The following is a 57,671-nucleotide window of genomic DNA, read 5'->3' as shown; positions in this document are numbered from 1 at the left end:
TATTACCAACCCATTGTTGATGTATCGAATAATTCACTTTATGGGTGTGAAATGCTCGCCCGTTGGTTACGTGCGGGGCATGATATTATCTCGCCAATGGAGTTTATTCCTTATGTCGAAAAGAGCGGCCAGATTTTTCCTATTACGGATCAGCTTATCAGCCAAGCGGTGCGTGATATTGGTAAGCTCAATTGGCATTTGACTCAGCAGGTCATGAGTATCAACGTGGTGCCGGATCAATTGGAGTCATTGGATATTATGCAAAAGTCTCTCGCGTTGCTGCATACGACGAAGATTTCACCCAGTCAGATCGCGTTTGAAGTGACCGAGCGTAAACGGTTTACTAATCTCACGATGGCGTCGGATGTCATTGAGCAACTGCGTGAATGTGGCATCGATGTCAAATTGGATGATGCGGGGACAGGCTACGGTGGGTTCAGTTATATTCAGCAATTAAATATTCGTAGTTTAAAAATCGACAAAATGTTCGTTGAAACTATCGGGACATCAGACATAAAACTGTCGCTGCTGGACTCCATCATTGTATTTGGTAAAGAGGCGGGGATGGAGATGATTGCAGAAGGGGTCGAAACCTTGGAGCAATCCAACTACCTGGCGGCACGTGGGATCACGTTACAGCAGGGGTATTACTTTGGGAAGCCAATGGCGTTTCGAGACTTTGCTTATTACTGTAAATCGATGGTTTCACGTTAATACTCACGTGATAGAGGCCAGCCAATAACCCCGCATAGCGACAGATGAATGATCGCCAATAACAATAAAGCCCTGCATTATGCAGGGCTTTATTGTTTGCGGGTAAAAAAACGCAAGCGTTAGATTATGCGTTTTTATCGCGCCATTCTTGCGTTAGGCGAGTAATGCGTTGTTCGGTCTCACGCCAAAGGCGGGTGTTGATCAGGTCACGGTATTCACCGGTAGCTTTTTTACACAGGGCACTTAACTGTGGTACTTGCGTTTGCGGTAAACCGTCAAGCGCTTGCACCGCACCTTCTCGGTTATTACACAGCATGACCATGTCACAACCGGCTTGCTGTGCCGCCAGTGCGCGTTCACTGTAACTGCCGAGTACGTCAGCCCCTTTCATGTTCAAGTCGTCAGAGAAAATAACGCCATTGAACTGCATGTCTTTACGCAACACTTCCTTTAGCCAGTACTCTGAACCGCTGGCCGGTTTTTCATTGAAGTGCTCAAAGATCACGTGAGCCGGCATCATCGCATCCAGCAGTCCTTGATCAACCAAGGCTTTAAACACCGTCATATCATGCAGCTTGATATTGTCACGCGGATCAACCGGCGTTTCCAAATGCGAATCAGCAATCACACCACCGTGACCCGGGAAGTGTTTACCGGTCGCGGCCATGCCTGCTTTTTTCATCCCTTTGATGAACTGGCTGGCATACTGAATGACTTGTTGCGGATCATCAGAGAAAGCACGATCACCAATGGCTTTACAATCAAAGCCCAGATCCAGCACCGGCGCAAAGCTTAAATCGATATCCATTGATAGCAATTCTGCTGCCATAAGCCAGCCGCCTTCGTGAGCCAGTGACAGGCCATCCTGACTGTTCGCAAAGGCTTTTGGCGGAGGAAGCAAGGTGAATTCATCACGAAAACGCTGCACACGGCCACCTTCTTGATCGACCGTGATCAGGAGAGGACGTTTGGCGACGTCACGGATGGATTTTGTTAACGCTCGTAGCTGTTTGCGGTCATGGTAATTGCGCGCAAAAAAGATAATACCGCCAACAGTAGGGTGTTGAATAATCTCACGATCTTCTGCATCCAGTTCATAACCGGATACATCAAGCATCAAAGGACCCATGCATTCTCCTTGGGTGTGATGGTTGTAGCTATTGCCTGATCCTTATTATGCACTAGAAATGCCCAAGCCTGTATCGGGGAGTGTGAAAATCACGTCAGGCTTGTGAATTGAATAACGGGAAAAAAGAAAGGAGCCCTAAGGCTCCTTTCAGACGGCATTACATATGTTTATGAGAATGCGTTTATGTGAATACGGTTATGCGATTGGGGTTATGAGCATGCGACCTCGGGTTCCGGTGTGCGTTGTAATCGACGACGCTGCATGGTGACGACCAAACCAAACAAGAAGAGAGCGGGGATCCAGAACCATTCTTTCGCACTGCGCTGCGCAGGGATGCGCAATTCCATGATTTCCTGATCAAACATCAAGCCCGATTTTTCTGCTGGACTGGAGAAGTGCACGATATCAATCAGGGTCTTACCGCTGTCTTGATACGTTTCAATACCCAGTGCCAGTTGTTTGTCTTCGCCGTTTTTACCTTCCGGAACTTCAAACAGGACAGAGAACTCACGCATGACGCCGACCGCATCTTCACCTTTAATACGCATGCGCAGCATATCGCCTTCATTCAAACTGTTCAGCTCTTCACTGAGCGATGTCGGAGACACATAGCGATAAGGATCGCTGACTTGGTCTTGCCAGAATCCCGGACGGAACAAGGTGAATGCGACCAATAACAGCAGAAGGGTTTCATACCAACGATTACGCGTCAGGAAGTAGCCTTGTGTGGCAGCGGCAAAGATCAGCATCGCAATGGTGGCTACCACGAAAATCAGCACACCGTGTGGCCAGTCGACATCAATCAACAATAAATCCGTATTGAAGATAAACAAGAAGGGCAAGGCGGCGGTACGCAAACTGTAGTAGAACGCGGTGATCCCGGTTTTGATCGGATCGCCTTTTGACACAGCCGCTGCCGCAAATGAAGCGAGTCCCACGGGTGGCGTCACATCCGCCATAATGCCGAAGTAAAACACAAACAAGTGCACGGCAATTAAAGGCACGATCAAACCTTGCTGCTGACCCAACACCACAATCACTGGGGCAAGCAGACTAGAAACGACGATGTAGTTTGCTGTTGTCGGTAAGCCCATACCCAGAATTAAACTTAGTAAGGCGGTGAGCAAAAGCATGAGCATAAGATTGCCCATCGACAGCATTTCAACCAGATCTGCCAAGACGAGGCCGACACCTGTTTGCGAGACGGCACCGACAATCACGCCCGCTGTGGCGGTAGCGATACCGATACCAATCATATTGCGCGCACCGGCAATTAAGCCTTCACGCAGATCAATCGCACCCTCTTGCACGGACCCATAGTGGTGTTTGCCATCAGTACGAAGCCAATTCAATAACGGGCGCTGTGTCAGCACGATAACCACCAGAATCATACTGCCCCAGAAGGCAGATAAGCCCGGTGATAGACGTTCGACCATCAAACACCACACCAGCACAATCACTGGCAACAAGTAATGCAAGCCAGACAGCAGGACTGCGCGCGTAGAGGGTAGAGTATTAAGGTCGGTGTCTTCTTCACTCGGTAGCGGATCATTCATCGCCGCAATTTTGAGTAAACCCAGATACGTAATGGCCAGCATTACGGCGACGCCCGGTAAGGTGTGATCACCCAGCAGAGGCTTGAGCCATCCAAGTCCGTAGTACACCGCCAGAGAAAGACCGCTGATCAGCGCGGTGCCGAAAGCAAAACCGGTCAAGCGTGCCAACCAAGGGCGTGATCCCGCAACCGCCAAGGGCTGCATACCCAGTTTAAGTGCTTCAAGGTGCACGATGTACAGTAAGGAAATATAGGAAATTGCAGCGGGTAAAAACGCGTGCTTAATGATATCGACGTACGGGATACCGACGTATTCAACCATCAAAAAGGCAGCGGCTCCCATCACCGGCGGCATAATTTGCCCATTCACAGAGGAGGCCACTTCTACGGCGCCGGCTTTCTCTGCACTGAAGCCCACTTTACGCATCATTGGAATGGTAAAAGTACCGGTAGTTACCACGTTCGCAATGGAGGAACCTGAAATGAGACCAGTCAAGCCAGAAGCAACCACGGCCGCTTTTGCCGGACCGCCGCGTAGGTGGCCCAACATGCTGAAAGCCAATTGAATGAAATAGTGGCCAGCACCGGCACGCTCTAGCAAGGCACCGAAAAGGACAAACAAGAACACGAAGCTGGTGGATACCCCCAGTGCGATACCAAAGACCCCTTCAGTGGTGATCCATTGGTGGTTTGCAAGGGCTGGGAATGGCACGCCACGGTGTGACAGTAACCCCGGCATCCAAGGCCCAGCGAGGCTGTAGATCAAGAAAAGGGTGGCGATAATAGGTAACGCTGGCCCTAATACGCGTCGGGCCGCTTCAAGCAATAGCGGAATACCGATGCAGGCGGTGATGAAATCTGCCGTAGTGAGGTTACCCGGACGTTGTGCGAGTTCGTTGTAGAACACAAATAAATACAGTGCCGCCGCCGCAGAAACCAAGCCCAATAAGAGGTCAAGGTGAGGCACGCGGTCACGCGGTGAGCGTTTACGTGCAGGGAAAACAAAGAAGGCCAATAGCAAAGCAAAAGCGAGGTGGATCGCACGGGTTTCGGTGTCGTTCATGACCCCGAAGCCGATAATGAAAGGAAGAGGAGAGGCGATCCAGAGCTGAAATAGGGACCAGCAGAGTGCGAGTGCGGTGATGACCGTCGCCATGATGCCAACAGGCAGTCTTGCTCCGACATCTTGCGCGATCAATTCTTCACTCGACAGGGTGTCTGGTGACAGTGTTTGGGTGTTATTCATTGTTTTTATCTCAATCTAAGGCAAGTGCTGTGCAGAGACAGCACTTGCTTGTAACGCGAGGTGTTGCCGTCGCTGTATACCGTTCGATATGATCTCGCTCGGTATTACAGCCAGCCTCGTTCCTTGTAATAACGCATCGCGCCGTCGTGCAGTGGCGCGGTGAGGCCATCCGCAATCATGGCTTTTTCATCCAGTGAGGCAAAAGCAGGGTGAAGGCGTTTGAAGCGATCTAAGTTGTCAAAAACAGATTTAACCAGTTGATAAACCAGTTCAGGATCCGTGTTGGCATGGGTAGAAAGTACCGCTTTACCGCCAAGGGAAGGCACCGGATCCGGGTTACCGCGGTACATGCCGCCAGGAATTTCCGCTTTGGTGAAATACGGTTTTTCCGCGACCAATGCGTCAATGATATCGCCAGTGACGGGTACGAAGACGGCATCAACGGTTGTAGTGGCTTCTTGGATCGCACCATTTGGGTGGCCGACAAAATAGCTCATGGCATCAATGTTGTTATCGGTCATCGCAGAGGCTTGCTCCGCCGGCTTCAGATCAGAGACCAACGCAAACACATCGTGATCCCACTTTTTCGCATCAATCAATTGCTCGAACGTATCGCGTTGGCCGGAGCCTGGATTACCGATGTTGACGCGTTTGCCTTTCAGGCTTTCAAAGTCAGAAATGTTGGCGTCTTTACGCGCAAGGATGGTGAAAATTTCGCTTTGTAGTGAGAAGACCGATCGGATGTCAGCCATTTTGCCTTGGCTGTTAAAAGGGGATTGTCCGTAAAGGGCTTTGTATTGATGATCCGACTGCATAACGCCGAAGTTATATTCACCAGTGCGGATGCCGTTTACGTTAGCGACACCACCACCACTGGCCGGTGCGTTGCATTTGATGTTGTGGCTATCTGCTCCACGGTTGACGAAGCGGCAAATTGACTGACCCGCGACATAATAGACGCCGGTTTGTCCGCCAGTGCCGATGGTAACGAATTGCTCGGTAGCGCTAGTGTTCTCACTGTATGAGAATGATGCGGTGGCGGCAATAATGCTGGCCACTAATGTTAGTCCTTTCATACTTCCTTTCCTGCCCAATCTAAAATTGAAATAATGGTGAATGAGTGACCTCTTAAATGGTGTGTAGAGGCGGTTTTACCGTATGTGATTGAGCAACGCGTGGGTTAACTCAATGTTCAGTGCACGTTATGTGTGCGTATGTGTGTTTTTTGGGTGTAATCGTTGTTTTGTGTTTGCGGTTTGTCTGGGTAACGTTAATCGATTTGCGTTCTTATGACGGGTTGATATAACTGATTAACTACCTATTTACGCATTGAATGTAAGGCTATTTTTGCAGGTTGGAAACCGTGTATTCTCACCATGAGGGAATGCGGGGGATATTGCGTGATTGTTACGCAGGCCATGGTTAATCGTCTGATTAATGTCACGTCGAGCGATATGATATAAAGTAAAATTTGATTAATGCCGTGCTATATCCTTCGTTAGGTGACAAAAAAGAGGAGGGAAGCGATAAATTAATCACGGGTTTTTCTTATTCTGAGAATGTTTTTCTCACAAGATGGGAAGGAATGCCCTCTACGAGGCGAGTCGACTATGATGATAGTCTGAATAAATTATCAATAGGATTGCGAGAATATGAAATAAACATATCTGCGCACTATTACATAGTAAAAGCTAATAAAATGAATAACTTGCTGTGTTATTGCGCAGTTAGGTGCTGGTAAGGGTGATCTTGATTCCAAATTATGGACATCGTTCTTCTTTACAGATTAATATGCTGATTTTGGAGGGAAATATGAAAAAATCACTATTCGCACTGGCACTTATTCCATCGTTCGCATTTGCGAACGTTATTCCAACCATTCAGGATGTGGTGAAATTAGCCGGTCCCTATGAGATCTCAGCAAGTGAAGCGCAAAGCTCTGTAATTCATCTTTATATACCTAAAGATGGTGTGGGTGTTGTGGGCATTCTGGGTGGCGATAAGTTCGCAGTAGCGGAAGATAATTCAGCGCACATTCAGTTGGAAATTACTGACACTGAAAACACGATTTTTATCGATAACAACATGAGTGCGGGTAAAGTATCAAGCATTGGTGTTGGTACGTATTGCGGTAACTCCATTTCTATTACTGTGCACAGTATTGGTACAGACAGTAAAGCTGAGCAGATTAAGCCGAAGCTATCTATTACCTCTACGGCATGTGCTGCGTCTATGGCGAAAAAGGCCGAGTAATCCAGCGCTATATCGATAGATGATGATGCCCAAGTGCGACTGTACTTGGGCATTATTTTTTATCGACTATTATAATCGGCTATTGTTAACTTTCCTGTCTTAACGCGTCTGTCGTTAACGTATGAAGGCTTCGTGGTGACTAAAAACCGCGACGGCGCCAAAAATCCCCTTCGTTTCTTTCATAAACAGTGAAGGTTTTCTCCGCAATCACTTTGCCATGCATTTCTAGCGTCATCCGCCAGTCGCCGACTTTGTCGCTGATCGGCGCCCAGATGGTATCACCGAGATAGAAATCCCAATCATTCGTACGAACATGGAGTTCACCATCAAACGGCGCTTGTTCATTACCGCTGTCATCCAGAATGCCGGGGTGGTAGATGCAGTAGCGAATTTTCTCACCGCGGGCTTTTTTGATATTGACCGTGAAACCAAATTCAATGTCGATTTCGGCCGGAATATCCGTAGTGAAGGTTTGAATTTTTGGTAAGTGTTTGGACTGGGCATCCCATGTGGAATGAATGCCATAGGTGTCCATACTGACAACAGGTTTTGATTTAGCCATGGGGTATGCGCGTGATATGAGTCAATAAATGAGGCGTGCAGTATATCACGCAACGTCTTGATGACTAAAAGATGCCGATGACTGTGTATTGCCGATAAGTGCCGAATAATCAGCACTTAGGGGAGAATTTGATGCACATACTCAGTCATTACTCGGCATCTGTCGCTGGTGAGATGCGCTGTAATGGTATTCAATCGCCGTCGCCATCGTTGTGACTGTCATTTCCACCCATGTCATCATCCGCTGGACTCCCTTTGGCATATTTGGCGCCAGCATCGTCATCGACGGGGGAGGCTTCTTGGCTTTGATCGACCAAGTTATCTGCTGTGTCGTTTTTTCCATTGAACATGTTCTTAAGCCACTCAAACATAGTCTACCCTTAGTGACAGTGTCACTGTGTGTTGTGAAGGTACGATTTAATTGTAGTGGTTGAAGTGTAGTTAGGTATCTTGATGAAGAGTGAAGTGATTGCAGAAAAAACGTTGGCGTATGTGAGAGTGACTGGCCCTTACGGCGAAAACTATGAATCGGCGCTGGATAATCTGTATCAGTGGGCAGGAGAACGCGGCTTACAAAACGGCCAGTGCTTGTTTATTTATCACGATGATCCCGATTTTGTCCCTGCGCAGCAATGCACGACTGATTTGTGTTTGACGGTACCGAGCGGCACGATGGTAGAGGGCGAGATTCACTTGCAGTCACTGCCTGCTGGCAAGTATTGGGTTATGCGCAAGATTGTGAAACATAAGAGTGAGTACAAAACACTGTGGGGATCGTTGAAAAAAACAGTGAAGGAATTGGGCTTACAAGTGGATAGCCGTCCCTGCTTTGAGCTGTACCACAGTTATGATGTGGATACGCACATGGGCGATGTCGGGTTTTATCTGGCGGTGAAAGATAAATAGCCAGTAAGCAGTAAGCCGAAAAAGCCATCCGAAAAAGTCGCCAGAAAAAAGCGACGAGAAGGAGCGTCCCTAGGAAAACAGGCCACCTGATATCATCAAGTAGCCTGTTTGTTTTTGTTCTCTATCTTAAATCGTTTTTTCGATTAGATAGCCGGTTGCGCCTGAACGGTCAGGTTGTTCAGCCAGCGCTGCTTGAGGTAGCGATTAAAGCACAGTGACAATTTCACCACTTCTTCAACCAACATCGCCAAGTACACCATGCCAAAGCTCCATTCACCGATAAACGCCCCATAAGCCGTGACGGGAATACCAATCATCCACATCGCGATGAAATCCATACGTAGGCAGAACAGGTTTTCACCGCCGGTACGTAAAATACCGTTAATGATGATCATGTTGAGCATACGCAAACTGATCCCCACACACATTACCAGCATGGCCGGTTGTGCATACGGCAGGTATTCCGTGGTATCTAAATTCAGCCAAGCCAATACGTAAGTATGGTTAATGTACAAGCAGAACCCCACGCCAATACCGATGATCAGGACAAACTTGATGAAGAACTTGGTCATCGCTTGGGCGGTATCAAATTCATCACGCCCCAAAGACTGGCCAATCAGTACGGAACAAGCCACTGAAATCCCCATGAAAATCGCATACAGCAGCGATTCAAACGGACCAATCATGCTGAAAACCGCCAACTCTGTGGTGCCCATATGACCAAAAATGATCTGGTAGGTCAGGGTACCCAACGCCCATAACAGCGCATTCAATGAGTGCGGGATTGCCAGCTTACGGTAAGTCATCCATAAGGTTTGGTGACGTGGAATTGCACGGCTGGTCAGTAGCCAGTGTTGACGGTATACCAAGACGCCCCACATCAGCAGAACCTGTGCAAATCGCGCAATGGTGGTTGCCAGCGCAGCACCCGCAACGCCCATCGCAGGAATTCCCCAACCGCCTTTAATCAATAAAAAGTTCAGCGAAATATTAATTGCGATAGTGATGGCGCCCAAAATTAAAGGCAGCATCGCATCCCCGCTTGATCGCAGGCTAGATTCAGTCGTAATAATGACATGGGTCAAGATTAGTACCGGGAAACTGTACCAAAGGTATTGCGCACCTTGTTCAATAACCTGAAAATCATTAGTTTGCAGCTGCATGATTTGTGGAGCAAAAACGGTAATGGCAAACGTAACGGGCACCATAATGATGGCACCGAATTTCATCGCTTGCACGGTCACCGTTTTCGCATGCACTTTGTCATTTTTGCCCCAGTATTGAGAGACAAGCACACCATTGGCCGATGCAAGGCCCGCCATGATCATGATCGCGACGAAATGCCATTTCGAGGCAATGCCGACAGAGGCGGTGGCGGCTTGGCCAAAATCGCTGACCATCAAGACATCGGCGAGCGCCAAAATGGCCACCAATGCACTTTGAATGGCTACCGGAAAAGCCAGTTTTGCCACACGGGAAAATAGCCCGATGGGTAGTGCGGTTTGTGTGTTACGTGGTGTGGTCATGATTACCTACAGATCAGAACAATGTGCAGAAAAAGGGATAAAAACGCTTACTGATTTATGCGGCAACTATAACGAAGCAGGGAATGAAGCGACATGTTAAAAAAACCAGAAAACCTGTGCGGATCTGTCAACGTGGGATTGGCGCTCCCGGCGCAACGGACCCAATGGCAGGAAGTGGTTTATCTTGCAGAGGCGTGTAAAGAACGCTTTCTCACCCAATCAGATTTGCCTGAACTGGTGGACAATGGGTTCTTCATGGCGGGATTAGCTGATCTGTCAGAAGGTTATGAAATTGAGCGGGTACAAACCTTTCATCATACACTGCTGTTTACCTTGGAAGGCATGGGCAAATTGACGACTCCCGAACGGGAGTATTGTCTGTTGCCGAATACGTTAACGGTATTGCCAGTCGGCAAGCCGTTTCGTTTTGAACTTAAAGATGCCGATAAAAGTTGGAAGATGGCGTGGGTGTTATTGCAGCCGAGTGAAAAATGGCAGCCCTTAGCGATGAATGGCCAGCGGGTTGAACAATCGCGGGTGTGTGAGCAAGTATGGTCGGTGATGAACTTACTACACAGTGAAGTGGGTGGGCGCTCAAGTTACCGGAAGTTGTTTGCCAGTGAATTGTCGCGATTGTTGTTGGGCTCGGCGACGATGGCGCCATCTAACTCGGTACTGCGTGTACAAAGTATCTTCAATGACATTGAATCTCAGCTGCACTTAAACTGGACGGTAAAAGGCATAGCGAAGCAGTGCTATTTAAGCACTGAACAGTTAAATCGTATCACCAAGCAGCTCTATCAGTGCTCGACCCAGCAAAAGCTGATTGAATTGCGCATGGAAAAAGCGGTCGATTTATTGCAAAACCGCGAATGGACCGTAGGCATGGTGGCATTACGACTGGGTTATCAAGACCCGTTTAATTTTACCCATCGCTTTCGTCAGTATCATGGGTGTTCACCCCGTGAGTACCGCAAACGCTTATTTGGTTAATGATCAGTTACCTTAGGCCAACTTACCGTGGATAAAGCTGCGCGGTGTGTGTCCGGTGTGCTGTTTAAAGAACGCAATAAACGCACTGTCGGAGGAAAATTCAAGCCAATGGGCTACCTCACCAACCGGTCGGTGTTGCGACAGTAATTCAATGGCTTTGAGCAATCGCCACTGTTGTCGCCATTCTTGATATGACATCCCCGTTTCTGTTTTAAACTGTCGTGTGACTGTTTTTGTGCTCGCACCGACAGAATTGGCCAGGGTGGTAATTGACGGCGGTAAAAAATCGTCTTCAAGTTGTTGTTCGCGAAACGTTTGGAAGCGTTGGCTGGTGGGTAACGGCAACTGAAATGTTTGCCGCTGCGCCGCATCGAATTCCTCCCAGAATAATGCGACGGTTTTTATCATGGCTTCTTTCGATGTATCCCACGGCCACAATGCCATTTTATCGATCAATGCTTTCAGTAGATCATCCACCTCAATCATTGTCAGTGTGTCAGGGAAATTGAAATCTGCACAGTCAAAATACAGTGAACGATAGGCCACCACGTTTGTCATCTTTGCGCGATGTGGCGTATGGGGTGGGATCCACACCGCCTTTGTCGGTGGCAAGATACAAATCGCATCCTTCAACTCGAAATGCATACAGCCTGCCGGCGCATACAGCAGTTGACCTTTGTTGTGCTGGTGTATGCCAGAGTCATGCTGGCCAACGTCGGCGGCGATTCCCACCACGTAAGCAGAAATGGTGTCGGCATCGAAGGGGGTATGTTCATTAATCAGGGCCATTTGTCCGAATCTTGATGTTTTTGGTTTTAATGTTGTTAATAGGCAGAGCATAACGCCCCCTATACTGCACGCCAAGCATATTCATGAAGAAACGAGGACACAATGAAGAGAATGCCTTCTTTATGGCTGATGGTAGTCATGCTGATGTTTCCGCAAATTGTTGAAACGATTTATAGCCCGGCACTAGGCAGCCTTGCTCACCGTTTTGCGGTCAGTGATGCTCAGGCGGCACAAACCTTGTCGGTGTATTTTTTGGCTTTTGCGCTAGGTGTGGTGGTGTGGGGGATTGCCGCTGACAAATGGGGACGCCGCCCGACCATGCTGTTAGGGCTGTTGATTTACTCCTGCGCAGCGGGGTTGGCGATGTATACGGACAGCTTTGCCGTGATTCTACTTGCCCGTGCTATCAGTGCGTTTGGTATTGCGGTGGGATCGGTGGTTACACAAACCATGCTGCGCGATGTCTTTGATGGTGAAGCTTTAGGGAAAGTCTTTAGCTTGATGGGAATGGGTATCGCGATCAGTCCTGTGCTTGGCATGTTATTGGGCGGTCAACTGGCACAGATGGGGGGATACCGATGGGTATTCATGGCCCTTCAGATGATGGCATTGACGTTATTGCTCTATAACGTGTTTATGTTGCCTGAAACACAGACGCAAAGACAAACGGCAGCACAGCCGATGGGGCTCTGGGGATTAGTCCTGAAAATGGTCAGCGATCGTCACATTTGGCAATCGGCATGGTTAGTTGCTCTATATAATATTGCTTTGTTTTCGTACTACCAATTAGGCCCCTTTGTGTTCACTCATTTGGGACTGAATGCGGAACAATTTGGCTATAGCGGAGTGGTGTTGGGTGGCAGTACCTTGGCGGGCAGTTATATCAATCGAATGTTACTGTCGAAGTGTGTGTCACAACAGGTATTGCTGCGTTTGTCTGCCGCCTTATTAACGGTGGGTGCCCTGGGCGTGTTCGTTGTGGGTGATACGCTGTTAATGGGGTGTATACCCGTGTTCTTAATTCCCATGGTCTGTGTTGTGGCCGCATTCGGTATTGCGATCCCGAATGTATTGAGCCAAGCCTTGGTGGCATATAAGCAGCAAGCGGGCAGTGCGGGGGCGATATTGGGTTTGATGTATTACGTGTTAATTGGTGTTGGATTAACCTTAGCAGGCAGCGTACAAGCGTTAGGGAGTGTACTTATCGTTTGTGCTGTTATCACATTGGGTGTGACCTTCTTATCTTGCCATGTTAACCGAGCTGAGCAAGCGCAATCCCGTATTGGCTAATTGTCTAAAGAAAAGCCGGTCACGTTTAACGCGACCGGCTTTTTCTCACACGGTTGACGACGGGCTTACTGACGCTTTGGTTGCTGGTAAGTACGGCCAGCGGTTTGATAAACGTCTTTTTGCTTCATATCAAACATTGAAGAGAAGAACCAAGCGACAAATTTGATCACATCGTCACCGACGTTCATGATCCACTCGACGTATTCTTCTTGTTCGCCGTTGTCATTTTCTTCCATCGAAATGTGATAGATACGTTGTTCACCGTCAATTTCAGCAAGGTTAAACTGACCTGTTAGTGATTCAGCCGCTTCTACGACATCTGCATCTTCACACGCTTTCAGTGCATTAAGCACTTCAGGCAGGGTTTGCATTTCACACAGTGTTTTAACCAGCGCTTCAAATTGATCATGTTGCATTTCATTTACCTCAAAAATACCCATTGGTATGAACAGTTATTGTACCAGCGGAAAGAACCGCTGAAGCAGGAATCTTTCAAATAAATAGGCCAGTTGTTGGTTTGTTGTACGTTTATTGCGCATGGTTGGCCGATGGGGATCTCCCCCCGAAGGGAGCCTGCGGTTATTCACGGATGAAGAAATTGTCAAAATTGCTTGTGCTACCACAAACATACCTGTTGGTTAACCGTGAAGAGAAAAAGTATGAAATACATAACAGTATGTCGCGGCCATCATTGCTAGCAACGGAGATAGCGTGGTGTCAGGTCGCATTTTGTAGGGGGAACAATGGCGTTTAATTGGTGCATTTAATCAACGAAACGTGATTGATGGCTCCGCCAACCTCTACGCCCCTAGTCTACGCCTTGCAATCACGAAGGGGGGAGGGTTTGAATGTGTAGACCGTATGAATAATGGCGGTATGCCCACTATTCAGAGAAGTTTATTGTGAAACGAAATCAACGCACTCTTATCGCTTTAGCCATTGCAGCCTCGTTAGTTGCTTGTACAACAGCAGATAGCACATCAGACCTGGCGACTGATAATACAGCAATTGCAAGTACCGATACGGCCTATGCCTGTGACAGCCTGATGACGGCGAAGACAGACGATCTGCGTATTTATCAGATCATGGTGGAAAGCTTTGTTGATGGCGATAAAGCGGTGGGCCATGGTACGGGTTATGGCACGAGCCATCACAGTGGTGATCTACAAGGGATCATTGATTCACTGGACTACATTCAGTCGCTGGGTATGAATGCGATTTGGCTGACACCGATTTTTGAATCTATTCCGGTTGAAGGCCAAGCGCACTGGGCAGATCGCTTGGATGCGACAGGCTATTTTGCCAGTGACTATTTCAAGATCGATCCACGTTTTGGCACGCTAGAACAAGCCCGCGAATTGGTCGAGCAAGCACATGCTAAAGGCCTGTATGTGTTCTTTGATGGGGTGTTTGGTCATCACAAAGGCAACGTGGTTCCATCACCGCAAGGGCATTTGCCTGTGGGTGAAAATAATCCGGTGAGCTACCCAGAAAGTCTTGCATTCTATGAAGAAGTGGCGAGTTACTGGGTGAAAGAGTTGAAGATTGATGGTTGGCGTCTGGATCAAGCCTATCAAGTCCCGACGGATGCGTGGAAAACGATCCGTCAGCGTGTGGATGAAGCCTCTCAGTCGGTGACCTATGTGAATGATAAAGGGGAAACGGTACACCCGCTGGGCTACATGGTGGCGGAAATTTGGAATAACGAACAGTACATCACAGAAACAGGTTACGGACCAGAAGGTGATCCAGCACTGTGTTCAGCGTTTGATTTCCCGATGCGTTTTCGTGTGGTTGAAACCTTTGCGGTCAACGAAAGCGGTGTGAGTCGTAAAGGCGGTGAGTGGCTGAACGACGGTATGGCGCTACATAGCCAGTATCCAGAGCATGCCAAGCCGAACTTGATGCTGGGCAACCATGATGTTGTGCGTTTTGGGGACCTATTACAACGCGGCGGTATTGCTTCACCTGAGCAAGCGGAATATTGGCAACGGCATAAGGCAGCCCTGTCATTCCAAGCCGCGTATACCGGCCCCATTACCTTGTATTACGGGGAGGAAATCGGTGATCAAGTGGACGGTTTTGCCCAAAAAATCAAAGAAGATTGTGCTATTGATGGATTGTGTGATGACCATGTCGCCCGTACCAGTGCCAATATTGATGGCGTGACGGCGTCACTAACAGAAGGGCAAGCTGACCTGAAACACTACGTGTCGTCACTGATGGCATTGCGCGAGCAGCACCCCGCATTATCAAAAGGGGTGCGTACCAATGTGATGGCGACAGAAAGCGTGTATGTGGATCACAAGCAAGCCGATGATGAAGCGCTACTGTACATGGTGAGTACCACGGACAACGCAGCGACGATCACGCTTGATGCTAACGCTATTGGATCGCAAGGCAACCTCCGTGATCTGCTAACGGGTGACGTATTCACGTTACATAACGGTGAGTACACGATTCCATTAGCGGGTTTTGCTCCTCGCTTCCTCAGCATTGAAACGCCAACGGATGCGGGTGTTGCGCAGCAGTCTGTGGCATCCGTGTCGCTGGTGGGCGAAGGGGTCATGGCACAATGTGATAACCCGACCGTTGAAGGCAGTGGCCCTGTTGGCGAGACATTGTATGTGGTGGGTGATTTTGCGGATGCAGGTTGGAAACAGAAACCGCATCGCGCTTACCAGTACAAAGGGATCATCGACGGAAACCACGTGTATCAGGTTGTTGTTGATGAAAAAGCCGGTGCATTTAAGATGCAGTACGCCAGCAAAGATTGGAATCCACAGTATACCGCAGAGGGGATGGCGCTGAAGGCGGGCGTGACTGAGGCGCTCATCGCGGGCGGTTACGGTAAAGATACCGCCGTAACCTTACCGCAAGCGGGTCAATACGTGTGGAGCTTAACCTTCAGTGAGCGTGGAGAACCTAAGCAAATCATGGTGTCAAAATGCAACTAGGGCAATATCACTGATTCGTTGTTGATGTAACCAGAAGTAAAGGGGGTGTTGCGCTCCCTTTTTTTATTTGTGAGAGGGTTGTACATAAAAAACTTTTGTACAAAGTGATCGAATACACTACCTTGGTTGTACAAGAAGCATGTTTTGTACAACATGTAGGGAGGCAGTATGACGATCAATGTGGGTATCAGTGCATGTGTGTTAGGTGACAAAGTACGGTTTGATGGCGGACATAAGCAAAACCGTTTTGTGGTCGATGAATTATCGCAATATATGACATTCAAACCCGTGTGCCCTGAAGTGGGGATTGGCATGCCTGTACCGCGGCCTGCTATTCGCTTGCTACAATTGCCAACCGGTGAAGAGCGTCTTGTCGATAGCAAACAAAACGATATTGACTATACAGACAAGATGGCGACCTTCGCGAAACAAAAGATCAGCCAGTTTGATGGGCTGTGTGGGTATGTGGTGTGTGCAAAATCACCCACCTGTGGCATGGAGCGGGTGAAACTGCACCTTGCTAACAACAATACGGTCCCTGGCGGTGCGGTTGGGGTGTACACCAAAGCCCTCATGGCCAACATGCCGTGGCTACCCGTTGAAGAAGATGGCCGATTGAATGATCCGGTTCTGCGTGAAAACTTCGTTTTCCGTGTCTTTGCGTTAAATGACTTCTACACCAGCGTTCGAGATAACTTGTCGGTGGATGCCTTTGTGAAATTCCACTCGCGCTACAAGCTTGTACTTATGGCGCATTCTCCGAAAGCCTACAAAAGTATGGGCCCGTTAGTGGCCAACATCAAAGAGTGGGATCTTGACGCATTTTATATCCTCTATCGCCAACAATTTATGGATGCGATCAAAGAGCGCGCCAGCCGCAAAAATAAAACCAATGTGCTGATGCATCTGCAAGGCTACTTCAAGCGTTCGTTAACCAAAGAGCAGAAGCAAGAATTAGCGAGTCTGATCATGAGCTATAAAGAAGGCCACCAGCCATTGCTCGTCCCACTGGCTCTGATCAAGCATTACATCCGTGAATATCCCGATCCGTATTTACAAATCCAAACCTTTATTGACCCGTATCCAGAGGAGTTAAAACTGCGCTATGGACTGTGAAGAAGACACAGCGATGGGCCATTATGCGATCAAAGACGTGTCGGAAATGACAGGGGTCAACGCTGTGACGTTACGTGCATGGCAGCGTCGCTATGGCTTATTAAACCCCATGCGAACGGAAAAAGGCCATCGCTTATACAGCCAAGATGATATCGATACGATTAATGACATTTTGGGCTGGCTAGAAAAAGGGGTAGCGATTGGCAAGGTACGTCCGTTATTGGACGGCCATTCACCCATGTCGATAACGCCGGTCACCGGTACGGTTAGCGACAGCCAAAAAGCGGCGGATCAATTACTGATCGCTCTGAATGACTTGGATGCCATCGCGCTGGATAAACGGCTGAATCAGCTGATGAAGGAATATCCGGTTGAATTGTTTGAAAAGCAAATTGCGTCTGCGGTGGACAGTGCGGTGAATCACTCTGATAACCCGTTAGCCAATATCCAGGCCGCCATGTGGCGCAGTGTGCTCAGTGAGCGGTGTTTAACGTTAGTTGCGGGAAATCGGAAGCGGAACAAAAAGACCGGCATGTTGCTCAGCTTTGACCCCATTCCAAGTTATCGCGTGTGGTTAAAAGCCTATGCATTGGCGAATGATAGTTACAACGTCACTATCCTGACGTCGATGAGTGGCAAGTTAACCGCGCTCATGGCATTGATAAAATGTTGGGATAATAAAGAGATATTTTTAGACGGCGATAACAAGCTTGATCGTTCAGTGATAGCACAACTTCAGCCATTTTATACTGAGCTTAATTGTACCATCACGTTATCTGGCAGCATTGCTTCAATTCACGCAGACATACGGGAGGGGCAGGATGAACCGACATAAACGCCGAGGATTAATGTGGTTTCGTGCCGATTTACGCACCATCGACAATACTGCGTTATCCACGGCATGTACTCGGAGTGACGAATTGCAGGCCATTTTCATTGCGACACCCATGCAGTGGCACGAGCATCACGTTGCACCAATACAAATTGACTTTATTCGCCGTCGATTAACCGTTTTGCGAGAACAATTAGCAACGTTGGGCGTCCCCTTGACGGTGTTAGAAGTGGATGACTATGCGTCGGTTCCGGATGCGTTGCTCGCGTTTGTCAATCAACACCACATTACTCATGTGTATTGCAACAAGCAATATGAATGGAATGAAAGCCAACGTGACCATCATGTTGGGCAAACCCTGCTTAACAACAAGATCCCTTTTAGCGTATTGGATGATCAATGCGTTATTCCTCCCGGTGACGTGCTAACGCAAAAAGGTGATCCCTATAAGGTGTTTACACCGTTTCGTCGGGAATGGCTAAAAGTTTATCGTCAGATCGATGCCATGCCTTTAGTGCCGATTCCGCCGTTAACCCCTTCACCGATTACAGCGGCGTCATTGTTATCCCACCTTGCTCAGCCGATCACGTTGACCTATCCGACAGTGGATAGCATGGCATGGCCAGTTGATGAAGAGGCGATTCGTCAGCGGTTGGTGATGTTCTGTGAAGAAAAGGTATCGCTTTACCATCAAGACAGAGACACACCGGCCGTGGATGGTACCAGTCGGCTTTCACCGTATTTAGCCACGGGCATGTTATCCCCTCGCCAATGTATTGCTGCGCTGATGCCTTTATTTCCGGATGGGATTCTGGAAGACAAAAATGGCCCTTTTACCTGGCTGAACGAAATTATCTGGCGAGAGTTCTATCGCCATTTGCTGGTGGCGTTTCCAGCATTAAGCCGAAATCAATCATTCCAACCGTGGAGTCGATTATTACCTTGGCAAACAGACGCGCAATTGTTGGCGGCGTGGCAACAGGGTAGAACCGGTTTTCCCATTGTGGATGCCGCGATGCGACAGCTACTGCACACGGGATGGATGCATAACCGTTTGCGTATGATCACTGCCAGCTTCTTGACCAAAGATTTATTGATCCACTGGCAGGCCGGTGAGCAATGGTTCAGTCGCCATTTGATTGATGGGGATTTAGCCTCCAATAACGGAGGGTGGCAGTGGGCGGCATCAACAGGCACAGACGCACAGCCGTATTTTCGCGTGTTTAATCCCACCACACAGGGGGAAAGGTTTGATCCAAAAGGGGAATTTATCCGTACTTGGGTGCATGAGTTACAAGACGTGCCGGATAAATATATTCATAAGCCCCATGCTTGGCCTGCTGTGGTTAATGGCATGAGGAGACTGGATTATCCGTTACCCATTGTCGACCATAAGCAAGCCCGATTACGCGCTATTGATTTGTTCAAAACCGCCAAAGACATGCACCAAGAGCTTAATGAAGCGACGAAATAAGACCGATATTCAGGTGCGAATCTAGGCAGGCCTCATCGCGACGGTGTTAACAGAAGGAATAAGAGGATGGAAATATCGGAAACAGCCCAGATCACGGATAACTTTGTACGGACTTACCGTGCATTGGGTAAGGACAACCTGTCGATCCTCGCGGATCTTTATCACCAAAATGTGGTGTTTGAGGATCCTGCGCACCGTGTTGAGGGGATCGATCAACTCACGCAATATTTTTCGCGCTTATTTCAGTCGGTCACACATTGCGAATTTCAGATCCATGAAACGATCACCGAAGGGTCGGTAGCATACGTGCAATGGACCATGTTGTTTAGCCACCCCAAAATCGCCAAAGGTCAGCAGCGCCAAGTCAATGGTTGTTCCCGACTGGCCTTCAGCGACGGTAAAGTGATAGGACATCGTGATTACTTCGATATGGGTGAAATGATTTACGAAGGCGTGCCATTAATGGGCCCGATTGTTCGCCATATTAAAGCGAGCTTGTGACGAGGAGGGGTGATCATGGTCACTATGAATCCAGGTAACGATCATGTGCTGATCACCGGTGCCAGTTCTGGTATCGGTCGTCAATTAGCACTCGATTATGCCGAGCAAGGCTGGACAGTGTTCGCTTGCGGGCAAAACGCCGAACGTCTCGCCCAGCTAGCAGATGGCCACACAAATATTGAAACCGTGCAGTTTGATATGACAGATTTGAGCGAGACGCAAACTGCGCTGCAAGTTTTACCGGTGATGCCAGCATTGATCATCTTAAACGCAGGGACGTGTGAATACATTGAGTACGGTGAAATTGATACCGAGTTATTCCGTCGTGTGTTTGAGGTGAACGTCTTTGGTACGTTGCATTGCATTCAAGCACTGCAAGCACAGTTCGACTCGAATACACATCTTGTCTTAATGGGGTCAACGGCATCCTATGTACCATTGCCTCGCGCAGAAGCCTATGGGGCCTCTAAGGCGGCCATTGCTTACCTGGCGAATACATTGGCATTGGATCTTGAACCCCAAGGTGTGACGGTGTCACTGGTCAGCCCAGGTTTTGTAGAAACACCGCTTACCGATAAGAACGATTTTCCTATGCCGATGCGCGTGCCTGTGGCGTTTGCGTCGGAGAAAATTCAGGCAGGGATTGCTGCCAAAAAGCGAGAAATTCATTTTCCGCAGACATTCAGTTTGTTGTTGAAGTCCATTGCCTTATTACCCCTGCCATTACAGCTGTGGGTCGTAAATAAAATGACAAGGAAACCCGCATGAAAATAGCCATTATTGGGACCGGTATTTCAGGCCTAACCTGCGCACATTATTTGAATTCGACCCACGACATCACTGTCTATGAGGCCAACGATTACATTGGCGGGCATACCGCCACTGTTGATGTGGAGGTTGAGAGCGGCCAATATGCCATCGACACCGGTTTTATTGTGTTTAATGACCGCACCTACCCGAAATTCGAGCAGTTATTGGCCGAATTGGGGATCGAAGGCCAGCCGACGGAGATGAGCTTTAGCGTTCAGAATGAAGAAAACCAACTAGAATATAACGGCCGCAGCTTATCGACCTTATTTGCCCAAAAACGCAATCTGCTTAATCCTCAATTTTACGCTTTCATAGCGGATATTCTACGTTTCAATAAATTGGCACAGCAGGTTGATCTCGAGCAAGACACTTCCCGTACGCTAGGGGAGTTTCTCACGTTACATCGTTTCAATGCTTACTTCTGCGAAAACTATATTTTACCCATGGGAGCTGCCATCTGGTCCTCAACATTGTCTGATATGAGAGGATTCCCATTGGGCTTTTTCGTGCGCTTTTTCCGTAATCACGGCTTATTAGACATCACCAATCGCCCGCAATGGGCTGTTATTCCCGGCGGTTCTCGCGAATACGTCAAACGTTTAATCCAGCCGTTTAATGAGCGCATCCGTTTGTCTTCGCCGGTCGATGAGGTCCGTCGAGTCGATGGCAAAGTGACGGTGACCTCTTGCGGTCAGTCAGAAATGTACGATGACGTTATTTTTGCCTGTCACAGTGATCAAGCCCTTGGCATGCTGGCTGATCCAACGCCTGATGAAAGTGCTGTATTGGGTGATATCGCCTACCAACGTAACGACGTGATCTTACATACCGACGAGTGCTTATTGCCGGAGAAAAAAGTGGCATGGGCGGCATGGAATTATTTCCTCGGCAAAGACGATGACGGCCAGCGCGACAATAAACTCGCGTGTTTGACGTACAACATGAATATCCTGCAGGGATTTGATGCCCCGGAAACCTTCTGTGTCACGCTCAATCAAACCGACAGCATTCAACCGGAAAAGATCTTACGCCGATTTGTTTACGCGCATCCGGTATTTAATACGGCCAGCTTGAAAGCGCAGCAATCCCGTCATCTCGTGAATGGCCAGCAACAGACTTGGTATTGCGGGGCGTACTGGTACAACGGTTTCCATGAGGACGGGGTGAAAAGTGCGCTTGATGTGGTTGCAGGAATTGAATCTGCGGCGATTGAATCACGTTCAGATAGCTCAGAGGTAATTGCGGGCTATTCACACGCGGCGGCCATGACGTCATCTGCGTCTTCGTCGAAATAAGGCGGGGGGGACGATGAACAGTGCGTTGTTTGTGGGATCAGTGCGGCATCGGCGGTTCCATCCCGTTGAGCATCAATTTAATTACCCGATGTTTATGCCTTTTATTGATTTGGATGAATTGGATGCGTTAGAGCAGACCGTCACTGGGTTTGGACAAAAATGGTGGCATTTTGCCCGTCTGGATGCCGGGGATTATCTGCGTGATGATCAACAGGCCACAACACTGAAACAGGCCGTGATCAACAAAGCCGCCCGTTTGACGGGAGAGATGGTCGATGGACGCGTGATGATGCTGTGCCAATTGCGGTATGCCGGGTTGTATTTCAGCCCTATCAATTTGTATTACCTTTATGACCAACAGGGCGAATGGAAAACCGTGCTGGTGGAAGTGAGCAATACGCCGTGGAATGGCCGCCATTACTATGCATTGCCAGCCAAAACGGCATGGAATACCCCACAATGGCGGGGGGAGAAACAATTCCATGTCTCGCCGTTTAACCCAATGGATCAATATTATCAGTGGCAATTGAAAGATCCGTTGAAACAGTTGCTGGTGCATTTGGATATTCACGATCAATCGGACGATCGCAAAGTGCTGGATGCCACCATGGCGATGCAGCGCCAGCCGTTCACCACTGCGGTGTTATGGCGCTTACTGGCAAAAACCCCCGTGCAAACGGCCAAAGTGGTTATCGGTATTTATTGGCAAGCCTTTAAGTTATGGCGAAAAAAAGCGCCTTTTTATGATCACCCGCTATCGTCCAAGAAACACGATAGCGCCGGATAAGATAAGCATCACGATAACGAGAAAAACGAGGATGTTCCAATGCTGAAAAGTGAAGCAAATACTTTAACGTTCGACGTGACCGTTGCTGATAACGTGGCCAAAAAGGTAATTTTTGGCATTTTGAAACAGCTAGACGGCGTCGGTATCACCATCGCGGAATATAACGGTGAAACCACCCAGTTCGGTGATCACGAGGCGGCGTGCCAGGCGCATATTATCGTCAATAATCTCGGTTTTTATCAGCGCGTATTGCGCGGAGGTAGCATTGCTGCCGCTGAAGCCTATATCGATGGTTGGTGGGATTCTCCGGATTTAACCCAAGTGATCCGCGTGATTGCACGTAATCTGCCTGTTCTAGATAACATTGAAGCCAAAGTGGGTTGGATAACGCAGCTGAGCGAAAAATGGCTTCACCGTTCTCGTCGAAACAATAAAACGGCTGCCAAGAAAAATATCCTCGCCCATTATGATCTCGGCAATGATTTCTACCGTACCTTTTTAGACAGCAACATGCTGTATTCGGCGGGCATTTACGACAGCCAAGCAACAACGTTAGAACAGGCGCAAATCAATAAAATGGACAGATTGTGTCAACAGCTTGATTTGCAACCGACCGATCACTTACTGGAAATTGGTACGGGTTGGGGGGCAATGGCGATACATGCCGCGAAGCATTACGGATGTCGTGTCACTACCACCACGATTTCTAACGCACAACATGCGTGGGCTAAGGAAAAAATTGAAGCGGCGGGGTTAAGCAATCACATTACGCTGTTACTGGAAGACTACCGAGATCTGACCGGGGAATACGACAAGATTGTTTCTATTGAGATGATCGAAGCGGTTGGAAAAGAGTACCTGACGACCTACTTGCATAAGTGTCAGTCGCTGTTGAAGCCAGACGGATTAATTGCGATTCAAGCGATCACCATTGCTGACCAGCGTTATGACAGTTACAGCAAAGGGGTCGATTTTATTCAGAAGTACATTTTCCCAGGTGGCTTTCTTCCTTCTATCACCGTGTTGTCATCACAGTTAACGGCACACACGGATTTTGTGATTCGAGACATTAAAGACATCGGGATGGATTACGCAAAAACCTTGTCGGATTGGCATCAACGTTTTGAGGCGCAGATCGATCAGATGGCCGCGTTTGGACTGGATGAGCGATTTATTCGGATGTGGCGCTTTTACTTCTGCTACTGCGAAGGCGGATTCCGTGAACGCAGTATCAGTACCGTCCAGTTGTTGGCAAGTCGTCAAGGGTGGCGAGAAGACGGATGAAAGGGAACGCGTGAAAGGGAACGCGTGATCCATGTTGAGCCTTGTGCGTCACAACCTACGCTGTCTTTTTACGCCGTACACCGATATGGAGAACAACATGACTGTGAAAGAATGGGTCTTTGTTGGCCTCGTGTTTAACGTATTTTGGTTTTTGGCGGTATTGGGGCAAAACCAAACACTGTGGCTAACCTTGCCGTTGATTGTGTTGTGCTGGTGGCGCTACACAGGATCAGCATCCTTTGGGTTGTTGGTGGGTGTGCTCGGTATCGTTATTGATACTTTGTGGCTACATGGGGGCATCTTCGCTTTTGATAAACCCCAAGACGCGCCAATGTCAGCGCTCACCCAAGTGTTGGATGGGGTGACAGAGAAAACGATTCCACTTTGGTTGATGACGCTTTGGATTGGGTTTGGTTCGTTTGTGTGGGTGGTGCGTGAAACGGTACTTGGGTATCCCAAGGTGTTAGTGCTAATGGCCTTCGGGATTGGCGGCACCATGAGTTACTTTGCTGGATTCCGGCTGGATGCTGTCGCGTGGCCTTATGGTACGGGGATCACGTTCAGTATCTTGCTGGTGACTTGGACGGCCATGGGCGCCGTGTTGATTTGGCTGACAGAACGGGTTTCACGGAGGCATGACCATGCTCACTTATCTCACTCACCGCATGAATAAGCGTATGCGCGATAAATCACCGTCAAAGGCAGGGCACGCGATAGCAACTGCGTTCTGTGCGGTGACCATTTTCACCGCTTCATGCTTGCCAGTATCCGCCTCAGCAACATCGGCGTGGCAAGCATGGCCAGCCATTGGTGATGCCAGTTTAACGTGGGGCCCATGGGTCATTTATGATTCTGAATTGCGCTCCCCCAGCGGGACATTTCGCAGTCAGGATCAAGATCTCGCCTTGGTGATCAAATATCAACGCGATATTGATAAAGACGATCTGATTGAGGCGACGGATGATCAATGGCGACATTTGGGTATTAGCCGAGCGAAACGTGACAAATGGTTGCGGACGTTGGAGCAGATTTGGCCGGATGTGAAAAAAGGTGATCGGCTGATCTATGTGTTACAGCAAGAGCAAGGACGTTTCTATCGTGATAACCGCCAAATAGGGGTATTGAACGATAAAGAAATGTCACAGTCGTTTATGCATATTTGGCTGTCGCCCAACACGTCATACCCCACTATTCGCCAGCAGTTAATTGGCATGAAAAAGTAAGACACAGAATCAAAGGCAGATTTATGGATTCATTAACGGCTCATGCGTCAACGATTCACGCGCTTAGAACGCATCTCATTAAATGGTGTTGGGTAGGTATTATGGCGATCAGTGTGTTTGGGTGTTCAGCGTCCATAGATGATTATCACGATGCCACCCCAAAGTTAGACCTGTTTCGTTATTTTGATGGTCAAGTGAGTGCATGGGGCATGCTGCAAGATCGGAGCGGCAAGCAAACGCGTCGCTTTGAAGTTGCCATTAAAGGCACGGTGAAAGGGAAGCAGTTAACCCTAGAAGAAGACTTTGTGTTTGATGACGGCGAAAAGCAACGCCGAGTATGGATTATCACCGAAACGCATGAGGGCCACTATATCGGCGAAGCAGGCGATGTGGTGGGTCAAGCCAGCGGGCGGGTTGTGGGTAATGCCCTTAATTGGCGTTATGTGTTGCGCGTGCCAGTGGGCGACACCACGTATGACATCAACTTTAATGATTGGATGTACCTGCAAGATGATAAGCGTATGTTCAATGTGGCTAAGATGACCAAATTTGGTTTTGACGTCGGCCAAGTCACCTTGTTCTTTGAGCGCCATGAAGCCATGAAGCCATGAAGCCATGAAGCCATGAAGTCATAAGCGGTTATTTCATCTTTAGTGTTCGACTTCGACGTGACATCACATGAAAGGCAGATAAAAGAAAAATAAATTTGCTATCTCTTTTGCTATACACCTAGTTTTACAATGGAGATTATTAAACTAGGTGCACAGTGAAGATAAATAAATATGTATTAGGTCTTATTCTCAGTTTGTTGGTTTGTGTGATTATCGGTGGGTTCCTCCTGCAAAGGGAGGATCCCCGTACTCATGCCTCTATGCATGTTGAAGAGACACATGCGAGAAAGATACCTGGTCGTTCTTCTTCGGAGTTGCATCGAGCCCCATCCACTGACACTGAACAATCTACTCGCACTCAATTATCAACGGCACCGCGAACAGATACTCTGATCCAACCCATTCCCTTTGTTACTGACTATGACCTTGATAGTGCTCGAGTCGGATGGCAACTCTTCCATGACCCCAATTTGTCTTCCAATCGAAAGGTCAGCTGCGCGACATGCCATGACCTCACCATAAACGGTGCTGAAGAAATACCGGTATCCACCGGTGTGAACGGCGCAGGCAGTCGAAACTCAATGACGGTATTTAATGTTGCCTATAATGTGCGTTTTTTCTGGGATGGCCGAAGTAATAGTCTTGGGGCTCAAATGGATGGACCTATTCATAATCCACTTGAAATGGACAGCAATTGGCCTGTAATTGTGGATTACGTCTCCCATTCACCGCGCTACAAGGCGGCTTTTGACCAACTAGGGCTTGTTGTCAGTGCGGAGAGTATTCGTACCATATTAGTGGATTTTCAGCGCACGTTAGCGACCCCAAATGCGCCGTTTGATCGCTACCTGCGCGGAGAGGACTCTGCCATCACCCCTGCCGCGAAACGGGGTTGGCTAACCTTTCAAAAAGAAGGCTGCGTCAGTTGCCATCAAGGCATCAACGTAGGGGGCAGTATGGTCATGAAATTTGGTTTTTTTGGCATTGAGGCAACAGGTAAAGAACGTAACAGGCAAGACAAAGGGCGGTATGAATTAACGTCAGCCATTCATGATGTGAATCTGTTTCGAGTGGCCAGCTTGCGTAATGTTGCTATAACCGCGCCATATTTCCATGATGGGCGAACCGCCTCATTGACGGATGCCATTCAAATCATGGCAAAAAGCCAATTGGGTAAAGATCTTGATAAACAGAAGTTGAGTGACATYGAAGCCTTTTTGCAGGCCCTTACTGGCGAAAGACCGGCCATATTGGAGGAGTTTGAAAATGAACAATAATCCAATTAAACAGAATACAACCAAGCGCTACAGCCTGATCTTTATTGGTTTGTCACTTATCTTGCTGCCGCTTTCATTATATGCCTATGTACAAAACGTGAAATTAGACACGTACTTACTCCGTTTGACCGATTTGGGACACCATCTTATCCATTTACGGGATGATATTATTCTTGCCACTAACCAAGGTATCTCACAGCCTTATGCGTTAACGTCGGAACTGGTCATTATTGAGCATGAGGTTGAAACCATTAAGCAGCATGGTGCACGCTATGCTTGGTTGCCTGATATGGTGTTTCATGATGAATTGAACACCATTGTTGAGGACTTTAGCCTTTTTGCGATCGCCCTGACAGGACAGCTTGATATGCTGGTGGGCGTCAGTGTGGCGAAGTCATCCACGTTGCTCTCATTGCGTGTGGTACTTGATGAAAAAAACGATGTGGCGCTGGATGCACAACCGTCTAATGCATTATTGGCCGATATGGTCAATCAGTCGTTGCATGATAAAAAAGCAGAATACTATCCGTTCAAACGGATTTTTACCGAACTGAATGCCGAGCAGCGTAGACTGTATCGCTTATTACTATCAGAAGGCAGCGTGGGCTTTGTGGAAGCGTCTGAAAGAAAGGTAGGTAAAATGCAGGCTTTCTATCGTGATTTGAATGCGTTTAGCATTGTCAGTTTCCTTATCTTATTGCTTTTTTTTATCTTTTTGCTGACAAAAGCGCGTTTGAGAGAGTTGCAGCGTATTAACCTCGAGATTGCAAAAGGAAAAGACAAAGCGGAAGCGGCCAGTCGTGCAAAGAGTGTGTTTCTTGCCACCATGAGTCATGAGCTTCGTACGCCCATGAACGGGGTACTGGGTATTGCAGACCTTATCGAATCCGAAACGCAGGAACCAGAGACTAAAGATCAGGTTAAGGTGATCATTGATTCGGGCCAACACTTACTGACGTTACTGAATGATATTTTGGATTTCTCTAAGATTGAGGAAGGAAAAATGACCTTAGAGGAGACGGAATTTTCATTAGATAGCGTGATTATACAATTGGATACAACGCTGCGCCCATTAGCCTGCAATAAAGGACTAACATTCGATTTAACCAATGCTCTGCCACCGCATACCAACCTGTATGGGGATGCAGCACGGTTCAGACAAATCCTGTTTAACCTGATTGGTAATGCGATTAAATTTACCGAGCAAGGACGGGTGGATGTGGCGTTTAGTTATGCCAACGTCCACCTTACTGTTAGTGTACGAGATACCGGCGTGGGTATCCCGTCCGATAAGCTCGACACCATTTTCTCACCGTTTGAACAGGCCGAAAACTCCACGACCCGCCGGTTTGGAGGGACAGGGTTGGGTCTGTCGATTGTGAAAGAAATCACCCGTCTGATGCAAGGGACTATCCATGTCACGAGTGAAGAGAATGTGGGCAGTGAATTTGTGGTCACCTTGCCTTTTGCCATTGACTTGAGTGCTGATGTACCGAACGTTGTTATTTCAGCGCTTGATGTTTCCAACCCCAGTACCGCAAAAAACGAGAATGAAAGCCAGGCGGCGAAATGTGGGTTGCACATCTTGCTGGTGGAAGACAATGCCGTGAATGCGATGGTTGCGAGGCGATATTGTGAAAAAGCAGGCCATAAGGTGACACATTGTCTTGATGCCCTTAAAGCAATAGAAACACTGAAGCAGACCTGTTTTGATTTGATATTGATGGATAACCATATGCCCGAGATGCAAGGGAGTGAAGCCATTAAGATCATTCGCCAAGAACTGCACATCCAGACCGTCATTTTTGCTTGTACGGCCGATGTGTTCCAAGAGACTCATGATGCGTTCATGACCAGTGGGGCGCAATGTGTGTTGACTAAACCGTTACAGGCTTGCCGTTTAAATGATGCCATTGCTACCTTTGCCGATCAGATTGAGCGTTTCGGCATGTTACATGCGGTCACCGTTAAACCGGCAGTGCCTGTGTAAACGTTAACGTTGTGGCTGCATCTGTCCGTGCGGTTTAACGGTTTAGCTTTGTCCGCGTGACATGGCGACAATGCGTTTTAATACCCAGCGCAACAGCAATGGAATATTGTCGACGTTTTCTTCATCGATATATTTCACCATCGCTAACGCCAGATCGGGCTTGGCATGACGCTTAAGCGCCCGGTGTATGATCTTTTTGGCGGGCATGGGGGAGTCGGTTGGAATGTTGGCTAATTCACGAAATAGCGGCTCAAACCCATTAAAGTAGAGGAAATGCTCAATATCGCGTTTTGGTAGCATTGTGATGCGGTGACGCTCCGCCTCTGACCGTAAAAGATGGCGAACTGTGTCTACGTAGCGTCTGCCTGCCATGTCACCGTCTGCAATCATATGCCATTCAATCCCCAAACTGCGGGCGACTTTAATCAGTGGCCGTAAACCACTCTGGGCAAACTCAATTATCTGCACGCCTTCTGCAGCAAGGTTATAACCGCAGATACGCGCTAATTCATTAAAGAGCCAGACTTCAGTTTCTCCTTCTACCAATAGCCAGGCACGGGAAAACAGCGCATTGGGACGATGCACGCGTAAGTGGAAGGTAATACGCCGTTGTTCATCTTTGCTGATGTTGTGATCGTTAATGGCGTAGACCTGCGTTTTGGCGGGTTTTCTGATCAGTTTCTTAATGCTATTGAGCGGGACAACAGAGGTGAGATCGGGGCTATTGGTCGTTAAGATTTTTTGCATCGGCATTTTGGTAATGAAGGTCCATGCCTGATGCAAAATGGTGGGATGCAAACGCCCCTCGGGATCTTCCAATATCATGATAGGGCGTGATAGGCGTTTTAACTCGACAGGCCCCCTAGCGCGAATAAAGGCATTCAAGAGCCCCATTAGTACCAGGCGACTTTGACGACTGGTTTCCGGTTGTGTCAATTGCTCTAAGGGGTTCATGGCATATTGTGCACGATCCGGAAAATGCGCACGGTCAAAATCATGATGGCGATTATGAGGTGTAAACGCGAAGTAATGATCCATCAGAGTATGTAGGGCGTTAACACTACTTTTGATCTCGGCTTGGCTCACATGGCCGGGCTGTGTCATTAATCGACGGCAGGTATTATCAAGACGGCGCTCAATGCGTTGATTATCGTTTTTCCGTTTATCCGATGACGCATGGTTGAGCTCGGTACTGTGATACGTAACCCGTTCATCCCGAAGCCGACGGGCATCGCGAATACGCACCACGGGGTGGAGAACCATCAACTGACGGGCTAACTTCTCACTGTCATCTAAGGGGATCACCTCACCATGGCGATCAAGGAACGCATGCTGTGTTGTCACTTTGTCATGTTCAATCGCACTGGATATTTGGTACAGCAGGGTTTGGCAGGTCGGCGTTTTATCTGCGTGGCGTGTATTTATCCATACAGGCGAAAAAGCGCGGTAACGACGGGCACGGCACTCGCCGGGGAAATCTTCCTGCCAATGGAGCACGATTTGCAAATGCTGCATCTTGGCATGACCTGCACTGTAGTCGACATGGAAATCATTGAAGGTAAAGGTATGGAATGTAGCATAGGGCGATAAGGCGATATCCAGCGCATCCAACAAAGACGATTTACCCCATGCATTTTCCCCTATCAACACGGTTAACTCATCAAAAGATAATGACAGGCGTTTAATGCCTCTAAATCCTGCAATTTCGATACGTTGTAGCTTCATAGTCAGCCTCGCCGTTTTCCTCTCGGGTTACCCCGTATCGTTAAGCCTATCGTACACCGATGGGAAGGGACGCTGTATTTGTCACAATATTGAAAAGCTGACCGTCGAAAATCGCGATAGTGTGCCTTGTTGACCGGTAAGGGAGTTGCTATAGTGCGCGCGTTAAAAACCACGATAAATAATTGATAGAAAATGTATTGTGGTGCAGGTTGATACCTTGGCGTTAGACAAATTGGAGATGTCAGATGGCTAAAATTATTCATTCTATGGTACGTGTTGTTGACTTGGATAAGTCCTTGCAGTTTTATAAAGCGGCACTTGATCTGGATGTGGCTGAGCGTTTAGATTTCGACGGCTTTAGCTTGGTATATCTTCGTAATGAAGAGAACGACATGGAGCTAGAATTGACGTGGAACGAAGGCGCGGAAGCCTACACGCACGGTACAGGTTATGGCCATTTGGCTGTTGCTGTTGAACACCTTGAGGCTGAGCATGAAAAATTGGCGGCACTGGGTTATGAGCCTGCGGATATCAAAGAATTTTTCCGTGATGGTCAATTATTGGCGAAGTTCTTCTTTGTTCAAGATCCAGACGGTTACAAAATTGAGTTTTTGCAACGTCATGGCCGTTACCTGTAAGCGTTCATTCCCGATGAGGAATAGGCGGCATTAACGATTGATGTTAGATGCCCGGCTGAAGACAAAAAACCACGCCTTACTGCGTGGTTTTTCTTTTCTACGAAACGTCGTAGTGTCATTGCTCCTTAACTGACATCATTCGGTCATCGCTATCGCGTTAACATGGAATAAGTTGCATGATTGTTATCACCAACCGATGTAACAGAATGACAAGGGAAAGGTAAAGACTGAGATTTCACGCATCTTGATATATCATGGAGCCAATGTACTGATGGAGAGACTGAAACGTATATGACAAAGCATCGCTCCGCGAAAATTACGATCGCACACATTAACGACACCCATTCACACTTCGAACCTTCCTCGGTTTCACTGCAATTACCGCGTGATGTGTTGGATGCGGATATGTCTGTGTTTGCCAGTTGTGGTGGTTTTTCGCGCGTCTCATCTGCCGTTAAAGATGTCAAAAGGCAGGCTCACCTTCAAGGGCGTGAGTTTATGTTTGTACATGGGGGAGATTGCTTTCAAGGTACTTTGTATTTTTCTCTCTACAAAGGATTAGCGAATGCCCATTTACTCAATGCGGTGGGTGTAGAAGCCATGGCACTGGGTAACCATGAGTTAGACATGGGCAATGGCGTGGTTGCAGACTTTATGGATCATGTGTCTTTTCCTTTGCTTGCGGGTAATTGGGACCTGTCACAAGAGAACCCGAATAAACCGAATCCTTTAGCCCATAAAGCCAATGTGCTTGCCTATGATGCGCAACAGGATCATGCCCGTTATCTGATTAAAGACGTTGATGGTGAATCCATTGCGCTATTTGGTCTGGCGATTGAAAATATGGCAGGGATAGCTAACCCTGATCCTGATACCCATTTTCATAATGTGATTGAAGTGGCGACAAAAACCATCGCGGCGATTCATCAGGCTGGCATCAATAAAATAATTGTACTGAGTCATCTTGGTTATGACCGCGATTTGGAACTGGCACAACAGGTGACCGGTATTGGTGCCATTATTGGTGGGCATACCCATACCATGCTGGGGGATTTTAGTCGCATTGGTTACGGCGTCACAGATGACTATCCGCATCAGGTCAATCATACCTACGTGGTGCAAGCCGGTTGTAATGCACTGGCATTAGGGCAACTGGAGATCGATTTCAATGCCGATGGTAGCGTGGCTCGTGCTGGAGGGATCAATCAGCTTCTACTCGGACGCCAATTTACCCTTGATGCCAGTCGAAGTCAGCACCTCGATGAAACCAGCCATGAAGCCGTGAAGCAATATTTGCTGGCGGAACCCTCGGTGCGTTTCTGTATTAAAGATCCGCTGGTTGAAAACGTACTGAACGAACATTACCGTCCGGCCGTGCGTCAGTTGCAAACACAACTGGTCGCGCAGGTTAGCGAACCATTACGTCATACTCGTATCCCAGACAGTAAAGGGCCTAGTCAAATTGCGCCGCTGGTGGTGGATAGTTTTGTTTGGCAAGCGCGCGAATTGGGCGTACCGGTTGATTTTGGTATTCATAATGCAGGCGGTGTACGCGCATCCTTACATCAAGGTCCGCTGACCTCTGCCGATATCGCTGGGCGTTTATTGCCGTTTGCCATTGGCTTGATGACGTATAAAGTGACGGGTAAGCAGATCCGTCAGGCTTTAGAAGGCGCAATCAATAATGCGATTGATAATGGCGTAGAAGGGACGGGGAGCGGCAGTTTTCCTTATACCTCGCATTTGCGTTATGCCTATCAATGTTGTGAGCCACAAGGGGAACGCATTGCGCATTTACAACTGAAACGCGACGGGCAATGGATCGATATTAACGATGAGACCCTGTATGTGTCTGTGTCGTCAGGATATACCGCAACGGGTAAAGAAGGGTATGACGCCTTGCTGGATAGCCATAAAGAACCGGTTCCGTTGAATGTGACGATGGCTGATGCCTTTGAAGCGTTTGCTCGCCATCATGGTGAACTCTCTGCGCCTGTAGAAACGCTGGTGGATTACCATCCGTGTGATTGCACACATGAAAGTGTGGCTTAATCGATAGCAGCAACACATCACAAGCAGTAAACCACAAGAAACAAAAAATTAAGCTGGGTCTGAGGATCCGGCTTTTTTAATACCCGCGTAGAATAGCATTGACTATATTCTGGCTGTTAAACCTTCTGCCTCCTCTTTATGCTTTACTTTTCCACGTTCTGTTGCTGTTTATTATTTATTTTCCATTGTCATGCCTATGCGCCAATTTTCTAGACCGTGTTGTCTATGATTATTAAAGAGGAAAAAAGCCCTAAAGAGATGCTGGTTTTGGACGATAACAGGTTGGTCTTCAAACAAGTAAGACGTAAAAATAAAGGCTAACGAGAGGGAAAAGGAATGACGAGAGATTGGGTAGACATGGCCGTTGTAATGGGCTGGATAGCCGCATGGAGTTTACTGATCTATATGATGCCATCCATTTAAGTTGCATTAAGATGCTGGTGGACATCAAAGATAACAGACGGTAATCGAAAAGTAGGCGATGAATTGGGAAGCAGGCAATGCCTGATACAAAAGCAATATGTAAAAAGACAAGATGTAAGTGGAACGCGAAAATATTGCCTTTTTAGCTGAGACAGAAGTGTCTGCCAGTCACTAAAAAGGCAATAATACGCTTATATATAATGGGCCATGCTTAAGCAGTAACGGCTTCCGCTGATTCGCTGTTAGCGACTTCTTTTGCAAGGCGATAAGCCGCAAGATCTTCAATCGTCAGCACTGGCATAGCGTGCTGCTCACCAAAGGCAATCACCTCAGGCAGACGTGCCATGGTGCCGTCAGGATTGGTCAGTTCACACAGCACACCGTAAGGTTTCAATCCAGCCAATCGCATTAAATCAATCGTTGCTTCTGTGTGGCCTCTGCGTGCCAATACACCATTTGGATTGGCTTTTAGCGGGAAGACATGGCCTGGACGGCAAATGTCCGACGGTTTTGCATCATCAGCAATAGCAGCTTTAATCGTCGTTACGCGGTCTGCCGCAGACACGCCCGTTGTGACACCGTGTGCCGCTTCAATCGTCACGGTAAAGCCTGTTTGGTTCGCACTGGTGTTGTTTTCAACCATCATTGGCAGTTCAAGTTGAGCAACGCGCTCATCGGTTAAACACAAGCAGACAATACCTGAACATTCACGGATCATCAGCGCCATCTGCTCTGCCGTTAAGGTTTCAGCGGCGTAAATGATGTCACCTTCGTTTTCACGATCTTCATCGTCAACAACCAATACGCCATGGCCGCGACGAATGGCATCAAGGCCCGCTTCAACACGCTCAAAAGGGGTACCGTAAGGGGTAAGTAGAGACTGATTCATGGTAAGACACTCCAATTCATAATAATTACCAGAATCAGGGCATGGAAAGTCAGCAACGTTGAATGTACAGGTGTACAGATACAACAGCGCATCCCTCAACATAGAGAGATAAAGCACCACTTTGCTGAAATCCTCTTTCATCCGGACTATGACCGTCGGCTCTGGAATAGGTATGTAAGGCACATACGGCACCAGATCTGCTGACCTTATTGCGTGATTTAATCAGCGTAATAAGCGCTCGCGGGCTCCCCAACTACATGGATTACCGCCGGTGGGGAGTTTCGCCCCGCCCTGAGAATTCTTCGCAAATATAGAGAAACTGTTGAAAAGGTGCAAGATAATCTGGCTTTTTGTCCCCGTTAGTTTGATGTTGATAAGTAATTGATGAATAAATCATCGACCTGCTGACAACAATGTGCTTGGCCTGATCATCATGACGAAGGGGTAGGCGATGTGGCGTAATAGCGACTGATTGCGCGCACAATCAGCGGTAAGGTATAGGTCGGTAATTGGATTGCTGCCATAAGGAACACATAATCAGGCCCTAAATAGCTACCTGCTACGGTATAAGTGAGTAATACATTACGATTAGCGGCGGTCAGGGCGGCTAATAAGCCGGCATTCAGTGTTTGTTGACGATAGAAAAGGAATGCAAGCGCAAAAAAAAGCAGGCACAACACGCAAGCGATGAATAAGTAGGTGAATGCGGTTTGCGCACTCTGGTTGAAGGCTTGTCGGAACGGGCCGATTAAACCGAAGGGAAAGGTAAAGACCAACAAGATTGTGATGGACGATAAGCGTTGATGGGCATGGTGCAAAGTCTCCGGTGAAACGAATCTGAAAATAAGGGCAGAAATGGCCATAGGACCAACAATGTAAATGATCAAGCGTTGTACGTATTCGAATAACTGTAAAGTGAAAGCGTGATCTTGGAAAATACACAGGTTGAGATAAAGTATTACCGGCATGACCAGTGTGGTCGCAATAGTCATTGCCATTGCACGTTGGGGATCTAATCCGACGGAGCGCGCAATGGCAGGCGTAGCAAAAAGTGACCCCGTTGCCGCGACACCCGCAATGGCTAATACCACGGAAGGGGAAGCGTGAAACAACATACCAACGCCAGTGCCTAATGCTGTGCATCCGAGACTGTGCAATATCGCATAACCCCAAACAGAACGTTGCCGGAGGGTGCGAATCAATTCACGTGGTTGTATTCCAACTAACGTAAAAAGCATGAGAAAAAATAAGACATACGGCAAAGAAGGAAAAACGGAGGCCGAGGCATCAGGAAAAATAAAACCGCAAAACGCCGCGAGAATCAGTAACCCAGAAGAATGACGTTGAATAAAGGTGAGCATAGGTCTTTTTTAATGACACGTTAATGTTGGGTGTGTTGCGTTATTGTTAATCTATCGAGGCGCTAAAGCAACAATAAAATGTCTATTCATGATAAAGCGTAAAAAAAGCGTGCTTATGCTGATTGTATGAATCATATATCATTGTGATCGTGCTGTTTTAACAAAAAATAAACACATTATAAAAACTAATAATGCGAGTTGAAATTTTGTCTCTTTTGACTGTTAAATGAACGGGTTAGAATGATTTTATTGAAAACACTTCATCCATTAGTCAAACAAACATCAAGAGGCAATCATGGCACAGGCAATGAATTTTGACACCATAGCAGCACCGTCAACCGCTTTGGACCAAAAAGCCTATGCGGTTAACATCAAAGGATTGATTGCTCACGCATTAGACATCTTCTCAGGCAGTAACAAACCGGCAAAACAATACAATGTTTCGGACCTACCGGTGCACTTGCAAAAAGATATTGGCGTCTATCGTTGATACTGCTGGGTAACGCACGGAAAATTCACATAAAAACGCTGGCTTAGGCCAGCGTTTTGCGTTTATGCTGGGTCAAAATATCAATGAATTATCAGTGACCTTAACGTTAGCGGCATCATGAAGCGGCAGTTTACTCTTTCGCTGACGTAACCTTGTACCTGCTGGCTGCGAATTACGAGTAGAGCGTTGTTGAAAAAGACGGTTTCGTTACGTTTTTTAATGATTTACATGCGTTTCAACTTGTTTATAACGCAATGGCATGATACTGATAAGGCATAAACATAAGCTTGGAGATTTTGTTGTGGGCTTTTTTTCTAAATGGTTTGGTTTTAATCAATCAGCACCTAAACAACCTGACGTTGAGCCTGTCGAATATAAAGGTTTTTTGATTTACCCAGAACCTAAGGCGGAAGGGGGGCAGTTTCGTATTGCTGGCCGAATTTGTAAAACCAGTGATGGTGAAACGCAAACCCATACGTTTATTCGCTCAGACTTAATGGGATCAAAAGTCGACGCAGAAACCTTCATGGTAAACAAAGCGAAAATGTTTATTGATCAGAACGGCGACAGCATGTTCCGTTGATCAAACAAACACGTGACAGGTTATTTACAGTGAGTGAATACCATGCACGTGTTGATATTACACGTTGGACATCGCGTTATTGCGCGTATGCATCAAGGATTGATGTTTCTTCTGGCGACAAAAGCCTCAACGCTTCTTATTCCTTGCTGCATACCGGATCTTTCTACGCTAAAATTTCGCTTTAATAGCGATCTAATCGGGTTTTTATGCCGAAAAGAGTGACTCTGTTCATTTGGCATCATTTCGATTCTTCAATTTTAGTGTGGTTCGACCTCTGTCCACGAACTTCAGACGTTATTTTCTTACCGTTAGAAGGTAACATTTGTTGCATAAAAGAATGCTCGATTCGGTTGTTTTTGTATTTTTACTACAAAACGCTTGATATTACGCGTATGGTTGGATAAAAAATTGTTACTTATTTGCCAAAATTTAGGGAATAATAATGCAAATTGGTGTGCCTAAGGAAATACTCGCCCATGAAACGCGAGTGGCTGCGACGCCTAAAACGGTCGAACAGTTATTAAAAATGGGGTTCAGTGTTGCAGTAGAAAGCAATGCTGGTGTTGGTGCTAGTTTCGACGATGCAGCGTATGAAGCTGCGGGTGCGACAGTAGTGAGTCATGAAGACGTTTGGGCGTCTGATGTGATCTTTAAGGTCAATGCTCCCACGGTATGTGAAAAGACCGGTGTTGATGAGTTTGCCTTACTCAAAGAAGGGGCGAGTCTTGTTAGCTTCATCTGGCCAGCACAGAATCCTGAATTACTAGAGAAACTGTCTAGTAAGAATATTAACGTCATGGCGATGGACTCTGTTCCGCGTATTTCACGTGCCCAGGCATTGGATGCACTGAGCTCAATGGCAAATATCGCAGGTTACCGTGCTGTTGTTGAAGCCGCGCATGAATTTGGTCGTTTCTTTACCGGTCAAATTACCGCTGCGGGTAAAGTGCCACCTGCGAAAGTGTTGGTCGCGGGTGCCGGTGTTGCGGGTCTCGCTGCCATCGGTGCTGCAGGTAGCCTTGGTGCTATCGTGCGTGCTTTCGATGTTCGTCCTGAAGTTAAAGAGCAGGTCGAATCGATGGGGGCTCATTTCCTTGAAGTCGACTACAAAGAAGACACCTCAACTGGTGACGGTTATGCCAAAGAGATGTCAGACGAGTTCAATAAAGCCGCTGAGCGTCTTTATGCTGAACAAGCGGAAGATGTCGATATCATCATCACAACGGCACTGATCCCAGGCCGTCCTGCACCGAAACTGATCACCAAAGAGATGGTTGACTCAATGAAGTCAGGCAGTGTGATCGTTGACCTTGCGGCTGCTAACGGCGGTAACTGTGCGTACACCGAAGCCGATAAAGTGATTACCACACCAAACGGTGTGAAAATCATTGGTTATACCGACATGGTTGGCCGCTTGCCGACACAGTCTTCTCAGCTTTACGGTACCAACCTTGTTAACTTGATGAAACTGCTCTGTAAAGAGAAAGACGGTAACATCGACATTAACTTTGATGACGAAGTGCTACGTGGCCTGACCGTGATCAAAGAAGGTGAAGTGACTTGGCCTGCGCCACCAATCAAAGTCTCTGCGCAGCCGCAAGCGAAGCCACAGGCCCAGCCTGCTGAAAAAGTAGAGAAAGTGGAAGAACCGACGTCGCCAGTGAAGAAAGTTGTGGCGCTGGCCGCCGCCGTCGGTGCGTTTGGTTGGGTGGCTTCTGTTGCACCTGCTGCATTCTTGTCTCACTTTACCGTATTTATCCTCGCTTGTGTGATTGGTTACTACGTGGTTTGGAACGTAACCCATGCGCTGCACACACCGCTTATGTCCGTAACAAATGCAATTTCCGGCATCATCGTTGTGGGTGCTCTGCTTCAAATCGGTCATGGTAACGCGGTCGTTTCTGTCCTTGCGTTTATTGCCGTATTGATTGCGAGTATCAATATATTTGGCGGTTTCACAGTCACCAAGCGCATGCTTGAAATGTTCCGTAGGGATAAGTAGGAGTAGTCAGTAATGTCTGAAGGTTTAACACAAGCGGCATATATTGTAGCTGCTCTCTTTTTCATCTTGAGTTTGGCTGGTCTGTCAAAGCAAGAGTCTGCCCGTACTGGTAACTACTTCGGTATTGCCGGTATGGCTATCGCGCTTATTGCGACCATTTTTGGTCCTGATTCGCAAGGTATCTCGTGGATCATTATTGCCATGGTTATTGGTGGTGGTATTGGTATTTACTACGCAAAGCGCGTAGAAATGACGGAAATGCCAGAGCTGGTAGCTATTTTGCATAGCTTCGTTGGTATGGCCGCGGTGCTGGTAGGCTACAACAGCTTTATCGAGCCACCTGCAATGGGTCTAGCTAATCCAGCGGACATGCATGCTGAGCATGTCATCCACATGGTTGAAGTGTTCTTGGGTGTCTTCATCGGTGCAGTGACCTTTACAGGTTCAATTGTCGCATTCGGTAAATTGCGCGGTATCATTTCTTCTTCTGCACTGAACATTCCGCACAAACACAAGTGGAACCTTGCTGCGATTGTGGTCTCAACGGCGCTCATGATTTACTTCGTGAAAGCAGACGGCAGCATGTTTGCTCTGATTGTGATGACGTTAATTGCGTTTGCATTCGGTTATCACTTGGTGGCATCCATCGGTGGTGCAGACATGCCTGTCGTTGTTTCAATGCTGAACTCGTACTCAGGTTGGGCAGCCGCCGCAGCCGGCTTCATGCTTGCGAATGACCTGCTGATCGTAACGGGTGCATTGGTGGGTTCTTCAGGTGCTATTCTGTCGTACATCATGTGTAAAGCGATGAACCGCTCATTCGTTAGCGTTATCGCCGGTGGCTTCGGTCAAACCGTGACGGTATCAAGTGACGAAGAAGAAGGCGAGTACCGTGAGGCGTCTGCTGAAGAAGTGGCAGAAATGCTGAAAGATGCACGCTCAGTGGTTATCACTCCAGGATACGGCATGGCAGTCGCTCAAGCTCAGTATCCAGTACATGAGATCACAGACAGACTGCGTCAGCAGGGGGTAGATGTTCGCTTTGGTATTCACCCTGTTGCGGGTCGTCTACCAGGCCACATGAACGTGTTGCTGGCTGAAGCGAAAGTCCCGTATGACATCGTGTTGGAAATGGACGAAATCAACGATGATTTCCCACAAACAGACGTTGTTTTGGTCATTGGTGCGAATGACACCGTTAACCCTGCGGCAATGGAAGATCCAAACAGCCCAATCGCTGGCATGCCAGTCTTGGAAGTGTGGAATGCCAAGCATGTTATCGTGTTTAAGCGTTCAATGAACACAGGTTATGCCGGTGTACAGAATCCATTGTTCTTCAAAGAGAACTCTCAGATGCTGTTCGGTGATGCGAAAGAAACATGTAACAAGATCCTTGAGCATCTATAAATAAATAGGGCGCAAGTTGGAAAGGGAGCTTCGGCTCCCTTTTTTTATGAAAATGGATTTAGATTTCTGACTCAACAGAATCATTTACTTCACAAATAGGAGTAACATCGTAATGACTTTCTGTTGTTTGCCATGCGGCTTTCGTCAACAAATCAGTCGGGATGGTGAAAATACCGAAGTCAATAAGCACGTTAAGTACAAGGCTTTTTCCCCACTGAAAGCTATAATCTGTTGTCACAACAGACTGTTTGCAGCCTTTTTTCTTAGCGATAACAGTGTGACGCTTCCCTCGCTCAACAGTAATATTGGTATAGTCATTACCTCGGTACTGGCCATTGATATATAGTTTTGTACCTTCTTCATGAGAACTAAAAGATAACTCTTCATTTGAACCGTTGGTGATAGTTGAACATCCGGTTACTGTTGCTGCGATCAATAAAGCTAAAATTTTTTTCATTTTTATATTAAGTATCAAGTGAATACGAGAGTCTTGCCTTGAATGGAGCTAAGCTCGAACAATTCGTCTACATGTGCCGAGATGAGAACGCATTTGTCTTGTACATTCATAGCATTATCAAATATGGTTCTTAAAGACATCGAACCTTGTTTTTAGGCGGTGGATAATACACGCTAGTAGTTCATATGAGTAGAATTTTGTTACCTATCTTTATGATAATTTTAGCCTACGTAGGCACTAGGCAAGCCTATGAAACTAAAAGGAAGTTTGAGATTTGGTGCATTCAGTAATGTAATTGGACTGATATGGCGGATTTGATGTTTTTTTGCGCTACCTTCTGCCTCGTGATTGAATTCTATAGTCTGTGCAGTTTAATACTTGATATTATTCGATTACTTAACCAGCAAGCGAATGACACTTCCCTGACAATAGTCGGGATTTGAATGATAGACTGCCCCCATGAAAAAATACGTCCTTTTGATCTCACTGCTACTGCTGGGCGCACCATCGGCCTTTGCGGAAAATTTACCAGAACGCTTAAATGCCGTTCGGTCTGAACTCTTGGCGAGTGAACCAATCGCGACCTATGATTTCAGGCAATTACAAAGCCAGTTCCCTAGTGCACTGATTTTGCATTCCTCATTGTTGCCACAATCTTCGGATTACCCGTTAAAAGCCTTACAGCGCCTTTATAAAAGCTCGATGACGTGTAAAGGACCTTGGCCTGTCACCCCGTTACTGACTCAACCCTTGGTGTTTACGCGCGCGATATGTAACCGTACGATTTTACCGATGGGATGGTTCGCCCGAGCGGGCTATATTCACCCAGGCGGGGGCAGTTACGCGCAACGTTATGTGCAAAAGTACCCGGACATGGTGGACAAGCTGAACCCGTTTTTGCATATCCAAGAACGTGAATTAGCGCCGACCAATACTGTTTTGGGGCGATTGCAGCGTATGAGCCATGAAGAAATTGAGGTTTTCACATCCGGCGCAGAAACCTTTGTTTCTAATGGCGAACTATGGATAAGAAACGGGAACGAATACCACATATACAGCCAACCGACGTGGTCACCTGTGATGGGGAAATTCGATGTGCATTTTACCCGTTTGAATCAAAGCGGCTTTTGTGTACTGAAAAGCGGCAATATTTGTTGGGAAGAAGAAGACAAATCACATTTAACCCTCTATCTCTTAGTTGGGTTATTAGTGGTGAATGTGGGCTTGCTTTTCGGGTGGGGCTTTTACCGTTGGCGCATTCGTCGACGTGCCATGCAAGAACGCATGCTCGTTCTGCAAATTCTCACGCACGAATTGCGTACACCGATTGCCAGCTTGGCCATGACAGTTGAAGGTTTCCGGCGTAACTTTGATGCTTTGCCCGAAACCTTATATGATGAGTTCAGGCGTTTAACCGAAGACTCACGCCGATTACGGCAATTGGCTGAGGCCAGTAAGGACTACTTACAAGCTAATCAGCAAGAACTCAGTGTTCAACACGTTGAATCATTTAATGAATGGGTTGAATACTTAAGTGAACCGTACGAGGTGACATTGGAGTTAGCCGATGATCGCCCCGTCGATGTGAACATCTATTGGCTGGGTACGTGTATTGATAACTTGCTATCCAATGCCAACAAATATGGCGTAAAGCCCGTAACATTAACATCATCGTTCAATAACGGAAAATTGATTGTAAGCGTTTCAGATAAAGGACAGCTTGGCTCAAAAGATTGGGCCAGATTAAGAAAGCCCTTCGTAAGTGAAAGAGGTCTAGGGCTTGGTCTTACTATCGTTGAATCGATGATATGCAGAATGGGTGGACGAATGAAACTGATAGGTCCCCCAACCACTTTTATATTGGAGATACCGTGTGAATCAAACTCTGCTTCTGGTTGAAGATGACCGCAACCTTGCCGATGGTTTACTCGAGAGCTTGAAAGAAGCCGGCTACAACTGCTTGTACGCTGACTGTGCAACAAATGTCGCGGCATTATGGCCGAACGCGGATCTCGTGATCCTCGATCGCCAATTGCCTGAAGGGGACTCTTTAAGCTTCTTACATACATGGCTTGGCCTTAAACATGTACCGGTGATTTTGCTCACCGCGATGGTGTCGGTGTCAGACAAAGTGATTGGCCTTGATTCAGGGGCGAAAGATTACCTGACCAAGCCGTTCGCCGAGGAAGAATTGCTGGCGCGTATTCGCCTTCACCTACGTACGGGGGCGCCGGATATGCCGATGACCAACGTGGTGAAAGTGGGCGAGATCAGCATTGATCTGGATAGCCGTGAAGTGTTGTTGGCAGATGCCTGCATTACGCTAACGCGCACGGAATTTGAATTGTTGGTTTTTCTGGCGAAAAATGCGGGTCGCGTTTTTACTCGTGACGAACTATTAGATCAGGTGTGGGGTTATAATCACTACCCAACAACACGTACCGTTGATACTCACATTTTGCAGTTGCGTCAGAAATTACCGGGCATTGAAATCGAAACCCTCCGTGGTGTGGGCTACCGGATGAAATCAGCGTAATAATGTCAAAACTGTCATTAACGTGTTCATTACTTCTGTTGCAGTCAGCATTTCTGGTGCCGACTGCAACGGCGAAGTGGTTCATGAACCAAGATATTTTCACTGTCGCGCACCAAAAACTGCTGGAAGGGCGCACCAATGAGAGTTTTGACTCCATAGTGCAAGCCTGGCAGCAAACCCCCTCTGCAGATCAGCAAAATAACCTCAATGCGCTCTTGCAACTGGCCATTACAGAAGATTGTGGGCATAGCCTTGATCGCGCGGTATTGCCGTCTTGGCTGACCAGCTTAGTGATCCAGCGTGAAATGGTGCAGAACCAAAATCAAGTGTTGCCGCGACTGGCCATTAACGGCACCGCTGATCGACGTATTACGGAGATCCAATTTATTCATTGGCCCGATCAAGTCGTGCTGTCGGCGACGCCGAAAATCAACAATGGTGGCTATTTCTCATTGGAAACGCGGCGATTGGAAAAGGCCAGCAGTGAAGGGTTGTACCAATTGGTGATCAATGCCGATGGTGATGTCAGCTTTAAAACCTGGGTGCTGATGACGCGACCGCAGAGTAAGCAGCAAATCGGCTGGATTGACAGTAGTAGCTGGCGCATTGAGCGTAACGGCTTGCCTGATCGCGCGTGTCCGTCACCGGTGTTGTCGATGAATGTCTATGATTTAGAGGACACCTCATGGACACCGCTGTGGACGGAAAACGTGGACGGTAAATTACCGACGACGCTACCCAAGCTGGATTTACCCGATGGTCGCTATTGGTTAAGCGTGGGGGTGATCGAAAGCCGCTGGCAAGGCGAAATCGGCATTTTAGATATTCAGAGCATCACTCGACCGATTGATCACTCAGGGCTGTAGTCTCACTGAGTAAAAGTTCCATAAGGTGCATTTCATTTGCATCTTATAAGTTGTATTATAGATGCATCTTATAAGCGCGGTGTAGTGAACCATGATGCAAATTCTTGATAATGAAAAAGAACAGAAAATTTTCCCGCTTTTTCGTCTCGCATTTCGACCTTTCTTTTTAGCAGGCAGTGCGTTTTCTGTTGTTGCCATGCTGGTCTGGGCGTTGTTTTGGGCTGGCCTGTTACAACCTACTGGCTGGATGTATAGTAATCCGATATGGTGGCACAGCCACGAAATGCTGTTCGGCTTTACCGGTGCTATTATTATCGGCTTTTTGCTGACGGCCGTACAAAATTGGACGGGAAATCCGGGCGTAAGAGGGCCAAAGCTTGCCGTGATTTTTGCTTGCTGGTTGATTGCGCGCGTTGCCTTATTGGTCGGTAGCCCACATTGGGTATGGATGCTGGTTGATCTACTTTGGATGCCACTTGCGGCTTACTTTCTTGCTGTCCCCATTCTTATCCGCAAGCAATGGAACAACCTCTTCTTTGTGCCATTAATTATCCTGATGACCGCACTGAATGCATTATTCCACCTTAATGCGTTGGGGCTGGGTCAGGCGTTGCACATTGCTTCGACCCATTCACTGTCGATGATGACCGTCATGGTGATCAGCCTGATTGTATTGATTGTGGGCGGCAGGGTCATTCCATTCTTTACTTGGCGTGGGACGAATACCGAAYAAATCACCCGTGTGAAAGGGCTTGAATTTGCTGCGTTAGTACCCAGTTGGTTACTGCTGCTGAATGTGCTGCTGTCGATTCCAGACGCCATTAATCGTTTTTCGTTGCCGGTGTTATTAACAGTCACGGCCGTTTGTCATTTGGCGCGCTTTCTTCGTTGGCGTACGCTTTCCACTTGTCGAGTGCCGTTGCTGTGGTTGTTGCATTTTGCCTATGCGGCCATGATTATCGGCCTGTTCCTATTGGCGATGCATTACACGGTGGGCGGTGTCAGTGAAAGTATTGCGCTGCACAGTCTGACGGTCGGCGGTATTGGCTGCATGGTATTGGCCATGATTGCACGTGTCTCGTTAGGGCATACCGGACGCAGCCTACAGATTGGCGTGATGATGAAAGTCGCGTTTGCCATGCTCGTATTGGCGACTTTAGTGCGTACATTGATGATTGCACTTTGGCCCAGCTTGACGTTATCCGGTTATGTGATTTCGGCCAGTTTATGGGCCGTGGCATACGCGATATTTACCGTCGTTTATTACCCCGTGCTAACACGCCCACGTGTGGATGGCCGTCCGGGCTAATAAGCAGATGACAATAGGGGACAAAATCCCTAAACTGGCTTTTTTTCTTGGATAAATGATTTATGTTTAACAACACACCGACACTGACCCATGCCCAGCAACAAGAAGCGGCAGATAAAATTCATGAGCTTATGGCACAAGGGTTCAGCAGCGGCGAAGCCATCATGATGGTCGCGAACGCAATCCGAGAAGCAGACGCACAAAAAAAAGCAGCGCAAGAGAACGATCAGTAACGTTATTCGTTCCGCTTAAAGAAAAAATCCCCAACGGTCATCGAAAGATGGCCGTTTTTTCGTCAAATCGTGTCGTAAATCCCAGATGTTTCATGTCGGTTGGGTACAATCAATCCTATATATCCTCTGAATCCATACCGTGAGTAAGGACAGAGTGAGAAGCGGGCATTGAACAGATTGGGGGGCAGATGAATAACCGATATCTCAAGGCGTGCACACTGGCACGGGCAAAGCATAAAGGGCAGATGTATGGCAGCCTGCCTTACTATGTCCATCTTGAAGCTGTTTCGCGCTTAGCCAGTCCTTTTGGTTCAAATGCGATGATCGTCGCGCAATTGCATGACGTGCTTGAAGATACAGGAACCAATATTAATGAATTGATTGCTGATTTCGGTTTTGTGGTAGCAGATGCGGTGAAATACATTTCAGACAGTCAATTAGATGACCGTCAGGCACGCAAAGCTGAGATTAACCACCGTTTGTCCATGCTGAGTACCGATGAAGAATCCGCTCGGCTTGCCCTTATTGTCAAAACCTGTGATCGACTGGCTAATGTACGGGCGAGCTTATCCAGCAAAGAAAATTACTATGAACAATACCAGATGGAACATGCCGCCTTTAAAAAGGCCGTGTATCGTCAAGGGCTGTGCGAGGCATTGTGGTGGGAGCTAGATAATTTGCTGCGCCATTCCGAAGCGTCATAGATTCACGTCGCTGTCGACGTGGTAAGACAGTGTAGATTGTGTAAAAGGGCGAAATGATAGCAATATCATTTCGCCCTTTTTCTTTTTGATTTACTCGAGAATCTCGGTATTCACAGAGTGTGCAATCACACCCTTATTCAGCGTCGTAAATGGTCGGGATTGGTTTACGCTTGTGCTGAGTGGCGTTGTAGATGCTCACAAGGCGATCCGTGACGGTTTGTTCAACCTCACGGCCTTCCAAGAAGTCATCGATTTGATCGTAAGTCACCATTAGCGCATCTTCATCGGCTTTTTGCGGCGCCAATTCTTCCAGATCGGCGGTGGGTACTTTATAGACCAACTGATCCGGCGCGCCCAATTTTGCAGCCAATGAACGCACTTGGCGCTTGTTTAGGCCAAAAAGAGGGGCAAGATCGCACGCACCGTCACCGTGCTTGGTGTAGAAGCCTGTGATATTTTCCGCCGAGTGGTCAGTGCCCAGCACTAATCCGCCTACTAAGCCAGCAATTTCATATTGTGCAATCATACGCATGCGCGCTTTTACATTGCCTTTGACAAAGTCAACCTTGCCAGCATCAGCCGGAATTAACCCTGTGCCTTCAAGCGCAAATAGGGTGCTTGCATGGCTGCCGTCAACACCGTCTTTGATGTTCACGCTCACAGAGTGTGATGGCTGAATAAAGGACAGCGCCAATTGCGCTTCATCTTCGTCTTGCTGTTCTCCGTAAGGCAGGCGAACGGCAATGAATTGGTAAGCGTCAGTATTTTCCTGCAGGTTCAATTCATCAACAGCCAACTGCGCCAAACGGCCACAGGTTGTTGAATCTACACCGCCACTGATCCCTAATACCAGCGACTGACAACGTGACTGTTTGAGTTTACGCTGAATGAATGCGATACGACGCGCGATTTCAAACTCGACATCAATTGTTGGCAATACGCGCATTTCTTGAAGAATGATCTCTTCCATAGTCAATGAATCCTCCGGGCATTGCCCGCTTTGTAACCACATGACGTAATGCAATGCAAAAAAAAAGTGAAATGCATTAAACCTTTTGTAAAATCATGCGATAACTCTATGTCAGGATCAATCCTCTCGTGATAATAAAATGGAATTATCAACAAAACGGCTTAAAAAAGGGGCATTCTAGACATGACAACATCAATCGCCGTCTTTGGTAGTGCATTTAACCCGCCAAGTATTGGGCATCAATCCGTGCTTGAGCGGCTTAGCCATTTCGACAAGGTGTTACTGGTTCCCAGCTTCCGTCATGCGTGGGGCAAGCAAATGTTAGATTACTCATCACGTTGTGAGTTAGTGTCAGCATTTATCGAAGACATTCAATTGCCCAATGTGACGCTGTCACGCGTAGAGGAAGACATTGCGGTTGGCACAGAAGCCATTACCACGTTTGCTGTGTTAGAAGCATTACAGCGAGCAGACCCAGAGGCCAACCTAACCTTCGTTGTGGGTCCTGATAACTTTATGAATTTCAGTAAGTTTTATCAGTCAGAGGCTATTATGGCGCGTTGGCAGGTACTGGCTTGCCCAGAAACGGTCCATGTGAGAAGCAGTGATATTCGTGAACATATTATCAATAGTCGTACTGTCTCACATTTAACAACCGAAAAAGTTGCTAAAATGTTACGTGATAATGTTTGGTACACTAAATAGGTTTTTGTTTCGATTGATGATTTGTCAATCCACTTACATGACATGTAGTAGCAGTAGAAAGATGTTGTTTTCTTACTTACTAGCGGGTTTGTCCTTAACGATAATGCCTGTTGACGTTAATGCGTGCGCCTCCCTTGATGAAGGGGAATTTGCGGCACTGTCGGAGACGCAGCAGAAGGCACACCTCGCTTCTTGTTCCAGTGATAAGCCCGTACTGATGCCATCAGATGCGGGAAATACCGCGATCCCAGCGACAGCGTCAACGTCTCAGCGAGATGACGTTTTACGTATGGAATGGTCAGATAAGAGCGCGCAAGCTCGTGGTACCTTTTGGGATAATTGGGCAAAAAAATTGGATTCCCCCGTTGTATCATCCAATTCGGATTCGAGCTTTTACGGGTTGGGCTTTTGGTTGCCTGACCGCTATGCAAAAGACGATGATATGCAATTTGAAAACACCAAAGACTGGTTGAAAAAGTACGGGTTGCAGATGAGTTTTGGGGTTGGAGGGGAAGATAACCAATCACCACGTGTGCGTTTTGATTACCGCTGGCATGAAGAGAGTGACTTAGATGACGTGTTCATCCAAGTTGAGATCCCGTTTCAGTAATGGGTGAGTCCTAAACTCAAACGACAAGGCAGCCGCACAGACATAGCGCGACTGAATGACGAAAAGCGGCGATAATTCTCGCCGCTTTTCGTTTTTTGCGCATCTATTTTTCATTGTGCCAGAATAGATGTACACAGGCTGTCAGTTTCTCGGCGCAGGCCTGTTATGTATCCCTTCACGTATTGACGGGGAGGGATCAATATTACAGTGATTCACCCAAGATAGGGTTCGCCATCGCGTTCAACAACTCGGGTGTTGTGTGTAACGCCTCTGCGATTTGTGCCACTTTGCGACCAGAGCGAGACAAGCGTGCGGCTTCTCGCATTAACAGGCATGTTTCAATTTCTTTGAGTGAGTAACCGATATACTTGGCGATGGTCGTCGCGATAGCTGCATTTGTGACCTTGTCACCTTTTAGCAGGTGCACCAATACATGGACGTGATCGGCGGCAAGCCCTGGCGCGATAGAGGCGCTTTTCACTTTTAGTTTGGATGCTTGGTCACTGAGCACTCGCAGTAAGTTGCCAGATTCCCCGCTCAACGGTAGGGTATCGCCGCGTTGTTGTGCCGATGCCAATTCATTCGCCACTGCAGCGATTAACGGTGAGACGGTGAAATAGCCAGCTTCACGGCATAAAGGCGTCGTTAGGCGGGCAGAAAATGCCAACGAGTGATAGTGCGTGCCCGGCAGTACAGTAACGGCATGTAAGCAGTCAAAGGGAATAAAAAAGCCTTGGCTGGCTGTTACCGTAAACTCTTGTTGCCCCAAGCGAATCAGCACGCAGCCTTGGTTGATGATCAACATCAAAGCGTGAGGACTTTTTCGACGTGCGCCGACATGGAGAAAGGTTTGTTGATGGGTAGAAAAATCGATGGCTTGTTTCATAGTGAATCTCTAGCAAAAATGCCCATACATATTGTTATTTTTTCCACTTAGCGTCAACTGAAGCACGTCACTAGAGTGAAAACTATTGGAGGATGCCGTAGGAATGTCGAATAATACACGGTTATTTGGTTGTATCTTAGGTAAAGTGGCGAAAGTTGTCGCAGTTTTTTCTGGTAAGACCTCCAACCATTGTAGGGTTTAGATTTATCTCATTGGGATCACTCTAAATTCTGCGTAAAATACCGCAGTTTATTAATTAATGAAGCCAAATTGTGCAAATAGATAACGACATTTACCAAGATATTCGTCCGTACAATGATGACGAAGTCAGCGGGGCGATTGAACGCCTGATCAATGATAAAGATTTCATTAATGCGATTTTGAATTATCGCTTCCCTCAGTTATCCGGCGTATTGGGCTGGGTACTGACGCCATTGATCAAACGTTTCTTGATCAAAAAATGGTCGAATGTGAAAACGGTAGCTGACGTACAGCGTCAGGTAGCCAAATACATGCATGGCACGATCAAGCATTCTTGTGACGGCGTCACGTATACAGGGTTAGAGAAGCTTGACCCAAAGCAGTCTTATTTATTTGTTTCTAATCACCGTGATATCGCCATGGATCCTGCCATGGTGAACTGGTGTATGTTCAATAATGGCTTCAACACCGTGCGTATTGCCATTGGTGATAACCTACTTAAAAAGCCCTGTGCGACCGAATTGATGCGTTTGAACAAGAGCTTCATTGTTCGCCGTTCGGCCAAAGCCCCCCGCGAAATGCTCAAAGCACTGGGTTTATTATCGAGCTACATTTCACATTCGCTTGAAACAGGTAATTCAATCTGGATCGCACAAAAAGAAGGGCGTGCAAAAGACGGTAACGATAGAACGGATCCTGCTATTTTGAAAATGTTCTTCATGGAAGGCCGTCAGCGTAAATTGTCTTTCCCTGAGTTCATGCCACAGTTGAACATTGTGCCGGTGTCCATTTCTTATGAAAATGATCCTTGCGATATTGCCAAAGCGAAAGAGCTGTACCAGAAGCAGACGCAGGGCAGTTATGAGAAAGGCGAATTTGAAGACATCGAGAGCATTATTCAGGGCATCGTAGGCCATAAGCGTCGTATTCACGTGAGCTTTGGCGATGTGATCCGTGATGAGTTTGAAACCCCCGACCTGTTGGCCGCTGAGATTGATCGCCAAATTACGCAGAATTACCATCTGTTTCCCGCAAACTACATTGCTGCGGGCATCGAGCATGAATCCGTGACAGACGCAGAGACTGCCCGTTTCAATGAGAAAGTGGCCGATCTGCCTCTGGGTGTGATAGACATTCTCAAAACCATGTACGCGACGCCGGCACTGAAAAAGCTGTCGTAAAGGCTGTTTAATAAGAAAGCACCACCTTGCCAGAGATAGCCCTGCATAACGCGAGGGACGATTTCTGAAAGTGTGGTGCTTTTTTATGCCTGTTACTAAGACTAAAATGACGGCTTGGGGTGCGGGTTAAATGTTCGGACAATGGCTTCCGGGCTAATAATATCCACACGACGAAACGCCTTCGCATCCGTTAACCCTTTCTCACTACTGCCCGCAGACACCAACTGAATCCGTTCTTCTTCAACCCCAAAGACAGATGAAATATAGATAGCCACACTGAAGGCGCGTTCAAATGACAGCGCAATATTGTCATTTTCATCGGTGAACTCATCGGCATGGCCAATCACTAACACATAACTGTCAGGGTGCTGCCGTAATCGCACCGCAATGGGGTCAATATTGAGCTGATCAGTGACCGTTAATGCGGATTGTGCTTCGGGGAAATACACTGTGGTACGGGCTTCCGGCAGCTTCGATAAGAGTAGTTTCGCATCAGGGAGATACAGGGATTCTGAACGGTTAACGGGGTGCGTATTACCGCCTTCAAGTAATGGGTTCGTGACGCTGTCACTGCCATTGCCACAACCAGCAAGTAAACTGGCAGTCATGAACAAGATGGTTGGTAACGTTAGCGGTATGACAGGGCGGCGCTGACAAAGAAAGCGACGGGGCTGTGGCTTAGACGCGTGGAAAAGCAAACAGAAGAAGCGCTGTAGAAATGTCATGATAGCGACCAGCCAACCTTAAAGTGACAGTGTTACTTTAAGGTTTAGCTGAAGCCGAATGAATCACAACGGCAAGAGTGAGATTTGGCGCTTAATAAGCTATCGGCGTGGCATTTTTGTAAGGCGGAGTCGCCATGCGCTCAGACATGAAGTCAATGAAGCAGCGGACTTTCGGCGCAAGGTATTTGCGACGTGGATAGACCGCATAAATGGGTAGCTCCAAATCTGCTTTCCATTCAGGGAGCAACGCAACCAGTTTGCCTGTCTCAAATTCATCCGTGATCAGATACGTGGCTAAATAGGCAATGCCCAGTCCAGATTTTGCGGCGTCTAACACCGCCGGTGCATTATCGATACGGTAGTTGCCACGCGCGCGAATAGACTGATGAATACCGTCACGGGTGAACTCCCAGTTTTCGTACTTTCGTTCTCGGCTTTGATAAGTGATGCAGTTATGTTGACGAAGATCGCCGGGCACTCTTGGCGCACCGTGCGCATCGACATATTCAGGCGACGCGACAACAGTAAAGTGGCAGTTCGCCAGTCTTCTTGCCACCATGCCTTCGGGCGGGTGTTCATGAATCGCGACCCAGCAGTCAAACCCTTCTTCAAGTAGGTTAGGGCGGTGATCAAACAGGCTGACTTCCAGCTCTAAATCCGGGTGGCTTTTTTGAAACTCAGCTAAGGCTGACGTGATATTGACGTTGCCGAAAGACTGCGCAATACCGATACGTAATACGCCTCGTATTTCATTGCGATACCCCGCAACCAACGCTTCCGCTTCATTTACGGTATCTAACAATTGCTGCCCGTATTCCGCGTACTGCAAGCCAATATCGGTCAATGCCACGGTACGCGTACTTCGCTGTACCAGCTGACAACCTAAACGTTCCTCTAACAGTCGGATCTGCTTACTGACTTGAGACTTTGAAATCGATAATCGCTCAGCCGCGCGGGTAAAGTTTTGTTCGTGACCGACAGTGGCAAGAATGACCATCTGTTGCAAGTTTTCAAGCATAACGAAAGACCAAATTTCGACAATTCAGACGAGTATATCATTGATTAGCCGCATGTAATGCGTAATCTCAACAAGGTGTGCACGTCATGGTGATTCATCAGTATTATCAATATATAAAATTGAAACTAACGATTTCATTAATCCTGTTGCTATGGATATGATAACGCCATCAATAGGAGGATCTATGTTCAAGGTAATGTGGCAGTTTTTTCTGCTCGGTCTTTATAGCTTTGGTGGGCCTGCGGCTCACATTGGGTATTTTCAGCGTGAATTCGTGCAAAAGAAACAGTGGTTAAGTGATCAAGATTTCACGCACGCTGTGGCACTTTGTCAATTTTTACCCGGTCCGGCAAGTAGCCAGTTAGGGATGTTTATTGGTTATAAAAAAGCCGGATATAAAGGCGCAGTGGCGGCATTTACAGGGTTTACCTTTCCGTCGTTTTTGCTACTGACATTTTTAGCCATTGGTAACCAACAATACAACGATGTCACTATTATCGACACCTTCATTCAGGCGGCCAAATTATTAGCTGTCGTTGTGGTCGCAGATGCCTTGTGGGGGATGGTAAAAAAGAACATTACCGATAAACTGACCGCGGGTATTGCGATAGCAACCGGGGTGAGCGTGTTCTTTACCTCGGGTTTACTTGGGCAAATCGTTCCAATCTTATTGGCGGCTGCATTAGGGTATGTGTTATCAGCACGTCAGTTAACGCACTCGAAGCAAACGGTAGAAACGTCACCAATTCGCCCGATCGTGTGGCTATTAGTGTTGTTTGTGCTGCTATTGGTTGGCTTACCGTTTGTTGCGCATACCTCAGAATACGCCCATTTATTCAACGTATTCTATCAAGCGGGTAGTTTCGTCTTCGGCGGTGGGCATGTCGTGTTACCTCTGTTAGAACCTATGCTAGAAGGGATGGTGGCACCTGATACCTTCCTGAGTGCTTACGCTTCGGCGCAGTTAGTACCCGGGCCAATGTTTACAATGGCGAGCTATCTTGGCGCATCGGTCATCACAGATAGCCCCGTGCTTGGCAGTTTGGTGGCAACGATAGCGGTATTCTTGCCGGGTAGTTTACTGTTGTTTGCCTTTTTACCGGCTTGGAATGCGTTGTTTAGTCACCAGGCACTGAAGAGTGCAATCCTGTTGGTGAATGCTTCAGTTGTCGGCTTGCTGGGCAGTGCATTTATTCAACCTGTTTTGACCTCATCCATCGGCAATGTGGCGGATGTAGTCGCGGTATTGGTGGGATTCTATTTGTTGAAATACCGTCAATGCCCGGTCTGGCTGCTGATTTTACTCTTTGTTGGCTACAAAATGGCTCTGTAATAGACGGCAATCTGCAGATAGACAGTGATGTATAAAGAAAAATACGGCCTCTTGGTCGTATTTTTTTATGACTCTAACGCACTATAATTTAATTGTGATGAACGCTTATTAAACTAATCGTTCGCATGAAATAATAGATACCATCGATTAAGGTCAAGTTAAGGGCTGAGCACTAGAATGGCGGATTAAATGACAGGTGACCCAGTAACGATATGGTGAAGAAAAACCCCGTTCGACAGAATTTAACCAACTTTGATGTGGCCAAGCAGATCAAAGAAGAAATCAGCGCGATGGAAGACAGATTATTTAGGAAAATACTGTTAGTCGCTATCGGCAGCGTAGTGAGTATCACGTTGTTTATCGTGGTGTATGTGTCATCGAATGCCAATGTTGTACGAGACTATGCGGCAGAAGCTATGCGAAAAGCCTTTCAAGCGGAGCAGGCCGTACAGATCATTGATGAAGCCGCCGGCACGCATTTTTTAGATCAGTCATTTCCAGATTCATCCTTTTCACCGTCAATATTCTCGGACTCATCGTTTATGGATGCTTCGTCGTTAGATCAGGATCAATCCGACTTGGATCAATCAAAAGAAAGGCCGCAAGAATAGCAGCCCGAGAGTTTATAGCAGTTAGATTTGTGACAAATCGAACAGGGGGGTCTACTTAAATACCCGACCTACATCTGAATAACTAAAGCATGGTTTTTAATCAGCAGTTCAGGTCTTGCTGTTTTTAATGCTGATTGTTTAAAGTCATCTTCATTGAGTCGGTAAACTGGGCGGGTCAGTAAGAACTGGCCAACCATCTCAATAACCGGCGTGAGCAATTGCTTCGTCGGCAAGTTCAATGAGTTCGGTTGAATGTCGATGTTTTCAACGTTTAAATCATTAAGGAAAATGGCGCCCTCGGCTTTGTCGTAATACGGCACCGCACTGAAGCTAACGTTAAGGTTAACCGTTTGTGGCTTTTGACCGTAAATGGTGACGTTGGCTTCAGATTTTGCATCCAAGTTCACGCGGTCATTGGCAACGCGGCCAATACCGACTTTAATATCATCGAATTTCACATTTGCGTGCGCAATGCCTCTTATTCCTACAGTGCGCTCAAACTTCGCTTTATCATCGAGATAATGCTGCATATCTTGTTCTGTGACGCTATAACTTGCACACGACGATAACAACATACTGCACGCGAAGGCCGCGAGGATTACATACACTTTTTTCACTTTTGACATCTCTTATCTGACTTATTTTGATTATTATCAAAAACGTCCAATTATGCCTGTTCATAAATGAGACATAAAGGCAATGCCATCAGTTATCCCTGTTTTTTATCCTACCTGCAGTAWTTAAATTCTTCTTTGTACAGTTTGTTTAGTTTTTTATGATATTTAACACCTTGCTCGACAGAGTAGCCTGAGCGCATTTTTTTCTGAATGTTAGTGATTTTTGATTGTACTTTTTTGCATTGCTTCGCCTTACTTTTTACACCCGCTTCAGCATGCAATGGCATGACGACAAACGTAGTAAGGAGAAACAGGGGAATCAGTATGCGGAGGACGCGGTTTGAAATCATCGTGAACATGCAAAGCCTTGCCTATTTTATCAGTGTGACTTATTGGGTAAGTGACCATGCTATATCAAGAAATAACGATGCGGTTTTTTCAACGGCGATAATCGGTGAGCGGCAACAGAAGGGGTGAAACAGTTAATCATCAATTACATGGCGATGATGCACATAAAGATGTTGAACCATATAGAAGGATTTGCATAGACAGTAAAAGCATCAAGCCCCTAAACGGGGCAAGACTGAGTGCGGAAGATCTGTAAATCGGGTAGGGCGTCCTTATGCGGATTCGGCGAACAATAACTCGATATTGTAATTGTCGCGGCTTAGCGTATTTTTCAGTTTTTTCAGCGAACTCACCTGCAGTTGGCGAATACGTTCACGGGTTAAGCCCACTTCGTCAGCCACCTGTTGCAACGTTTGTGCTTCGTAGCCCAACAAACCAAAGCGACGGCAAAGAATTTCTCTGTCACGCGCATTCAAGCTTTCTAGCATTGTAATTGCCAAGCGGCTGATGTCTTGCTTGTTGACTTCGTTGTCTGGCTGCATACCGCCTTCATCAGCAATGAAAGCAGCAATGCTCTGTGAATTAGAATCTTCCGAGATTTGCTGGTCAATAGAGACAACGGGCGCATCGTAAGCCAACACACTTGAAACTTCATTCACCGAACGGTCCAGCGCTGCTGCGACTTCTTCGTGTGTAGGTTCCTGGTTGGTCTTCTTCATCAGGTTTTTGTGCGTACGTAAAATCGTATTAATTTCTTTTGATACGTGTACCGGCAAGCGAATAGTGCGGGCTTGGTTATGAATAGCACGTTCGATGGTTTGCTTGATCCACCACGTCGCGTAAGTGGAGAAACGGAACCCACGCTCAGGGTCAAACTTTTCAACGGCGGTGATTAAACCGATATTCCCTTCATCGATCAGATCGCTCAGTAGCATACCACTGCTACGGTACTTCTTCGCAATGCTGACGACCAGACGCAAGTTGCTCTCAATCATGATGGCTTTTGACGCATCATCACCCACCAACGCTTTACGGCTGTAAAGCACTTCATCTGTTTTTGACAGTAACGGTTTGTGTGCGATTTCTTGTAGATATAGATGAATAACGTCTGCATCAAAACTGTTTAGCTCTTGTGATTTGATATCCATATCCCACCCCTAATAAAAAGTGAAAGCCAAATAAATGTAATATTTTTGTTTTAAATTGTTACATACTCACGGTAACATGAATACATGGCGTATACCACTAGGGAATGCAGATTATTTGGTTATATACGTATCAATCAAGCGGCATGGCTTGTTAAATTGTGATGAGTGAACGGAAAATACCGATTAAATGACAATAAGCTCAATTATAGAGTCTAGGTATTGAGGCTAACAAATGTAATGAGGAGTAGTGGGTTTTCGATAGAAAATAGAAAGAAGAACAGCGGGGTAATATTTCGCATCAAAAAATAATAACGCCATTTATCTGCTTTTAATTGATCGTTAGCTGACCAAATATATATAAGAACCATAAATAATGTGTTGATTAACATGGTTTTTATTTAGCCAGCAGTAATGGCGTTCATTCGCTTGAAATGTTTGTTTTACAGTGAGTTAATTTGAATAGATAAAAATGAAATGCTGGATAATCTCAATCTAAAATATAGCCATGAATTACAGGCGAATTA

54 protein-coding genes and 1 riboswitch (1 of these 55 running past the window's edge) are annotated in these 57,671 nt (G+C 47.2%); of the genes, 36 read left to right on the top strand and 18 right to left on the bottom strand.

What is annotated here, in order from left to right:
• Positions 1–714: the 3' end of an EAL domain-containing protein gene (locus L4C36_RS11635; RefSeq protein WP_428477968.1), read on the top strand. It extends 858 nt beyond the left edge of the window; the window shows 714 of its 1,572 coding nt (coding positions 859–1,572); its start codon lies beyond the left edge, outside the window; its stop codon occupies positions 712–714.
• A gap of 124 nt (positions 715–838) precedes the next feature.
• Here the strand turns inward: L4C36_RS11635 and nagZ are convergent, their stop codons facing one another.
• The 3 genes from nagZ to L4C36_RS11620 all read right to left on the bottom strand — a co-directional run bounded on the left by nagZ (position 839) and on the right by L4C36_RS11620 (position 5,720).
• Positions 839–1,843 (bottom strand): beta-N-acetylhexosaminidase, encoded by a 1,005-nt coding sequence (nagZ, locus tag L4C36_RS11630; RefSeq protein ID WP_428477967.1) that lies wholly within the window; start codon positions 1,841–1,843, stop codon positions 839–841.
• Between the two features lie 209 nt (positions 1,844–2,052).
• The gene (locus L4C36_RS11625; protein ID WP_428477966.1) at positions 2,053–4,644 is read right to left on the bottom strand and encodes a TRAP transporter permease; all 2,592 of its coding nucleotides are present in this window, start codon (positions 4,642–4,644) and stop codon (positions 2,053–2,055) included.
• 104 nt (positions 4,645–4,748) lie between these two features.
• Entirely contained in the window at positions 4,749–5,720 is a 972-nt protein-coding gene (locus L4C36_RS11620; protein ID WP_428477965.1) for a TAXI family TRAP transporter solute-binding subunit, read from the bottom strand.
• A 736-nt stretch (positions 5,721–6,456) separates the two neighbouring features.
• On the opposite strand from L4C36_RS11620, the gene L4C36_RS11615 reads away from it, so the two are divergent.
• Positions 6,457–6,897: a hypothetical protein gene (locus L4C36_RS11615; RefSeq protein ID WP_428477964.1), complete on the top strand. Its 441-nt coding sequence runs from the start codon at positions 6,457–6,459 to the stop codon at positions 6,895–6,897.
• Positions 6,898–7,036: 139 nt separating this feature from the next.
• Here the strand turns inward: L4C36_RS11615 and L4C36_RS11610 are convergent, their stop codons facing one another.
• Entirely contained in the window at positions 7,037–7,459 is a 423-nt protein-coding gene (locus L4C36_RS11610; RefSeq protein WP_428477963.1) for a DUF3859 domain-containing protein, read from the bottom strand.
• A 190-nt stretch (positions 7,460–7,649) separates the two neighbouring features.
• The gene (locus tag L4C36_RS11605) at positions 7,650–7,829 is read right to left on the bottom strand and encodes a hypothetical protein (RefSeq protein WP_428477962.1); all 180 of its coding nucleotides are present in this window, start codon (positions 7,827–7,829) and stop codon (positions 7,650–7,652) included.
• 82 nt (positions 7,830–7,911) lie between these two features.
• Here L4C36_RS11605 and L4C36_RS11600 point away from each other — a divergent pair, with 82 nt between their 5' ends.
• Complete coding sequence (locus tag L4C36_RS11600; RefSeq protein WP_428477961.1) at positions 7,912–8,364, top strand: AraC family transcriptional regulator; 453 nt, start codon at positions 7,912–7,914, stop codon at positions 8,362–8,364.
• A gap of 143 nt (positions 8,365–8,507) precedes the next feature.
• Here the strand turns inward: L4C36_RS11600 and L4C36_RS11595 are convergent, their stop codons facing one another.
• Positions 8,508–9,890, bottom strand: a complete 1,383-nt coding sequence (locus L4C36_RS11595; protein WP_428477960.1) for an MATE family efflux transporter — start codon at positions 9,888–9,890, stop codon at positions 8,508–8,510.
• A 93-nt stretch (positions 9,891–9,983) separates the two neighbouring features.
• Between L4C36_RS11595 and L4C36_RS11590 the strand changes: the two genes are divergently transcribed.
• On the top strand, positions 9,984–10,883 hold the full coding sequence (locus L4C36_RS11590) for an AraC family transcriptional regulator (protein ID WP_428477959.1): 900 nt from the start codon (positions 9,984–9,986) through the stop codon (positions 10,881–10,883).
• Positions 10,884–10,895: 12 nt separating this feature from the next.
• On the opposite strand, the gene L4C36_RS11585 is transcribed toward L4C36_RS11590, so the two are convergent.
• On the bottom strand, positions 10,896–11,672 hold the full coding sequence (locus tag L4C36_RS11585; protein WP_428477958.1) for an AraC family transcriptional regulator: 777 nt from the start codon (positions 11,670–11,672) through the stop codon (positions 10,896–10,898).
• A gap of 102 nt (positions 11,673–11,774) precedes the next feature.
• On the opposite strand from L4C36_RS11585, the gene L4C36_RS11580 reads away from it, so the two are divergent.
• Complete coding sequence (locus L4C36_RS11580) at positions 11,775–12,962, top strand: multidrug effflux MFS transporter (protein ID WP_428477957.1); 1,188 nt, start codon at positions 11,775–11,777, stop codon at positions 12,960–12,962.
• A gap of 65 nt (positions 12,963–13,027) precedes the next feature.
• On the opposite strand, the gene L4C36_RS11575 is transcribed toward L4C36_RS11580, so the two are convergent.
• Complete coding sequence (locus L4C36_RS11575; protein ID WP_428477956.1) at positions 13,028–13,378, bottom strand: hypothetical protein; 351 nt, start codon at positions 13,376–13,378, stop codon at positions 13,028–13,030.
• 630 nt (positions 13,379–14,008) lie between these two features.
• Here L4C36_RS11575 and L4C36_RS11570 point away from each other — a divergent pair.
• The 14 genes from L4C36_RS11570 (at position 14,009) to L4C36_RS11505 (ending at position 29,119) form a co-directional block, all read left to right on the top strand.
• Positions 14,009–15,919 carry an alpha-amylase family glycosyl hydrolase gene (locus L4C36_RS11570; RefSeq protein ID WP_428477992.1) on the top strand — a complete coding sequence of 637 codons (1,911 nt, stop codon included), beginning with the start codon at positions 14,009–14,011 and terminating at the stop codon, positions 15,917–15,919.
• A gap of 168 nt (positions 15,920–16,087) precedes the next feature.
• The gene (locus tag L4C36_RS11565) at positions 16,088–17,035 is read left to right on the top strand and encodes a YbgA family protein (RefSeq protein ID WP_428477955.1); all 948 of its coding nucleotides are present in this window, start codon (positions 16,088–16,090) and stop codon (positions 17,033–17,035) included.
• Positions 17,025–17,870 (top strand): MerR family transcriptional regulator, encoded by an 846-nt coding sequence (locus L4C36_RS11560; protein WP_428477954.1) that lies wholly within the window; start codon positions 17,025–17,027, stop codon positions 17,868–17,870. The genes L4C36_RS11565 and L4C36_RS11560 overlap by 11 nt, the downstream gene beginning before the upstream one ends.
• Positions 17,857–19,341: a deoxyribodipyrimidine photo-lyase gene (phrB, locus tag L4C36_RS11555; RefSeq protein ID WP_428477953.1), complete on the top strand. Its 1,485-nt coding sequence runs from the start codon at positions 17,857–17,859 to the stop codon at positions 19,339–19,341. Before L4C36_RS11560 ends, phrB begins: the two co-directional genes overlap by 14 nt.
• 66 nt (positions 19,342–19,407) lie before the next feature.
• Positions 19,408–19,842 (top strand): nuclear transport factor 2 family protein, encoded by a 435-nt coding sequence (locus tag L4C36_RS11550; protein WP_428477952.1) that lies wholly within the window; start codon positions 19,408–19,410, stop codon positions 19,840–19,842.
• A 15-nt stretch (positions 19,843–19,857) separates the two neighbouring features.
• Positions 19,858–20,610, top strand: coding sequence for an SDR family NAD(P)-dependent oxidoreductase (locus L4C36_RS11545; protein ID WP_428477951.1), 753 nt, complete (start codon positions 19,858–19,860; stop codon positions 20,608–20,610).
• Positions 20,607–21,947 carry an NAD(P)/FAD-dependent oxidoreductase gene (locus L4C36_RS11540; protein WP_428477950.1) on the top strand — a complete coding sequence of 447 codons (1,341 nt, stop codon included), beginning with the start codon at positions 20,607–20,609 and terminating at the stop codon, positions 21,945–21,947. Before L4C36_RS11545 ends, L4C36_RS11540 begins: the two co-directional genes overlap by 4 nt.
• Positions 21,948–21,960: 13 nt before the next feature.
• Complete coding sequence (locus tag L4C36_RS11535; RefSeq protein WP_428477949.1) at positions 21,961–22,734, top strand: DUF1365 domain-containing protein; 774 nt, start codon at positions 21,961–21,963, stop codon at positions 22,732–22,734.
• Positions 22,735–22,773: 39 nt separating this feature from the next.
• A complete protein-coding gene (locus tag L4C36_RS11530) occupies positions 22,774–24,018 on the top strand; it encodes a class I SAM-dependent methyltransferase (RefSeq protein ID WP_428477948.1) in 1,245 nt (414 codons plus the stop codon).
• A gap of 97 nt (positions 24,019–24,115) precedes the next feature.
• Positions 24,116–24,691: a DUF2878 domain-containing protein gene (locus L4C36_RS11525; RefSeq protein WP_428477947.1), complete on the top strand. Its 576-nt coding sequence runs from the start codon at positions 24,116–24,118 to the stop codon at positions 24,689–24,691.
• Positions 24,660–25,241, top strand: coding sequence for a chalcone isomerase family protein (locus tag L4C36_RS11520; protein ID WP_428477946.1), 582 nt, complete (start codon positions 24,660–24,662; stop codon positions 25,239–25,241). The genes L4C36_RS11525 and L4C36_RS11520 overlap by 32 nt, the downstream gene beginning before the upstream one ends.
• A 101-nt stretch (positions 25,242–25,342) precedes the next feature.
• A complete protein-coding gene (locus L4C36_RS11515) occupies positions 25,343–25,852 on the top strand; it encodes a DUF3833 domain-containing protein (RefSeq protein ID WP_428477991.1) in 510 nt (169 codons plus the stop codon).
• Between the two features lie 161 nt (positions 25,853–26,013).
• Positions 26,014–27,129, top strand: coding sequence for a cytochrome-c peroxidase (locus L4C36_RS11510; protein ID WP_428477990.1), 1,116 nt, complete (start codon positions 26,014–26,016; stop codon positions 27,127–27,129).
• Positions 27,119–29,119 (top strand): ATP-binding protein, encoded by a 2,001-nt coding sequence (locus L4C36_RS11505; RefSeq protein WP_428477945.1) that lies wholly within the window; start codon positions 27,119–27,121, stop codon positions 29,117–29,119. The genes L4C36_RS11510 and L4C36_RS11505 overlap by 11 nt, the downstream gene beginning before the upstream one ends.
• A gap of 42 nt (positions 29,120–29,161) precedes the next feature.
• On the opposite strand, the gene L4C36_RS11500 is transcribed toward L4C36_RS11505, so the two are convergent.
• The gene (locus L4C36_RS11500; protein ID WP_428477944.1) at positions 29,162–30,844 is read right to left on the bottom strand and encodes a DUF2813 domain-containing protein; all 1,683 of its coding nucleotides are present in this window, start codon (positions 30,842–30,844) and stop codon (positions 29,162–29,164) included.
• A 245-nt stretch (positions 30,845–31,089) separates the two neighbouring features.
• Between L4C36_RS11500 and L4C36_RS11495 the strand changes: the two genes are divergently transcribed.
• Both L4C36_RS11495 and L4C36_RS11490 read left to right on the top strand, forming a co-directional pair.
• Entirely contained in the window at positions 31,090–31,482 is a 393-nt protein-coding gene (locus L4C36_RS11495) for a VOC family protein (protein WP_428477943.1), read from the top strand.
• Positions 31,483–31,773: 291 nt separating this feature from the next.
• Positions 31,774–33,534: a bifunctional metallophosphatase/5'-nucleotidase gene (locus tag L4C36_RS11490; RefSeq protein WP_428477942.1), complete on the top strand. Its 1,761-nt coding sequence runs from the start codon at positions 31,774–31,776 to the stop codon at positions 33,532–33,534.
• A gap of 634 nt (positions 33,535–34,168) precedes the next feature.
• On the opposite strand, the gene ribB is transcribed toward L4C36_RS11490, so the two are convergent.
• The gene (gene ribB / locus L4C36_RS11485; protein ID WP_428477941.1) at positions 34,169–34,846 is read right to left on the bottom strand and encodes a 3,4-dihydroxy-2-butanone-4-phosphate synthase; all 678 of its coding nucleotides are present in this window, start codon (positions 34,844–34,846) and stop codon (positions 34,169–34,171) included.
• Between the two features lie 125 nt (positions 34,847–34,971).
• Positions 34,972–35,149, bottom strand: a riboswitch (FMN riboswitch).
• A 128-nt stretch (positions 35,150–35,277) separates the two neighbouring features.
• Positions 35,278–35,961 (bottom strand): hypothetical protein, encoded by a 684-nt coding sequence (locus L4C36_RS11480; RefSeq protein WP_428477940.1) that lies wholly within the window; start codon positions 35,959–35,961, stop codon positions 35,278–35,280.
• 541 nt (positions 35,962–36,502) lie between these two features.
• Here L4C36_RS11480 and L4C36_RS11475 point away from each other — a divergent pair.
• The 4 genes from L4C36_RS11475 to pntB all read left to right on the top strand — a co-directional run bounded on the left by L4C36_RS11475 (position 36,503) and on the right by pntB (position 40,689).
• The gene (locus L4C36_RS11475) at positions 36,503–36,697 is read left to right on the top strand and encodes a hypothetical protein (protein ID WP_428477939.1); all 195 of its coding nucleotides are present in this window, start codon (positions 36,503–36,505) and stop codon (positions 36,695–36,697) included.
• A gap of 301 nt (positions 36,698–36,998) precedes the next feature.
• A complete protein-coding gene (locus L4C36_RS11470; RefSeq protein WP_428477938.1) occupies positions 36,999–37,280 on the top strand; it encodes an HlyU family transcriptional regulator in 282 nt (93 codons plus the stop codon).
• A 442-nt stretch (positions 37,281–37,722) separates the two neighbouring features.
• Positions 37,723–39,282 (top strand): Re/Si-specific NAD(P)(+) transhydrogenase subunit alpha, encoded by a 1,560-nt coding sequence (locus L4C36_RS11465; protein ID WP_428477937.1) that lies wholly within the window; start codon positions 37,723–37,725, stop codon positions 39,280–39,282.
• 12 nt (positions 39,283–39,294) lie between these two features.
• On the top strand, positions 39,295–40,689 hold the full coding sequence (gene pntB / locus L4C36_RS11460) for a Re/Si-specific NAD(P)(+) transhydrogenase subunit beta (RefSeq protein WP_428477936.1): 1,395 nt from the start codon (positions 39,295–39,297) through the stop codon (positions 40,687–40,689).
• Between the two features lie 58 nt (positions 40,690–40,747).
• Here pntB and L4C36_RS11455 read toward each other — a convergent pair whose 3' ends face one another.
• Complete coding sequence (locus tag L4C36_RS11455; RefSeq protein WP_428477935.1) at positions 40,748–41,146, bottom strand: hypothetical protein; 399 nt, start codon at positions 41,144–41,146, stop codon at positions 40,748–40,750.
• Positions 41,147–41,605: 459 nt separating this feature from the next.
• On the opposite strand from L4C36_RS11455, the gene vxrA reads away from it, so the two are divergent.
• From vxrA to L4C36_RS11425, 6 genes are all read left to right on the top strand, one after another.
• On the top strand, positions 41,606–43,045 hold the full coding sequence (gene vxrA / locus L4C36_RS11450; protein WP_428477934.1) for a sensor histidine kinase VxrA: 1,440 nt from the start codon (positions 41,606–41,608) through the stop codon (positions 43,043–43,045).
• On the top strand, positions 43,020–43,682 hold the full coding sequence (locus L4C36_RS11445) for a response regulator transcription factor (RefSeq protein WP_428477933.1): 663 nt from the start codon (positions 43,020–43,022) through the stop codon (positions 43,680–43,682). Before vxrA ends, L4C36_RS11445 begins: the two co-directional genes overlap by 26 nt.
• A gap of 2 nt (positions 43,683–43,684) precedes the next feature.
• The gene (locus L4C36_RS11440; protein WP_428477932.1) at positions 43,685–44,548 is read left to right on the top strand and encodes a DUF2861 family protein; all 864 of its coding nucleotides are present in this window, start codon (positions 43,685–43,687) and stop codon (positions 44,546–44,548) included.
• A 91-nt stretch (positions 44,549–44,639) separates the two neighbouring features.
• On the top strand, positions 44,640–45,857 hold the full coding sequence (locus L4C36_RS11435; RefSeq protein WP_428477931.1) for an NnrS family protein: 1,218 nt from the start codon (positions 44,640–44,642) through the stop codon (positions 45,855–45,857).
• A 62-nt stretch (positions 45,858–45,919) separates the two neighbouring features.
• Positions 45,920–46,090, top strand: coding sequence for a YoaH family protein (locus L4C36_RS11430; protein WP_428477930.1), 171 nt, complete (start codon positions 45,920–45,922; stop codon positions 46,088–46,090).
• A gap of 188 nt (positions 46,091–46,278) precedes the next feature.
• Complete coding sequence (locus L4C36_RS11425; protein ID WP_428477929.1) at positions 46,279–46,794, top strand: phosphohydrolase; 516 nt, start codon at positions 46,279–46,281, stop codon at positions 46,792–46,794.
• A 133-nt stretch (positions 46,795–46,927) separates the two neighbouring features.
• On the opposite strand, the gene nadE is transcribed toward L4C36_RS11425, so the two are convergent.
• On the bottom strand, positions 46,928–47,764 hold the full coding sequence (gene nadE / locus L4C36_RS11420) for an NAD(+) synthase (RefSeq protein ID WP_428477928.1): 837 nt from the start codon (positions 47,762–47,764) through the stop codon (positions 46,928–46,930).
• 183 nt (positions 47,765–47,947) lie between these two features.
• Here nadE and L4C36_RS11415 point away from each other — a divergent pair, with 183 nt between their 5' ends.
• Complete coding sequence (locus L4C36_RS11415) at positions 47,948–48,469, top strand: nicotinate-nicotinamide nucleotide adenylyltransferase (protein WP_428477927.1); 522 nt, start codon at positions 47,948–47,950, stop codon at positions 48,467–48,469.
• A gap of 61 nt (positions 48,470–48,530) precedes the next feature.
• A complete protein-coding gene (locus L4C36_RS11410; RefSeq protein ID WP_428477926.1) occupies positions 48,531–49,079 on the top strand; it encodes a hypothetical protein in 549 nt (182 codons plus the stop codon).
• A 202-nt stretch (positions 49,080–49,281) separates the two neighbouring features.
• Here the strand turns inward: L4C36_RS11410 and L4C36_RS11405 are convergent, their stop codons facing one another.
• Positions 49,282–49,965: an AraC family ligand binding domain-containing protein gene (locus L4C36_RS11405; RefSeq protein ID WP_428477925.1), complete on the bottom strand. Its 684-nt coding sequence runs from the start codon at positions 49,963–49,965 to the stop codon at positions 49,282–49,284.
• A 272-nt stretch (positions 49,966–50,237) separates the two neighbouring features.
• Between L4C36_RS11405 and L4C36_RS11400 the strand changes: the two genes are divergently transcribed.
• The gene (locus L4C36_RS11400; RefSeq protein WP_428477924.1) at positions 50,238–51,347 is read left to right on the top strand and encodes a 1-acyl-sn-glycerol-3-phosphate acyltransferase; all 1,110 of its coding nucleotides are present in this window, start codon (positions 50,238–50,240) and stop codon (positions 51,345–51,347) included.
• A gap of 101 nt (positions 51,348–51,448) precedes the next feature.
• On the opposite strand, the gene L4C36_RS11395 is transcribed toward L4C36_RS11400, so the two are convergent.
• Complete coding sequence (locus L4C36_RS11395) at positions 51,449–52,072, bottom strand: OmpA family protein (RefSeq protein WP_428477923.1); 624 nt, start codon at positions 52,070–52,072, stop codon at positions 51,449–51,451.
• Between the two features lie 91 nt (positions 52,073–52,163).
• Positions 52,164–53,090 carry a LysR family transcriptional regulator gene (locus tag L4C36_RS11390; protein WP_428477922.1) on the bottom strand — a complete coding sequence of 309 codons (927 nt, stop codon included), beginning with the start codon at positions 53,088–53,090 and terminating at the stop codon, positions 52,164–52,166.
• 184 nt (positions 53,091–53,274) lie between these two features.
• Between L4C36_RS11390 and chrA the strand changes: the two genes are divergently transcribed.
• Both chrA and L4C36_RS11380 read left to right on the top strand, forming a co-directional pair.
• The gene (chrA, locus tag L4C36_RS11385; protein WP_428477921.1) at positions 53,275–54,423 is read left to right on the top strand and encodes a chromate efflux transporter; all 1,149 of its coding nucleotides are present in this window, start codon (positions 53,275–53,277) and stop codon (positions 54,421–54,423) included.
• A 212-nt stretch (positions 54,424–54,635) separates the two neighbouring features.
• The gene (locus tag L4C36_RS11380) at positions 54,636–55,034 is read left to right on the top strand and encodes a hypothetical protein (protein WP_428477920.1); all 399 of its coding nucleotides are present in this window, start codon (positions 54,636–54,638) and stop codon (positions 55,032–55,034) included.
• 68 nt (positions 55,035–55,102) lie between these two features.
• Here L4C36_RS11380 and L4C36_RS11375 read toward each other — a convergent pair whose 3' ends face one another.
• Together L4C36_RS11375 and rpoS are read right to left on the bottom strand one after the other, a co-directional pair.
• Positions 55,103–55,609 (bottom strand): YceB family lipoprotein, encoded by a 507-nt coding sequence (locus L4C36_RS11375; protein WP_428477989.1) that lies wholly within the window; start codon positions 55,607–55,609, stop codon positions 55,103–55,105.
• A gap of 662 nt (positions 55,610–56,271) precedes the next feature.
• Positions 56,272–57,147 carry an RNA polymerase sigma factor RpoS gene (rpoS, locus tag L4C36_RS11370; protein ID WP_428477919.1) on the bottom strand — a complete coding sequence of 292 codons (876 nt, stop codon included), beginning with the start codon at positions 57,145–57,147 and terminating at the stop codon, positions 56,272–56,274.
• Between the last annotated feature and the right edge of the window lie 524 nt (positions 57,148–57,671).

The organism is Photobacterium japonica, from assembly GCF_050337005.1.
Classification (GTDB): domain Bacteria; phylum Pseudomonadota; class Gammaproteobacteria; order Enterobacterales; family Vibrionaceae; genus Photobacterium; species Photobacterium japonica.
The sequence above is the reverse complement of the archived record's forward strand: the minus strand, read 5'-3'. Positions and strand labels throughout refer to the sequence as shown.

Excerpts from the sequence above, each read along its gene's own strand:
- nagZ (WP_428477967.1), bottom strand. The coding sequence starts at position 1,843 with ATGGGTCCTTTGATGCTTGATGTATCCGGTTATGAACTGGATGCAGAA.
- L4C36_RS11625 (WP_428477966.1), bottom strand. The coding sequence starts at position 4,644 with ATGAATAACACCCAAACACTGTCACCAGACACCCTGTCGAGTGAAGAA.
- L4C36_RS11620 (WP_428477965.1), bottom strand. The coding sequence starts at position 5,720 with ATGAAAGGACTAACATTAGTGGCCAGCATTATTGCCGCCACCGCATCA.
- L4C36_RS11615 (WP_428477964.1), top strand. The coding sequence starts at position 6,457 with ATGAAAAAATCACTATTCGCACTGGCACTTATTCCATCGTTCGCATTT.
- L4C36_RS11610 (WP_428477963.1), bottom strand. The coding sequence starts at position 7,459 with ATGGCTAAATCAAAACCTGTTGTCAGTATGGACACCTATGGCATTCAT.
- L4C36_RS11605 (WP_428477962.1), bottom strand. The coding sequence starts at position 7,829 with ATGTTTGAGTGGCTTAAGAACATGTTCAATGGAAAAAACGACACAGCA.
- L4C36_RS11600 (WP_428477961.1), top strand. The coding sequence starts at position 7,912 with ATGAAGAGTGAAGTGATTGCAGAAAAAACGTTGGCGTATGTGAGAGTG.
- L4C36_RS11595 (WP_428477960.1), bottom strand. The coding sequence starts at position 9,890 with ATGACCACACCACGTAACACACAAACCGCACTACCCATCGGGCTATTT.
- L4C36_RS11590 (WP_428477959.1), top strand. The coding sequence starts at position 9,984 with ATGTTAAAAAAACCAGAAAACCTGTGCGGATCTGTCAACGTGGGATTG.
- L4C36_RS11585 (WP_428477958.1), bottom strand. The coding sequence starts at position 11,672 with ATGGCCCTGATTAATGAACATACCCCCTTCGATGCCGACACCATTTCT.
- L4C36_RS11580 (WP_428477957.1), top strand. The coding sequence starts at position 11,775 with ATGAAGAGAATGCCTTCTTTATGGCTGATGGTAGTCATGCTGATGTTT.
- L4C36_RS11575 (WP_428477956.1), bottom strand. The coding sequence starts at position 13,378 with ATGCAACATGATCAATTTGAAGCGCTGGTTAAAACACTGTGTGAAATG.
- L4C36_RS11570 (WP_428477992.1), top strand. The coding sequence starts at position 14,009 with ATGACGGCGAAGACAGACGATCTGCGTATTTATCAGATCATGGTGGAA.
- L4C36_RS11565 (WP_428477955.1), top strand. The coding sequence starts at position 16,088 with ATGACGATCAATGTGGGTATCAGTGCATGTGTGTTAGGTGACAAAGTA.
- L4C36_RS11560 (WP_428477954.1), top strand. The coding sequence starts at position 17,025 with ATGGACTGTGAAGAAGACACAGCGATGGGCCATTATGCGATCAAAGAC.
- phrB (WP_428477953.1), top strand. The coding sequence starts at position 17,857 with ATGAACCGACATAAACGCCGAGGATTAATGTGGTTTCGTGCCGATTTA.
- L4C36_RS11550 (WP_428477952.1), top strand. The coding sequence starts at position 19,408 with ATGGAAATATCGGAAACAGCCCAGATCACGGATAACTTTGTACGGACT.
- L4C36_RS11545 (WP_428477951.1), top strand. The coding sequence starts at position 19,858 with ATGGTCACTATGAATCCAGGTAACGATCATGTGCTGATCACCGGTGCC.
- L4C36_RS11540 (WP_428477950.1), top strand. The coding sequence starts at position 20,607 with ATGAAAATAGCCATTATTGGGACCGGTATTTCAGGCCTAACCTGCGCA.
- L4C36_RS11535 (WP_428477949.1), top strand. The coding sequence starts at position 21,961 with ATGAACAGTGCGTTGTTTGTGGGATCAGTGCGGCATCGGCGGTTCCAT.
- L4C36_RS11530 (WP_428477948.1), top strand. The coding sequence starts at position 22,774 with ATGCTGAAAAGTGAAGCAAATACTTTAACGTTCGACGTGACCGTTGCT.
- L4C36_RS11525 (WP_428477947.1), top strand. The coding sequence starts at position 24,116 with ATGACTGTGAAAGAATGGGTCTTTGTTGGCCTCGTGTTTAACGTATTT.
- L4C36_RS11520 (WP_428477946.1), top strand. The coding sequence starts at position 24,660 with ATGCTCACTTATCTCACTCACCGCATGAATAAGCGTATGCGCGATAAA.
- L4C36_RS11515 (WP_428477991.1), top strand. The coding sequence starts at position 25,343 with ATGGCGATCAGTGTGTTTGGGTGTTCAGCGTCCATAGATGATTATCAC.
- L4C36_RS11505 (WP_428477945.1), top strand. The coding sequence starts at position 27,119 with ATGAACAATAATCCAATTAAACAGAATACAACCAAGCGCTACAGCCTG.
- L4C36_RS11500 (WP_428477944.1), bottom strand. The coding sequence starts at position 30,844 with ATGAAGCTACAACGTATCGAAATTGCAGGATTTAGAGGCATTAAACGC.
- L4C36_RS11495 (WP_428477943.1), top strand. The coding sequence starts at position 31,090 with ATGGCTAAAATTATTCATTCTATGGTACGTGTTGTTGACTTGGATAAG.
- L4C36_RS11490 (WP_428477942.1), top strand. The coding sequence starts at position 31,774 with ATGACAAAGCATCGCTCCGCGAAAATTACGATCGCACACATTAACGAC.
- ribB (WP_428477941.1), bottom strand. The coding sequence starts at position 34,846 with ATGAATCAGTCTCTACTTACCCCTTACGGTACCCCTTTTGAGCGTGTT.
- L4C36_RS11480 (WP_428477940.1), bottom strand. The coding sequence starts at position 35,961 with ATGTTGTTTCACGCTTCCCCTTCCGTGGTATTAGCCATTGCGGGTGTC.
- L4C36_RS11475 (WP_428477939.1), top strand. The coding sequence starts at position 36,503 with ATGGCACAGGCAATGAATTTTGACACCATAGCAGCACCGTCAACCGCT.
- L4C36_RS11465 (WP_428477937.1), top strand. The coding sequence starts at position 37,723 with ATGCAAATTGGTGTGCCTAAGGAAATACTCGCCCATGAAACGCGAGTG.
- pntB (WP_428477936.1), top strand. The coding sequence starts at position 39,295 with ATGTCTGAAGGTTTAACACAAGCGGCATATATTGTAGCTGCTCTCTTT.
- L4C36_RS11455 (WP_428477935.1), bottom strand. The coding sequence starts at position 41,146 with ATGAAAAAAATTTTAGCTTTATTGATCGCAGCAACAGTAACCGGATGT.
- vxrA (WP_428477934.1), top strand. The coding sequence starts at position 41,606 with ATGAAAAAATACGTCCTTTTGATCTCACTGCTACTGCTGGGCGCACCA.
- L4C36_RS11440 (WP_428477932.1), top strand. The coding sequence starts at position 43,685 with ATGTCAAAACTGTCATTAACGTGTTCATTACTTCTGTTGCAGTCAGCA.
- L4C36_RS11430 (WP_428477930.1), top strand. The coding sequence starts at position 45,920 with ATGTTTAACAACACACCGACACTGACCCATGCCCAGCAACAAGAAGCG.
- L4C36_RS11425 (WP_428477929.1), top strand. The coding sequence starts at position 46,279 with ATGAATAACCGATATCTCAAGGCGTGCACACTGGCACGGGCAAAGCAT.
- nadE (WP_428477928.1), bottom strand. The coding sequence starts at position 47,764 with ATGGAAGAGATCATTCTTCAAGAAATGCGCGTATTGCCAACAATTGAT.
- L4C36_RS11415 (WP_428477927.1), top strand. The coding sequence starts at position 47,948 with ATGACAACATCAATCGCCGTCTTTGGTAGTGCATTTAACCCGCCAAGT.
- L4C36_RS11410 (WP_428477926.1), top strand. The coding sequence starts at position 48,531 with ATGTTGTTTTCTTACTTACTAGCGGGTTTGTCCTTAACGATAATGCCT.
- L4C36_RS11405 (WP_428477925.1), bottom strand. The coding sequence starts at position 49,965 with ATGAAACAAGCCATCGATTTTTCTACCCATCAACAAACCTTTCTCCAT.
- L4C36_RS11395 (WP_428477923.1), bottom strand. The coding sequence starts at position 52,072 with ATGACATTTCTACAGCGCTTCTTCTGTTTGCTTTTCCACGCGTCTAAG.
- L4C36_RS11390 (WP_428477922.1), bottom strand. The coding sequence starts at position 53,090 with ATGCTTGAAAACTTGCAACAGATGGTCATTCTTGCCACTGTCGGTCAC.
- chrA (WP_428477921.1), top strand. The coding sequence starts at position 53,275 with ATGTTCAAGGTAATGTGGCAGTTTTTTCTGCTCGGTCTTTATAGCTTT.
- L4C36_RS11380 (WP_428477920.1), top strand. The coding sequence starts at position 54,636 with ATGGTGAAGAAAAACCCCGTTCGACAGAATTTAACCAACTTTGATGTG.
- L4C36_RS11375 (WP_428477989.1), bottom strand. The coding sequence starts at position 55,609 with ATGTTGTTATCGTCGTGTGCAAGTTATAGCGTCACAGAACAAGATATG.
- rpoS (WP_428477919.1), bottom strand. The coding sequence starts at position 57,147 with ATGGATATCAAATCACAAGAGCTAAACAGTTTTGATGCAGACGTTATT.